The sequence below is a fragment of the Streptomyces sp. NPDC093225 genome, from assembly GCF_044753805.1.
Classification (GTDB): domain Bacteria; phylum Actinomycetota; class Actinomycetes; order Streptomycetales; family Streptomycetaceae; genus Streptomyces.
In genome coordinates this window covers 1-56,465 of record NZ_JBIVNX010000029.1, presented here as the reverse complement: position 1 = coordinate 56,465, position 56,465 = coordinate 1, and the positions used below count along the sequence as shown (strand labels likewise).

The following is a 56,465-nucleotide window of genomic DNA, read 5'->3' as shown; positions in this document are numbered from 1 at the left end:
CGGATCCTCGGACTCGAGGTCGGCGCGGAGTGGGGCCCCTTCGTCCCGGTCACCACCGCCAACGGCGTCACGCTGGACTTCGCCTCCGTCCCCGACGGCGTCGAGGTCACGCCGCAGCACTACGCCTTCCTGATCTCGGAGACGGAGTTCGAGGCCGCCTTCGCCCGCATCCGCGAGCTCGGCCTCACGTACTGGGCCGACCCGCACGGCCGGCACCCCGGCGAGATCAACCGCAACGACGGCGGTCGCGGGCTGTACTTCCGGGACCCCTCCGGACACGGCATGGAGATCATCACCGTGCCGTACGGCGGCTTCCCGGCCCAGGACGACCGGCCCGAGAAGGCCTGACGCACCCGGACCCGGCGCCCCGACCTCCCGCACCGCGGAGGGCGGGGCGCTGCGTCTTCGCGGCGTCGCGTCTTCGCAGGTCACCGACGGGGGGATGGAGAGCCCGGCCGTCCGTCGACGCCGATGGGCAGGCGGCGGGACCCGGGGCGGTGGATCCTGGCCGTGGACGGCGGGGGCGGCCGCCGGACCGCCGCCTCACCACCGGGAGCCACAGATGAGCAGGATTCTCGCCGTCGTCACCAACCAGGCGACCTACGGAGCGGACCCCCACCGGACCGGGCTGTGGATCGCGGAGCTCGTCCACTTCCACGCCGGGGCCCGCCGGGCCGGCTTCGAGGTCGACGTCGTCAGCCCGGCAGGGGGGCGGGTGCCGCTGGATCCGCGCAGCACCAGGTTCGCCGACAGGCAGGTGCGCGGCTACCTGGCCGATCGCGCGTTCATGTCCGCCCTGGACCGCACCGACAGCGCGGCCGACGTCGACCCGGACCGGTACGCCGCGGTCTTCTACACCGGCGGGCACGGCGTCATGTGGGACTTCCCCTCCAGCGCCCCGCTCCAGGGCGCCGCGCGCCGCATCTACGAGAACGGCGGCGTGGTCTCCTCGGTCTGCCACGGCGCCAGCGCGCTGCTGAACATCACGCTCTCCGACGGCTCCCTGCTCGTCGACGGCCGCACGGTCACCGGGTTCTCCACCGCGGAGGAACGGGTCGCCATGGTGAAGAAGCGGGTGCCGTTCCTGCTGGAGGACGAACTCCGCAAGCGCGGCGCGCACTACGTCCGCGCCGCCGTCCCGATGACCCCCTTCGCCACCGCCGACGGCAGGCTCGTGACCGGACAGAACCCTTACTCCACCAAGGTCGTCACGGCGAGGATCATCGAAACGCTGCACCGTCCCTGAACCGGACCCGACCGGTCGCGCCCGGGCCGGCACGCCCTGCCCGAGCCCCGGCCTCGCGACCGTGACGCAGGTCACGCGCGCCCCGATGTCACGTCCCGCGCCGCCCGGCTGTCCCCTCTACGGCACCGACGAAGCCGACGGAAACGCACCCGCCGGCACCGACGGAGGACCACGAAGCGACGACGGAGAGGAACCGGGGCCATGAGGATTCTGTTTGCGGGAGCCAGCGGCGTACTGGGGCAGCGGGCGGTGCGGGAGCTGACCGCCGCCGGCCACGAGGTCATCGGTCTCGGCCGGGGCCCGGCCAACACCCTCCGCGCCGACCTCCTGGACCGCGACGCCGTCCTGCGCGCGGTCGACGGCCGGGCGTTCGACGCCGTGGTCCACGCGGCCACCGCCCTGAACGGCAAGGCGATGCTGCGCCACCGGGACATGGCCGGCACCAACGTGCTGCGCACCAGAGGCACCGAGAACCTCGTCGCCGCCGCCCTCGAGACCGGCGCCCGCCGCTTCGTCGCAGAGTCGATGATGTTCGGCTACGGGTACGGCGACCACGGAGACCGGACCGTCGAGGAGGACCGCGACCCCTTCGGCCCGCCCGGGGCCGACCGCCACCTGGAAGAGCACGTCGGCGCGATGCGCCGCAAGGAGGAGCTGACCTTCACCACCGAGGGCCTGGACGGCGTCAGCCTGCGCTTCGGCCTCTTCTACGGCGCCGGTGTCACCGACACCACCCTCCTGCCCATGCTGCGCAAGCGCGCCCTGCCCGTGGTCCCCGACCGCGGCCGGGCCCTGTCGTGGGTGGAGGTGGGCGACGCCGCCCGCGCGGTGGTCGCCGCCGTCGAACTCGGCCGTCCCGGCCGGGCGTACAACGTCTGCGACGACCGCCCGCTGGCCTGGGGCGAGCACGTCCGGACCGCCGCGGAGGCCTTCGGGACCCCCGCGCCGCGGACCGTACCGCAGTGGCTGCTCCGCGCCGCGCCGCTGGCCCGCGCCCTGATGACCACCAACCTGCGCATGTCGAACGCCCGGGCCCGCCACGAGCTCGACTGGGCCCCCACCCACCGCAGCACCGCCGACGGCCTGAAGGCCCTTGCGGCGGGCGCGGCCCCGCTGCCACGCTGACCAGAATGATCAACAAGTCATCCGCCGGGCCGGACGTCCTGGCCCCCTTCACCGAGCACCGCCGCCTGCTGTTCGCCACGGCGTACCGCATGCTCGGCAGCGTCGCCGACGCCGAGGACGTCCTCCAGGACGCCTGGCTCAAATGGGCCCAGGCGGACCGCGGTTCGGTCCGGAACCCACGCGCCTACCTCGTCCGCACGGTCACCAACCTCGCCCTGAACCGGCTCACGTCGGCCCGGGCCACCCGTGAGGCGTACGTCGGGCCCTGGCTCCCCGAACCCCTGCTCACCGAGCCGGACGTCGCCGAGGAGGCGGAGTTGGCCGACACCGTCTCCACCGCGATGCTCGTGGTACTGGAGAGCCTGAGCCCGCTGGAGCGCGCCGTGTTCGTGCTGCGCGAGGTCTTCGGCTACTCGTACGCCGAGATCGCGGACGTCCTCGACCGCGGCGAGGCGAGCGTACGCCAGACCGCGCACCGGGCCCGCGGCCACGTCCAGGCCCGCCGCCCCCGCTTCGACACCGACGCCGAGGAACGGCGCGAGATCACCGACCGCTTCCTGGCCGCCTGCGGCGGCGGCGACCTGAACGCCGTCATGGAGATGCTCGCCCCCGACGTGACGGCCTGGTCCGACGGCGGCGGCAAGGTCTCCGCCGCCCGCCGCCCGCTGCACGGCCCCGACCACGTGGCCCGCTGGCTGCTCGGTGTGCTGGCCAAGCCCGCGTCCGCGGACGCCTACGCCCGGCCCGTTCAGATCAACGGCGAACTCGGCCTGCTCTGGTACATCGGCGACGCGGTCCTCGGCGCGGTCACCTTCGACCTCGCCGACGGCCGGATCCAGAACCTCCGCCTCCAGATCAATCCCGACAAGCTCGCCGGGGTCCAGGAGGGGCACACTGGAGGGACGGAGGCCCCCGCGGCGCCCTGACGGGACCGCCGGCCGGGCCGGCCCCGGCGCCGGCCCGGAGCGGCCGGTCGGCCCGCGGTGGCCACGGGTGCCCGCGGGGCGCCCCCGCCGGACGCCGGACGGCACCGGCGCACCCGGCTCCCGAGACCCGCGGGGAGGCCCGGTCGTGGCCACGGAACGAACGGAACAGCAGGTCGGCATCCCCGTCGGCGGCGGCTTCGCCGTCGACGGGGACCTGGCCCTGCCTCCCGGCGCCCGCCTCGTGGTCGTCTTCGCACACGGCAGCGGCAGCTCGCGGCACAGCCCGCGCAACCGCGCCGTGGCGGCCGCCCTGCGCACCGCCCCGCTGGGGACGCTGCTCCTCGACCTGCTCACCCCGGGCGAGGAGGCCGTGGACGACCTGACCGCCGAGCACCGCTTCGACATCCCGCTGCTGGCCGGCCGGCTGGTGGCCGCGGTCGACTGGCTGGCGGCCCGACCGGACACCGCCGACCTGCCCGTCGGGCTGTTCGGAGCCAGTACCGGAGCGGCCGCGGCCCTCCGGGCGGCGGCCGACCGGCCCGACCGGGTCCGGGCCGTCGTCTCCCGCGGCGGCCGACCCGACCTGACCGGCGACGAGGCACTGGAGCGGGTCCGGGCACCCGTCCTGCTGCTCGTCGGCGGCCTCGACACCGAGGTGCTGCGGCTCAACCGGGCCGCGGCCGGCCACCTCACCGCCCCGCACACCGTGACCGTGGTGCCGGGAGCCAGCCACCTCTTCCCGGAGCCGGGAGCCCTGCAGCGGGTGGCCGACGCGGCCCGCGCGTGGTTCCTGCGACCGGGCGGCGCGGCGGCGGAGGAGCGGCCCGGGAGGACACCATGACCACACGGTTCACGAACCGGCACGAGGCCGGCCGCCTGCTCGGCGACCGGGTGGCCGAGCTGGCCGCCGCACAGCGCTGGAAGCACCCCCTCGTCCTCGGCCTGCCGCGCGGCGGGGTCCCCGTCGCCGAGCCCGTCGCGGAGGCCCTGGGCGCCCCCCTCGACGTACTCGTCGTCCGCAAGATCGGCATGCCGGGCCGCCCCGAGGTCGGCATCGGCGCCCTGGTCGGCGACGGCCCGCCGCTCTTCGACCGGCACGCCCTGGAGTACCTCGGCCTCACCGAGGACGAACTCGCCGAGGACGTGGCGCGCGAGCGCGCGGAACTGCACCGCCGCGAAACCCTCTACCGCGAGGGCCGCGACGCGCCCGACCCGCACGGCCGCACCGTCGTCCTCGTCGACGACGGCCTGGCCACCGGGGTCACCGCCCGCGCCGCCCTGCGCCACCTGCGCGGCCGCCACGCCGACCGGCTCGTGCTCGCCGTGCCCGTCGGCGCCCCCGAGTCGGTCGCCGGACTGCGCTCCGAGTGCGACGAACTGATCTGCCTGCGCAGCCCGGCCGGCTTCACCGCGGTCGGCCTCTGGTACGGCGACTTCGAGCAGACCACCGACCGCGAGGTCATCGACACCCTGCACCGGCAGGCCGTGCCCCACTGACCGGGCGCGCCCGCCGCGACCGTGCCCCACTGACCGGGCGCGCCCGCCCGCCGCGACCGCGTCCCGCTCACCCGGCGTCGCCGTCCCGCGGCGACTCCAGCGGCGGCACCGCCACCGAGCCGTGCACCCGGCACTCCGGGTGGCAGCGGTGTTCCGGCGCGGTCCGTACGGTCGTCCAGGCCGTCACCGCGCCCACCACCAGCAGCCCCGCGCACCACGCCATCGCCCGCCCGAAGGCCGCGTCGAACGCGGTCGCCGACCGGTAGGCCTCCGGCCCCATCCCGGCCAGCAGCGGCAGCGCCGCCACCGCGATCAGCCCCGCGGCGCGGGCGGCCGCGTTGTTGATCCCGCTCGCCAGCCCCGCCCGCCCCGGATCGACGGACGCCAGCACCGTCGCCGTCAGCGGCGCCACCAGCGTCACCATGCCGAGCCCGAGGGTCAGCATCGCGGGCAGCACGTCCTGCACGTACGAGGCGCCCGGCCCGGTCCGCACCATCAGCAGCATCCCCGCGGCGCACAGCAGCGGCCCCACGGTGAGCGGCAGCCGCGGGCCGATCCGCTCGCCCAGCGCACCCGCACGGGACGAGAACAGCAGCATCAGCACCGTCGTGGGCAACAGGGCCGCTCCCGCCCCCAGCGCCGAGTAGCCCACGACCACCTGGAGCTGGAGCACGGACAGGAAGAAGAACCCGCCGAACGCCGCGTACACGCACAGCGTCACCAGGTTCACGGCGGTGAACTGCCGGGACGCGAAGATGTCCGGCGGCAGCATCGCGTTCGGCCGGCGCCGCTCCACCCACCAGAAGGCCACCGCCGAGGCCAGCCCCGCCGCGCCCGCCACCACCACGGCCGCGGTCGCCTGCGCCGCCTCGATGAGCGCGTACGTCAACAGCGCCAGCGAGACCGCCCCGAGGGCCGCGCCGAGCACGTCGAACCGGCCGTGCGCCGCAGGGTCCCGCGACTCGGGAACGTGCCGCACCGACACGGCCGCGCACAGCGCGGCCACCGGCACGTTGATCAGGAACACCCAGCGCCAGCCCGGTCCGTCCACCAGCCAGCCGCCGAGGAACGGCCCCACCGCGGCGCCGACCCCGCCGAAGCCCGACCACAGCCCGACGGCCCGCGCCCGGTCGTCGCGGTGCAGCGAGGCCTGGATCAGGGCCAGCGACCCCGGGGTCAGCAGCGCGCCCCCGATGCCCTGCAGGGCCCGGGCCGCGACGAGGACGCCGATCGAGGGCGCCAGACCGCACAGCAGCGAGCCCGCCGCGAACCACACCACGCCCAGCACGAACACCCGGCGCCTGCCGTACCGGTCGCCGAGCGCGCCGCCGACCAGGATGAGGCCGGCGAGGGTCACCAGATAGGCGTTGACGGTCCACTGCAGACCGGCGAGTTCGGCGTCGAGGTCGCGGCCGATGGTGGGCAGGGCGACGTTGACGACCGTCGAGTCGAGCAGGGCCATCGACGAGCCCAGCACGGTGGCCAGCAACACCCACCGGCCCCGGGCCGTGCCCAGCCGAACGTCCTCCGCCATGGGACCAGGGTGGCCGTCGGGGGCTCGCGTGGCCAGTGGGCATCGCGGTGGGTAACGGATCGATCACGTCATGTGACGCATCGGCATATGCCGCACGGATACCGGGCACGGACCGTTCGGTTCCGGTCCCGTCGACACACGAGGAGTGGGAATGCCCAAGACCCCCATGGACCCGCCCGCGGACCTGATCGAGCGGCTGCGGCGGCTGCTGCGCGTGCCGGGCCCGCGTCGCCGCCCGCGCCCCGACCCCGACCGACCGGGCGGCGGCCCCCAGCCACCGGGCGACGGCCCCGCACGCCCCGGCGCCGCCGTCCCCCGCTTCACCGCCGACTTCGCGTCCACGACGCAGTGGGTGGCCGGCCGCTCCTGGGCCTATCCCAACGGCGGACCCACCAACCACGGCGACAACAAGCTCGACCACCTCGTCGCCGACCCCGCCTACAGCCGCTCCGGCACCTTCCTCGCCACCCGCCGCACCGACGGGGACTGGAGCGCGGGCCTGCTGACGACCGAGGGCAGCGCGGAGGGCTTCATGGTCCGCACCGGGGACGTCCTGGAGGCGCAGGTGAGGCTGCCGTCCGAGCTGGGCGCCTGGCCGGCGATCTGGACCTGGTACGAGGGCGGCTCCGAGGTCGACGTGTTCGAGTACCACCCGGACAACCCCGACCTGCTCGAGCTCACCAACCACGTGCGCGGCGGCCAGGCCTACCACCGCGATCCGGCCATCGGCCCGGGCCAGTGGGTGGACCTGCGCGTCGAGTTCGGGTCCCGCTCGGTCACCTGGTGGGTCAACGGCCGACGGGTCTTCTCCGACGGCCGCGGGGTGGGCCGCCGCTGGCGCGCGTACCTGATCGTCAACCTGTCCGTGTGCGCGGGCCGCTACCACCCTGCCCCCGAACCCGGGGTCACCGAGATGTCCTACGAGGTGGCCCACCTCCAGGTGTTCGGACCCGCGCGCTGAGCCCCGCGGGGAGGGCGCCGACCGCGCGGTCAGCGCCCCGTCCGCCGTGCGCCCGCTACGGCCGAAACACCCACCCCGCCGAGGGCCTGCCGGACCCTAGGATCACCGAGGCGGTCCGCTAGCGAACGGAGTCCACGGCACATGCGCTACCTCCCCCTCGGCACGTCCGGCCTGCTCGTCTCGGCGGTGGGCCTCGGCTGCAACAACTTCGGCGGGCGCCTCGACGCCCGCCGTACCCGCGACGTCGTCGACGCGGCCCTCGACGCCGGCGTCACCCTCCTCGACACCGCCGACATCTACGGCAACCGCGGCGGATCCGAGGAACACCTCGGCCAGGCCCTCAAGGGACGCCGCGACCAGGTCGTCCTCGCCACCAAGTTCGGCGCGACCGCCGACATGGGGTACGGGCCGGCCGCCGGCGCCCGCGGCGGCCGGGCCTACGTCCGGCGCGCCGTGGAAGCCTCGCTGAGCCGGCTCGGCACCGACCACATCGACCTCTACCAGCTGCACAGCCCCGACCCGGCGACCCCGGTCGCCGAGACCCTGGCCGCCCTCTCCGAGCTCGTCGCCGAGGGCAAGGTCCGCTACATCGGCCACTCCAACTTCACCGGCTGGCAGCTCGCCGAGGCCGCCCACGTGGCCCGCGAGCTGGGTGCGCAGCCGTTCGTCTCCGCCCAGAACCACTGGTCGCTGCTGGACCGGGGCGCCGAGGACGAGCTGGTGCCGGCCGCGCGCCACTACGGCGTCGGCGTCCTGCCGTACTTCCCCCTCGCCAACGGCCTGCTGACGGGCAAGGTCCGGCGCGGCGCCCCGGTACCCGCGGGCGCCCGGCTGGCCGGCCGCACCGAGTACGTCGAGCGGCGCATCGACCGCGTCGAGGCACTGGCCGCCCTGGCCGAGAAGCACGGTCGCACGCTGCTGGAGGTGGCCGTCGGCTGGCTGTCCGCGCAGCCCGGCTGCGCCTCCGTCATCGCCGGGGCGACCTCGCCCGAGCAGGTCCGGGCCAATGCGGCCGCCGCCGACCGGATCCCGGACGCCGAGCTGCTGGCCGAGATCGACGCCGCCGCGCCGCGCTGACGCCCGGCGTACGAAGAGGCGGGGGGGGGGGCCCCCCGGCCCCCCCCCCCCCCCGGGGGCCCGGGCCCCCCCCCCGCCCCCCGGGGGCCCCCCCCGGGGGGGGGCCCCCGGGGGCCCCCCCCCCCCCGGCCCCCCCCCCCCCCCCCCCGGGGGGGGGGGCCCTCGCGGCGGCCCCCGCCCCGGCCCCCCCCCGGCCAGCATACCGGGGGGGGGGCGCCCCCCGGGCCCGCCCCCCGCCCCTGGTGTCCCGGGCCCCGCTACGGCCCGAAGGTCAGCACGAGCTGTGGCGTGCCCTCGTTGGCCCCCGCCTCCCGGGCCCACAGCCACAGCGCGTCACTGCCCGAACCGGTCAGTGCCACGGCGTAGCTGCTGCCGAGCACACCCGCCACGGCAGCGGTGTCGAGCGGGATCGAGGCCACCGCCGAGCCGTCCGGGACGCCGGAGACCGAGCCGAGGGCCGGACCGCCCGGCGCCGGCCGGTTGGTGTACGTCGTCCCCGCCTCGGTCCACGGGCCGGTGACCGGCACCACCGAGACGGTGTCCGCCGTGCCGGCGCCGCCCAGCGTGTTCGTCTTGACCCTCAGGACGGCGGACTTGAGGACCGTGCCCGCCGGGGCGGCCGGCAGACCGAAGCGCAGGTACGCCTCGTAGAGCCCGCCGCCGACGGCCAGCGAGCCGGAGTTCCCGAAGGCGGTCCCGGCCGCCGCCGAGTTGACGTACGTGTCCTCGCTCGCCTGCACCGTCGCCACCGAGTCCGAGGGCGCCTTGGCGAGGGTGAAGTGGTTCTGCACCTGCGCCGCGGTGAGCACCGACGGGTACACCGCGGTCTCGTCGATCTGACCCGCGAAGTAGTTGCTGGTGGGCCGGTTGGGCCAGTTGTTGAGGTTGTCGCCGCCCACGTGCCAGTAGCCGGCGATGTTCTGGTTGGTGGTGTGCGGCAGGGTGCCCTTGCTCTGGCCGTCGACGTACAGGACCATGCCGCCCGGTCCCTGGGTGGCCACGACGTGGTGCCACTTGTCGTCGTTGAACGCGTCCGGTGTGGTGATGGTCCGGGTGGCGCCGTTGTAGATGCCGAAGACGATCCGGCCGTCGTTCGTCATGTAGACGTGCTTGTCGTAGGAGCCGCTGTTGCGGGCCTGGTTGTTCCCGAAGCCGAGCAGCTTTCCGCCGCGGGTGGTGTTCGTGCGGAACCACGTCTCCAGGCTGTAGGGCCCGGTGACGGTCTCCCGCCGGTCGCTGTAGACCTGCTGGATCGCCCCGTCGAAGCCGACCGCGGTGCTCGCCCCGGTGATCGCGCCGGGTCCCTGCCGCAGCGCCGGGTTGTTGAGGAGGACGCCGCTGGTGTCGCCCGAGACCGAGGAGTCGGCGGCGTACGGCTGCACCGTGTCGTCGTAGCGCCAGTACAGGCGGGCTCCGTCGGACCGGACCCGGTCGGGGTAGGCCTGCACGCCGGTGGGGACCGTCACGCTCGCGGTGGCCGACAGGGCGCTGGTGTTGCCGGCCGCGTCCGTGGCGGTCACCCGGTAGGTGTACGTCTGGCCGGCGGTGACCGCGGTGTCGGTCCAGGAGGCCTGCGGGCGGAGGAAGAACAGCGAGTCCGCGGTCATCGTGCGGACCGGGCTCGCCCCGCCGTTGCGGTAGATCCGGTAGGTCAGCCGGCTGTCGTCCAGGTCGAGGCTGGTGCGCCAGCGCACCTGCACCGCGTCGGGCCGTACGGCGGACGCGCTGGCCACCGGGGTGGTGGGCGCGCCGGTGTCGTTGGTGGAGGCGAACCGGGTCAGGCCCTGCTGCGCCTTTCCGTTGACGGTGGTGTACTCGCCGCCCACCCACAGGTACTGCACGCCCCCCTTGGGGGCCACGGTCATCACGCGCGGGCCGATGCCCTCGCCGATGCCGTCGTTGGTGTCCGGGGCCCAGCCCAGCTTGCCGGTGCCGGTGACGGGCTGGGCGAGCAGGTGGTGGCGCTGGCCGTCGGGGTACTCCCCGACGGAGGAGCAGTCGTGCGCGTGGGAGGCGCTGTAGAGCACGCCCTGGTAGTCCAGCACGGCCTGGGTGGCGCCCAGGCAGGTGTCGCGCCAGCGCTGGTTGAAGTCGCTGAGGTTGAGCGCGATCCGGCCGTCGAAGCCGCCGGTGCCCTCGTTGGCCGTGAAGAAGCCGGTCGCGTCGGAGGTGAGGTCCTTGACCACCGACTGCGACTGGATGAAGCCCAGCGGGTAGTTCTTGACCACGGCTCCGGTGACCGCGTCGACCACGGCGAGGGCATGGCTGTCGGCGCCGTTGACGTGGAAGAAGTCGCCGCCCAGGATCGCGTTCTTGCCGTCCGGGGTCAGCTCGATCGCCCGGCCGGGCTCGTCGGCGTTGGCGGTGAAGGGCTTGAGGGCCCCGGTGGCCGCGTCGATCGAGGCGAAGCGCTGCCGGGGCTGGCCGGCCACGGTCGGGAAGTCCCCGCCCACCCACAGCGTGTCGGCGGTCGCCGCGACGGCCCGTACGGTGGCGGGGAAGCTGGGCCGGAAGCCCGGCTTCGGGGTGCAGGTGGCGACGTCGATCGCCGTCATGCTGCTGACCGGCAGGCCGTTGACCGCGCCGAAGTAGCCGCCGACGTACAGGGTCGACTTGTCGGGGGAGAGGGTCAGGGCCCGGACCGTGGCGGTGCCCGAGGGCACCGTGAAGGACAGCTTGCAGGACGTGGGCGCCCCGGTCGCGGCGTCGAGGGCCACGAAGTTCACGGCGGACTGCTCGGAGCCGGCCGCGCCGGCCGGCGGCCGCACGGTGGAGAAGGTGCCGCCGGCGAACACCGTCCCGCCGGCCTCGGCCAGCGCCCACACCACGCCGTTCGTCTGCCAGGTGGGCAGGTCGTCGGCGGTGAAGGCGACGGGCGGGGTGATGGCGGCGGCCTGCGGTACGAGGCCCGCGCCGAGCCCGGCGGCGGCCAGGGCGACGGCCAGACCGGCCGCGGCCAGACCCTTGGCCCCTCGACCGCCCGGCAATCCGGGCAATCTCCGTGTTCTGTGCCATCCGTGCACGTTCTGCATGAACCCCCCAGTGGTAGGCGCTGCCCGACGGGCCCCGGCCGCGCGGTCGGGGTCCGGGCTCGGGTTACGGGCGCACCCTAGGGGCAAATCACGCCGGAGGCACCCTGTTTCACACATTCGGTGCACGGCGGCTGTGGATCTTCGGTGAAGATCGTGAAGCGCTGAAGATCTTTCGGCGCGGCCGGATCGTTATCCTCAAATTTTCCTCAGATCTAGTGACCGCATGCCGAGATGCTCTTAGCTTCCTGCGGGGCGCCCTCATCGCGTCCTGCGCAGCGAACCGTGAACCGTGCCAAGGACCTCCTTCGTAGCTCCACGCACCACCGACGCCCGCGTCAAGATCGTTTCCTCGGAGGATGTTGAGCATGAAGGTTTCCAAGGCCGGAGCCGTCGTCGCAGTGGTCACCCTGGCCCTGTCCGCCAGCGGGTGCAGCGTGATCGGCGGGGGTGGCGAGAAGGAGACCATCTCGATCGGCGTCAAGTTCGACCAGCCCGGTCTGGGTCTGCGGGCGGAGGGCGGCAAGTACTCCGGCTTCGACGTGGACGTCGCGACGTACATCGCCAAGCAGCTCGGCTACGGACCGGACCAGATCGAGTTCAAGCAGGTCTACAGCTCTGACCGCGAGCTCATGCTCCAGTACAGGGAGGTCGACTTCGTCGCCGCCAGCTACTCGATCAACGACAAGCGCAAGGCCAAGGTCGACTTCGCGGGCCCGTACTTCAAGGCGCACCAGGACCTGCTGATCCGCGCCGACGAGAAGGACATCGCCAAGGCCGCCGACCTCAACCGCAAGCGGCTCTGCTCGGTGACCGGCTCGACCTCCGCCCAGAACGTCAAGGACAAGCTGGCCCCCAAGGCGAGCCTGCTGGTGCTCGACGGCTACTCGGAGTGCGTGGTCGCCCTCCAGGACGACGTCCTCGACGCCATGACCACGGACAACTCCATCCTCGCCGGCTACGCCGCCCAGGAGCAGAACCAGGGCAAGTTCAAGCTCGCGGGCCTGAAGCTGAGCGACGAGTACTACGGGATCGGCATCCGCAAGGGCAACACGGAGCTCCAGACCAAGATCAACGCGGCACTGCGCAAGATGGTCGAGGACGGTTCCTGGGCCCGCTTCGTGCAGAGCAACTTCGGCGCCGCCCACTACAAGAGCGAGCCCGCCCCGGAGATCACCGAGGGCAAGTGAGCCACGGCCGCCGGTAGCCGGCGGTCCCGCCTTCGGAGCGACGGGGGCGCACGGCCGTGCGGGCCGCGCGCCCCCGTCGTCGCGCCTGCGGGCGGAGCGCGCCGTCGCCGTACGCGCCGGCCGCCCCCCGTCCTCGTACGTGCCGGCCGCGCGGCCCGCGGTACCTGCGCACCCCGCCGACGCGGCAGGGCCTACAGCGGTACGGCCACGATCGTCGACGTCGTCGCCGGGTCGCTCCAGTCGGCGTCGAAGGCGGCGTTGACCACGTACAGCCGGCCCCCGTGCACCGCGGCCGTGGTCGGCTCGTCGAACCGCGGGTCGGTGATCCGCTTCAGGAACACCGCACGCCGACCGTCACCGCTGAGGGCGAACACGTCCACGGCGTAGGACCAGTTCCGCACGACGTACAGCGTGCGGCCCCGGACCACGAGCCCGTCACCGTTGGAGACCGACCCGGCGCCCTCCAGCACCGTGCGCGTCGCGCGCCCCGTCCGGGGATCGACCCGGTAGAGCGCCTCGGCGGTGTCGTGGACCACGAGCAGGGCCTCGCCGTCGGGGGTCCGCTCGATGCCGTTCGAGCCCCAGTACTCGCCACCGGGCGGGACGGGCGCCCACTCGCCCCCGAGGGCGAGCCGGGTCGGCCGGGCCCCCGGGGTGAGCGGCAGGTGGTACAGGGCGTCGTTGAACGAGTCCGTGAACCAGGCTCCGCCGCAGGCCACGACGACGTCGTTGACGAACGTGCTGCCCGTCGCCGCCCGGTGCACGGCCAGCACCTTCCCGGTGCCGGCGTGCACGACCCGGATCTCCCCGCTGTCGCCGCCGGCCACCAGCAGCCGCCCGAACGGGTCCAGCTTCAGGCCCACCGACCTCGCCCCGGTGCCCGCCGTGATGATCCGGCCGGTGCCCGTGGCCAGGTCGGCACGGTAGATCGAGCCCTCGATGATCGAGCCGGTGTACACGGCCCCGGACGGCGACACGGCGATCCCCTCCGGCTGGAAGCCGGCCGGGGTGGTGAGGGAGAGCGGCGCCGCGGTCGGGCCGGGCCCGGCCGGCGGCGGCCCGGCCGCGGCCGCGCCCGGGGCGAGCGGGCCGCCGAGGGCGGCGGAGCCTGCGAGGGCGGCGGCGGCCCCCAGGAGGCCGCGTCGTGCGAAGGAGGCGGTCACGGTGCGTTCCTTCCGAAAAGCGGGCATGACAAGTCGGGTACCGCACCCACCCCACCACACGACTCCCGTTCCGTTCGATCCGTATTCGACCCCTTCACAAGGGAATGGGGAGCCTCCCCTTCGACGGCGCCCGTCCCCGGCCGTCTCCGCAGGCCGCCGAGCCCCCCGGAGCACTCCGGCACCGCGCTCACTGTCCCTCGTCGCCCCGTACAACAGGGCGGTGCCACAACTGTGTTGATGTTCTGTCACCGACCGGCCGCAGCGTCGGCGGCCGGTGCCATCATCGGGGCATGACGCAGGAAACCGAGTCGTACCGTCCCGGTCCCCGCTCCATCGACACCGTCACCCGGCTCTTCGAGCGCTGGGCCCGGGACACTCCCGACGCCCCGGCCCTCATCACCCCCGGCGCCCGGCTGAGTTACGGGGAACTCGCCCGGCGGGCCAACCGGCTGGCCCACCACCTGCGCGCCGGTGGCCTGCCCTCCGGCGGCACCGTCGCCGTGGGGCTCACCCGCCCGGCCGACCTGCTCACGGCACTGCTCGGCGCCCTCGAGGCGGGCGCCGCCTACACGGTGCTCGACCCCGACTCCCCGCGCACCGCGACGGGCCGTCTGGCGGCCGCCCGTCCCCACGCCCTGGTGACGACCGGCCGGCACCGCATCCGCCTCGACGACGGGGCCGCGACCGGCGGCGACCTCCGCGTCGTGGCCCTCGACACGGAGGTCGGGGCGATCGCCGCCCACCCGGCGCACGCGCCGGAGGTGCCGGCCGCCGGTGCGTCCGACCCCGCCGCGGTGCTGTTCCCGGCGGACGGGGGCGCCCGTGCCGTCACGGTCACCCACGCCCGTCTGCTGGCCGCCCACGAGGGCTGGGCCGAGGTCTGCCGGCTCACCCCCGAGGACCGCCACCTCATCACCGCCCCGGCCGACGGCGTCCCCTTCGCCGCCGGCTGGACGCGCGCCCTGTGTACCGGCGGCGCCCTCGTCGTGCCGTCGGACGACCACGCCTTCGGCGACCGGGGCGGTCGGGTGGGCAGGGGCGCCGATTCCGTGCGCCGACTGATCGCGGACGTGGAGGTCACCCTCCTGCACACCGACCCGGAGGCCGCCCGTAGGCTGCTGGCCCCGCGGCCCGGTGCCGGCCCGGATCCCGATCTGTGGCCGCTGCGCGTGGTCACCGTCACCGGCGACCGGCTCTTCCTCGACCAGCAGGCCGCCCTGCAGCGCGGCCTCCACCCCGGCGTACGGCTGCTGAACGTGTACGGAACCGCAGAGACGGCGGGCGTGGGCACCCGGTTCGAACTCGGCCAGCTGGCCGGCCCGGTCGCCGACCCGGAACGCCTCAGCCTGCTCGGCACGCCCTTCCCCGGCTGGACGGCCGACACCGCCGACGGCCTGCTCCGCCTCGCCCCGCCCGACGGCGGCGACGCGATCCCCACCGGCGACCACGCCACGCTCCGCGGCGACGGCCTGCTGGAGTACCGCGGCCGCGACCGCGACCGGATCCGCGCGGGCCGCCGCACGGTGGACACGTACCGGGTCGAGTCCGCGATCCGCGGCCACCACGCCGTCGGCGACGTGGTCGTCACGACCATGGACGAAGGGGTCCTCGCCAAGAGGCTGACCGCGTACGTCGCCCCGGCCGGTCCCCCCGGCATCCACTGGATCGGCCCGCCCGACCTCAAGCGGCTCCGCGCCCACCTCGACGGCCAGGTGCCCGAGGAGGACGTTCCGAAGGCGGTCGTGCACGTGCGAGAACTGCCCCGCACCCGGGCGGGACGGCTGGACCGGAACGCGCTGCCGCAGCCGCCCGCGAGTCAAGTGGGCTCTACCGGTGGCAAGTACGGGAGCGTGGACACCGGCACGTACACGGCCCGGACCGGCGGCCCCACCTCCCGTGGCTGCCTGGTGGGCTGCGCCTTCGTCCCGATGGCCGTCCTGTTCGGCCTCCTGACCGACGTGTTCTGGCCCGGCTCCACCGACCTGACCTACGTGCCCTGGCAGTACGCCGTCCTGTTCCGCGGCCTGTACGCCTTCGAGTGCCTCGCCTTCACCGCGGGTCTGCTCTTCCTCTTCACCGGCCGGTCGCGGATGCAGCGCACCGGGCGCTCCCCGCGGCTCACCACGGCCGCGCACCTCGCGCTCGTGTGGCTGCTGGCCTCGTGGTGGCCGCAGGACAACCTCTACCGGCTGGCGGCCAAGAACGACTGGCCCCTGCAGGCCGCACTCGTCTACACGTTCAACGTCCCGCTGATGATCGCGGCCGCGGTGGTCGCGGTCTGGGCCACCAGCCCGCCCGTGGGCGGGTACGAGGACCGGTTCGACGCCTGACGACGGGGCCCGGGGGTGCGCGCCCCCGGGCCCTCAGCGCAGCTCGGGCTCGCCGAACATGCCGCGCAGCGCCGCCGACTCCTCCCGGACCAGGTCGTCGGCCGCCTCCAGGTCCCGCCACGTACGGGCGGCCAGCAGCATCCCCAGGAAGGGCGCCGGCTCGAAGGCGGCCGTCGCGATCGCGGGGACGGCGACCGCCCCCAGGCGCTCGCAGCCCTCGGCCAGCGCGTCGAGGTGGGCCATCAGGTCGGCCTCGGGCAGCCGTGCCCCCAGGGGCACCTGGTCCATGATCCGTACCAGGTGTTCCCCGCCCCGCAGCGCGTCGAGCCGGGCCTTGACCATGAACGCCACCGACGGGCCGGTGAGCCGCAGGTTCGTCTCCGTCGGCGCCAGCAGCCCGTCCGCCCCGGCGACGAAGTCCACGTCGAACCAGCCCCGGTAGCCGTCCGAGGCCAGTTCCCGCCCGACTGCCATGCCGAAACCGGCCGCCACTTCCGCCTGGGCCCGGGGAACCGCCCCCGGCCCCACCGTCGCCCCCCGGTACGCCGTGCCCGCCACGTCCATGACGGCCGTCCCCACCGCGTGCACCCGGCCGTCCTCGGCCACGAACCCGTCCCAGGTCAGGTCCGCCCCCTCGCCCCACCCGGGCACGTACTCCTCGACGAGCAGCGGACCCCGCGGCAGCACGCCCACCGCCCGGCGGGCCCCGCCGGGCGCGCGCACCAGCTCCGCCGGCACCACCGCCGTGCCCGAACCCCCCACCCCGTGGTCGGACTTGAGGACGCTGTCGGCCCCCGACCGGGCCCGGGCCCGCAGCAACAGGGCCGCGGCGCGGCGGGTCGGGGCGTACCACTGGCGCGGCACCCGGACGCCGGGGTGGGAGCCGTCCGCCGCGAGCCGGTGGAACAGGGCACTGGAGGCCGACTTCGACTCGTACCGCAGGGCCGCGCCGGGCCCGGTGCGCCCCCACGGGAGCAGCGGCAGGCCCGCCTCCCGCAGGTGCGCGGCCAGGCGCGGGTGGCCGGTGAGCGCGGCGGACGGGCCGCGGCCGTCCTCGGCTAGGCCGTCGTACAGCTCCACCCCCTCCCACTCGAGCGCCTCGGACACCCTCCGCAGCCAGTCCCGCGGCACCGTCAGCGGCAGCAACAGGGCGGCCGGGTGCGGGGAGTGGAAGGCGGCGAGACCGGAATAGTGGTGGGCGGCCCGCTGCCGGTGGTCGGGGGTGCGGCCGCCGCGGCGCGGCCACGGCGTCGCGAACTGGGCGTTGTACTCCGCCACGTTGCCGATGTGGGCGCCGCGCCGGCCGCCCGTCCAGGCGCCCACCCAGGCGGGCTCCGGCCGCAGCTCCACCTCGAAGCGGGGCAGCGCGCCGTCGCGTCCGGCCGGGCGGGCGCCCATCGCCGCGTAGAAGGGGGCCGCGTGCGGGTCGGAGGCGATCCGCAGGCGCCCGAACCCGAGCTCCCGGGCCCGGGCCAGGGCGTCCCGGTACAGGGCCCGCCCCACCCCGCGCCGGACCGCCTCCGGGGCGACGAACAGCAGCCCGAGGCGGGCGGCCCGGGGGGCTCGGCCGTCCGGGGCCGGTCCCACGGGGGGTCCGGAGGCATCCGGCGTTCCCTCCGTCAGCCCCTTCGGTTCCTCGGGCGTTCCCTCCGTCGGCTCGTCCTCCAGCGAGGCCAGCCCGAGCACGCCGTGCCCGTCCTCCGCCACCCGCACCCGTCGGGCCGCCACCTCGCCCGGCCGGATCCGCAGCTCCTCCGCGCAGGCGGCCAGGAAGGCGGGGTCGTAGCCCCAGTACCCCTTGGAGCGCAGGGCCAGGGCACTCAGCTCCGCCGCCTCGGCCTCCCGGGCCGCCCGGATCCGCACCGTGGGCTCGATCACCCCCACAGGGTACGGGAGTTGATGCCGACCGGCCGGGCGCGACCGGCCGGCAGGCAGACGCCCGGCCCCCTCGCGCCCCCGTCGAGGGACACGACTAGGCTCGTGATCAACGCCAGCCGACCGCCCGGAGCGCCACCCGCACGCCGCCGGGCGCCCGTCCACGGGAGCCGCATGTCCGCCACCGCACCGCTGACCGTCGCCCTCGTCCAAGCCGCCTGCCCCGGACCGGACATCACCGCCAACGTCCGCCGGCACGCGGAGCTGCTGCGCGCCGCCGGCGCCCGGCTCACGGTGTTCCCGGAGTGCTCCCTGACCGGCTACGACCCGGCCGCCGAGGCGGTCACCGCCGACGACCCGAGGCTGGACCCGCTGGCCGACGCCTGCCGTGAGACGGGTTCGACGGCGCTGGTGTGCGCGGCGCTGGCCGAGCCCGGGGGCGTCGAGTCGCTGGCCCTGCTGGCCCTGGACGGTACGGACGTCCGGGTCGTCCACCGCAAGACGCACCTGCACGGGGCCGAGGTCGACCGCTTCACCCCGGGCGCCCGTCCGAGCGTGCTGGAGGTCGGAGGCCGCCGCATCGGGCTGGCGATCTGTGCGGACGCCTCCGTCCCCGGGCACGCGGCGGCCACCGCGGAGCTCGGCATCGACGCCTACCTCGCCAGCGCGCTCTACGGCGCCGACCCCGTGGCCCTGGCCCGGCGCGACAGCCAGGTGCGGGACGCGGCCGCCGCCCACGGGGTGTGGGGCCTGCTGGCCACCAGCGCCGGGCCGAGCGGCACCTACCCGGCGACCTCGGGCGGGTCGGGCGCCTGGGCGCCGGGCGGCGCTCTGGTCGCGCAGGCCGGCCCCGACCCGGACGGGATCGTGACGGTCACCCTCTGAAACGGGCACCCGGCGCCCGGCGCCGCCGGGCGGCCTCCCTCACTCGTACGAGCCGAAGGCCGCGGGGCCGGTCGGGCGGTAGGTGTGGAGCACCACGCCCCGGGCCGTGACCCGGCTGTCGACCAGGGCGAAGGCGGTGGGCGCCGCCCCCGAACTCGTCGTCGCCGAAGACGAAGCTCCAGCCGCCGTGCCGGAAGTCGTCACCGGGGTCCTCGGACGGCCCGCCCGGGGCCGGGACGACGCCGTCGAGGGTGGTGAACGCGGTGAGGTTGAGCTCGGCCATGGCGTGCTCCTTCGGGTGCGGCGGATCGCCGGCGGCCCCGGGGCGGGCCCCGCCGGACCGGACGCGGTGATGACCGTCCGGCGGCCCGGAACTCATCGGTCGGTGGTGTCCGAAGGGCTACGCTGCCCTGTATGACCGAGAAGTCCACTGCCACCCCGTTCGTCCGTACCTGGGAGATCCTGCCCAGCCGTGGCTACGAGACGGCGTGGATCGACCTCGGGGAGGCGAACCTGAGCGCCCGGGGCAGGGCCGTCGGGCTCGCGCCCGAGCCGTACTGGGTCGCGTACGAGCTCGAGACCGGCCCCGGGTTCGTCACCCGGCGGATGGCGGTGACGATCGAGACGGCGACGGCGGTGCGCACCCTGGACCTGAGGCGGGACGCGGACGGCCGGTGGACGGCGGACGGACGGCCGCGCCCCGAGCTCGCCGGCGCGCTCGACTGCGACCTCGGGCTGAGCCCGCTGACCAACACCATGCCGGTGCTCCGGCACGGCCTGCACCGGGGACCGGGGGAGGGGCCCCGGCGGTTCACGATGGCCTGGGTGTCGGTGCCGGAGCTCACGGTGCGGTCGCCCGTCCAGACGTACACGCACCTGGCGCGCGCCGAGCACGGGGCGCGGATCCGGGTCGAGTCCGGCACCTTCCGCAGTGATCTGGAGGTCGACGGGCACGGCCTGGTGCTCGACTACCCGCAGCTGGCGACCGCCCTGACCCGCTGAGCGCCCGGCGGGGCCCGGCGGGCGGCGCCGGGGTCAGACGGTCGGCAGCCGCGGCCCCGCGGGCGCGGGGCCGAGCGTGGTGGTGCCGGGGGCCGCCCGGTGGCCGAGGCCGGTGCGGTACGCGTCCAGGGCCGCCTCGATCCGGCCCGTGCGCCGCAGCAGGTCGCCCAGCAGCCGGCAGAGGTCCGCGAGGTCCCCGGACGCCCCGCTGCGCTCCAGCAGCGCCAGCGCCTGTACGTAGTGCTCCTCGGCGCCCTCGGTGTCCCCCCGCTCCTCGCGGATCAGGCCCAGCAGGCGGTGGGCGCCCCCGGCGTGCACCGCGCCGTGACCTGCGTCCAGGTCCAGCAGCACCGACAGGAGGCCGGACGCCTCCTCGTGGCGGCCCAGCCGCCTCAGCACGTCGGCCAGTTCCACCTCCACCTGGGCGGCGAACAGCACCGCCCGCTTGGCGGCCAGCATCTCCCGGGCGGTGCGCAGCTCCCGTTCGGCGGACTCGAGTTCGCCGTGCTGGGCGTGGACGTAGCCGCGCATCCAGTGGCAGTGCGCCAGATCGGTGCGCAGCCGCAGCTGCCCGTAGATCTCCTGGGCCTTGGCCAGTGAGGCGTCCGCCTCAGCGACCCGGCCCTCGGCCAGGAACGTACGGGCCACCTGCCGGTGCATCCCGGCCACCAGCGCCGGGTCGGCCACCTGGGGGGCGAGTGCGAGGGCCAGTTCGGCCGCGTGAGCGGCGCGGGCGTGCGCGCCCATGTCCATGTACGGACCGATGACGGCCGCGTACAGCAGGACCAGCGCTTCGGGGTCGGCCAGCCCGCTCTCCGTCAGCTCGTCGATGGCGGACTCGAGCAGGTAGCAGGCGTACCGCAGTTCGCCGGCCAGCAGGTGGGCGACGGCCCGGCCGCGGACGGCCCGGGCCCGCCGGGGCAGCGGCTGGCCGGCCGTCCCCAGCAGGTGCTCGGCGGCCTCGAAGTGGCGCCGGGCGTCGGAGAGTTCGCCGGTCTCCAGGGCGCAGTCGCCGAGGCCGAGGAGCGCCTCGGCCTGTTCGGCCGCCAGGCCCAGGTGCTCGGCGTCGGTCAGGGCGCGCCGGTAGCGCACCGCGGCGTCGTCGGCGGCCCCGGTGGCGAGCTCCCGTTGCGCGTCGGTGAGGGCGAGGCGCAGTTCGGTGCCGAGCCGGTCGGGGCGGCCGGTGGCCAGCTCTTCGTAGGAGACGCCCAGCCGCCGGGCGAGGAAGCGCACTGCCGCCTCGGAGGGGCGGACCCGGCCGGATTCCAGGGTGGAGATGTACGCCGGGGTGTACTCGGGGTGCGCCAACTGGCGTTGTGTCAAGCCACGTTCGGCCCGCAGTCGCTGCACGCGACGTCCGATTTCGGCGGTTTCGTCCACGGCGCTTGCCCCCTTCGCTCCCCAACTCCCCGTCCGCGTCCGGTTGGTGACGGAAAGTAGACCATTGCGCAGGGCTTCTGCGCCCCCTAGGTTAAGCCACCGGTTCATTGAACTTATCAAATGACTTAACTGCAGTACGGGGAAAGGAACACATGCGCGCAAACCTGCGCAGAGCCATAGCCGCCGCCGGTGTGGCCGCCACCACGGCCGCCCTGCTGGCCGCCACTCCGGGCGCCGCCAGCGCCCGCCCGGAGGAGTCCGGCGCCAAGGCCTCCGGCACGCCGACCGTCGAGGTCGAGATCCCGGGCCCGGAGTTCGGCAAGACCGCCGGCTCCGGCCACACCGAGGTTCCGGCCGGCTCGACCGACACCAAGCCCGCCGCACCCCTCTCGCCGGCCGCGGCGGCCCTGGACGGCACGGTCACCAAGCTGATCAACCACGGCCGCACCTCCGACCGCCTGGACGTCGTCATCATCGGCGACGGCTACACGGCCTCCCAGCTCGGCACGTTCCACACGCAGGCCAAGGCCAAGTGGGCGAACATCACCGCCGTCGAGCCGTACAAGACGTACAAGAACCTCTTCAACGTCTGGACCGTCGACGCCGTCTCGCACGACTCGGGCGTCAGCGGCGACCCGAGCAAGGGCGTCCACCGCAACACCGCCCTCGGCTCGTACTTCTGGTGCGAGGACATCGAGCGGCTGCTGTGCGTCGACCAGACCAAGGTCGACAAGTACGTCGCCAAGGCCCCCGACGCCGACCTGGTGATCGTCCTCTCCAACAGCAAGAAGTACGGCGGCGCCGGCTACAACCAGCGCAGCGCCCGCTACGGCTACGAGGGCATCTCCACCGCCTCCGCGGGCAACGAGCAGTCCGGCCAGGTCGCCATCCACGAGACCGGCCACTCCCTCGGCAAGCTCGCCGACGAGTACGACTACCCGTACGACCGCTACACCGGCCCCGAGCCCGGCGACAGCAACATCTCCAAGCTGACCGCCGCCCAGCTGAAGGCCAGCCGCGCCAAGTGGTACCGCTGGATCGGCGAGAAGTCGCCCGACGGCGGCAAGGTCGGCGCCTTCGAGGGCGCGGGCTACTACGTCCACGGCCTGTACCGGCCCACGGACAACTCGCTGATGCGCATCCTCGGCGTGCCCTTCAACCTGCCGGGCGTCGAGTCGATGATCGGCGGCTTCTACCGCCACGCCCGCATCGCGACCCCGGCGACCCGCACCGACCGCACGCTGCGCACCGGCGCCACCGCCAAGGTCACCGTGCCGACGATCTACACCGCCAACGGCCGCAAGCTGAAGGTCCGCTGGTTCGTCGACGGCAAGGAGATCACCCGCCTCGCCGGCCGCACCTCGGTCAAGGTCACGGACGTCAAGGCCGAGCTCGCCGACCGCGCCACGCACAAGCTGACCGTGCGCGTCGAGGACCGCTCCCCGTCGGTGCGCGACCCGCAGGTCGCCAAGACCCTGCGCACCTCGGTGAACTGGAAGGTCCGCCTCTGATCCGGTCCCCCGGACCGAGGTGACGAAAGCGCGGAGCCGGTACCCCCGTCGTGGGAGTACCGGCTCCGCCGCGTTCCGGCCGGACGGTCCGGGCCGCCGAGCCCCGCGCGGGCCCTCGGGGACCGGACCGCCGTCAGGGGGCTCAGACCGGGCCCGGGCCCCCGTCCTCGACGGGGATCGGGGTACGGGCGGTGGCCTCCGCGGCGGCCGGGCGGGTCCCGTTCGCCCGCCGCGCCTCGGGAACCTGGTCGGCACCGCCCTGGTTCATCGTGGCCAGCAGCTGGCGCGCCAGCCCCAGCCCCGTGCCACCCATCGTCAGCGCCTTGGCGAACAGCTCCGACATGCCCTCGGCGCCGTTGAGCAGCACCATGTGCTCCACGTTGCCGAAGGCCGACGCCCCGGCCTCCACGATCTTGGGCCAGTTCTCGGCCAGCTGCTGCGCGACCACGGCCTCCTGGTTCTCCGCCAGCGCCGCCGCCCGCGCCTTGATCGCCTCGGCCTCGGCGAGGCCCTTCGCCCGCGCCGACTCCGCCACCGCCAGACCCCTGGCCTGCGTGGCCGCGGCCTCCGCCTCACCGGTGGCCCGGGTCGCCGTCGCGGCGGCCAGTCCGCGCGCCTCCGTGGCCTGGGCCTCGGCGGCCGCGGCCGCCTTCACCCGGGTCGCCTCGGCCGCCGCCGCCAGCTCGGTCTCGCGGGCCTTGGCCTGCGCTCCGGAGATGCGTGCGTCGCGCTCCGCCTCGGCCAGGGTCCGCTTCTCGTACGCCTTGGCGTCGGCGGGCTTGCGCACGTCGGCCTGGAGCTGCTGCTCGCGCCGGTGCGCCTCCAGTTCGGCCACCCGCGTCTCCTGGACCACGACCTCCTGGCGGGCCGCCGCCTCGGCCAGCGGGCCGGCCTGCCGGGCGGCCGCGGCGGCCTTGTCCCGCTCCGCCTGGTAGCCGGCCTGCAGGATCTCGCTGTCCCGGGTGGCCTCGGCCATCCGCGCCTGCGCGGTCTGCTCCGCCTCCGTCGCCAGCCGGTTCGCCTCGGCCTGCGCGATCCGCGCGTCCCGCTGGACGGCCGCGGCGTGCGGCATCGCGAGGTTCTTGATGTAGCCGGTCGGGTCCTCGATCTCGTGGATCTGCAGCGAGTCGACGATCAGTCCGAGCTTCTCCATCTCCGTGCCGCAGGCCGCCCGGGTCTGACCGGTCAGCTTCTCGCGGTCACGGATCATGTCCTCGACCGTCAACCCGCCCACGATGGAGCGGAGGTGGCCGGCGAAGACGATGTGCACCCGCTCCGGCATCATCTTCTGCTGGTCGAGGAACCGGCGCGCGGCGTTCGCGATCGACACGTAGTCGTCGCCGACCTTGAAGATGACCACGCCCTTGACCCGCAGCGGAATGCCCTGCTGGGTCACGCAGTCCACCGACAGCTGGGTCTCGTTGAGGTCCAGCGACAGCTTGCGGACCGCCTGCACGCCCGGGATGACCAGGGTTCCGCGCCCGGTGACGATCCGGAACCCCATGCCCTCGCCCACTCCTTCGGTCTTGTGGGCCGAACCGGAGATGACGAGTGCCTCGTTCGGCTCGGCCACCCGCCACATGAGCTTGAACAGGCCGACCAGAACCAGTAGTGCGGCGAGCGCCAAGCCCGCCACGACGCCGATGACCATCGGCAACGCCCCCTTAGTGCGGTGCCCGTTCGGCACCGGTGAGACGGGAGTGTGCTCCTCGGCGCGGGCGGGGTGAAGACACCGCGCGATCTTTAGCGCAATCTTGATACATACAGGTCGGCGCGGGCGCCGGCGCCGCACGGGCGCCCGCTCACACCCCGTACGCGGCGCTCACGTACACCGTCCGCGGCGGCAGGTACTCCACGATCGTCACCACCGTGCCCACCTCGATCCGCTCGCTCCCCAGCGCCGGGTAGGCGAGGAAGTGCTCCGCCCCGCCCCGGATCCGTACGATCACCTCGCCCACCAGGCCCGGCCCGACGGTCCCGGTCACCCGTCCGGTCAGGCCCACCATGCTCATCTCCGCGTCCATGAACGGAGCGTACCCACGGCGGACCCCGGTCCGACCGGCCGGGAAAAGCGTTTGACCGCCGCCCGCGCCCGGGATCGGATGGGCACCCGTGAGCACAGGACAGATGCACCCCGGTCAGCAGCCCGTCGACGAGGACCTGGTACGACGCCTGGTGGCCGGGCAGTTCCCCCGCTGGGCGGCGCTGCCGGTGACCCGGATCGTCTCCGGCGGCACGGTCAACGCGATGTTCCGGCTGGGCGACGACATGGTCGTACGCCTGCCGCTGCTCGAAGGCGGCGCGGGAGACGTGGTGTCGGAACGGAAGTGGCTGCCCCGCCTCGCCCCGCTGCTCCCCACGGCCGTCCCCGAGGTGCTGGGGGAGGGCCGGCCGGCCGCGGACTACCCCTGGCCGTGGTCGGTCTACCGGTGGCGGACCGGGGAGAACCCCGTCGCGGGCGCGCTGAGCAGGCCCGAGGCGCTGGCCGCCGACCTGGCCGCCTTCGTGGTGGCGATGCGCGGGCTGACCCTCCCGGGCGCTCCAGGGGCCCACCGCGGCGGGCCCCTGGCCCTTCAGGACGTGGCGACGCGGGCCGCGATCGAGGAGTTGCGCCGGATCCCCGAGGAGGGCGTGGACGGTGCCGCCGTCACCGCTGTCTGGGAGGACGCCCTGCGGGCACCGGGCGGGGACGGGCCGCCGGTGTGGGTGCACGCCGACCTCATGCCGGGCAACCTGCTGGTGGCGGACGGCCGGCTCCGCGCCGTCATCGACTTCGGGTGCGTCGGCGCCGGGGACCCCGCCTGCGACCTGTTCCCGGCGTGGAACCTCCTGCCGCCCGGCGCCCGGCGGGTGTTCCGCGAGGCGGTGGGCGCGGACGACGCCACCTGGCGCCGGGGCCGGGGGCGCACCCTGTCGCAGGCGCTGATCGCCCTGCCGTACTACCGCACGACGAACCCGGCCATGGCGGCCAACGCCCGGCACGTCGTCCGGGCGGTGCTGGACGAGGTCTGACCCGACGAACCGGTCCGCCCCGAGGGCGAGGTCCGACCCGAGTGAGCCGTCAGCCGGTGCGGGTCAGCTTCGTGCCGAAGGACGGTGCGACCAGGTCGCTCCGCACGGCCACCGGTACGACGGTCGCGTCGCCGGCCGGGCCGACCGTGAGGCTGCCGACGACCGTGCCGGCCTTCGCCTCGTGCGGGAGCCCCTTGCCGCCGGTGCCGAGGGTGAGGGCCAGCTTCTGCCCCGGGACGCCGATCACGGTGGCGTCCCGGGTCGCCACCAGCGGCGTCCGGCCCCCGAGCCGGTCGTCCAGGTAGCCGACGACCTGACCCTTCTTGACGACCACGGCCGAGGCCAGAGCCTCGCGCACCGCCTCGATGATCTTCTTGCTGTTGTCCTTGACCAGGACGAGGCTGTTGCCGCCGTTCGGGTCCGGGCCCGAGACGTGCTGCTCCATCAAGGTGCCCAGGATCAGCGGGGTCCTGTCGCCCACCGACTTGTACGCCGCCCACATCAGGGCGCCGCCGGCGGCCGAGCTCGACCCCGTCTTGATGCCCTTGATGCTGAGGCCGGCCAGCAGCAGGTCGTCGTTGTTGTTGTTGATCGGTTCCGACAGGCCCTTGATCCTGGTGTTCGGCATCGCCACGATCTGCCGGAACACGTCGAACTCCATCACAGCCCGGGCCAACTTGAGCTGGTCGGTCGCCGTGCTCACGGTGCCGGCGTCGAGGCCACTGGGGTCGGTGTACGTGGTGCTGGCCATCCCCAGCTCCTCGGCGGCCGCGTTCATCTTGGCCACGAACGCCGTCACGCCGTCACTGCCGGTGTCCCAACGGGCCAACAGGCGCGCGACGTTGTTGGCCGAGGGGATCATCATCATCTTGAGCATGTCCTGCTGGCTGAACTTCGAGCCGGCCTCGAGGCGCATGATCCGGGACTCGTTCTCCGACTTCCCGTCCTGGACGGCCTTGGCGTCGACCTCGATCTGCGGCCCCTCTTCGCTCCTCTTCAGCGGATGGCCCTTGAGGATGACGTAGGCCGTCATCACCTTGGCCACGCTGGCGGTGGGAACCGGCTTCTGCGTGCCGAAGGTGCCGATCGTGCCGGAGCCCTGGACGCGCACGGCGCCCTGGCCGGCCTTCGGCCAGGGCAGCTCGAAGGCGCCGTCGAGGGTGACGGAGGAGGCGGCCCCGTCCGTCGTCAGGCGGGGGTCGGGCAGCGGGCGCACCGCCTGTACGACCGCGAGGACGCCGACGAGGAGGGCGAGGAGCGGGGTCCAGACCTTGACGCGCCGGACGAGGGTGCGGGTGGTGGTCTCGGCGGGCGGCGGGGTGTTCGTCAGCTGCGCCAGCAGGTCCAGCGGCGGCAACGGCTGCTCCGTCGTGGCCTCCGGCACGGCGGCGGCGACGGGCTCCCGCGACGCTGGCGCGCTCCCGGCGGCCGGACGACCCGTGTCCTCCAGCCGCCGGAGCGGGACGAGGGTGCTGGTCCGCTCGACGTCCGACTCGACGCCGCCGGCACCGGCCTCCCCGGTGACGGCGGCGTCGGCATCGGTACCCGCATCGGCATCGGTACCGGCATCGGCGTCGGGAACGGCTTCGGCGTCGGCGCCCACGCCGGCCCGTGCCGTGTCCGCGGCGGCGCCGGTCGTGGCGTCCGCAGCCGCCCCGCCCTCGGCCCTCCGGGCCCAGGAGGGGGTCGGGGGCGCGTCGTCCCGGGGCTCGTCGTCGGCTTCCGGCGCGGTGTCGGCCGGCGTGACCTCCACCGCCACGGCCGGCTCGGCCTCGGCGGTCGCGCCGGGCTCGATCCCGTCGGCCCGGTCGGACGCGGCCTCGGTGACGGGCTCCGCCTCGTGCTCGGTGTCCGGGTCCGTCCCCTCCGCGGGCTCGGGCTCGGCCTCACGTTCGGCCCCGGGCGAGGCGTCCGAGGGCGCCTCGTCGGCGGCCTCGGGATCGGTGCCGGTCCCGTCGGCGGCCTCCGTGTCGGCGCCGCCAGTCGGCTCGGCGGCGGCGGAATCGGCCGTGGTCCCGTCGCCGTGCCCGGGCGTCGCGTCCGCGTCCGCGTCGGCCGGGTCCCCGTCCTCGGCGTCCGGCTCCGGGGAGGACTCCGGCTCGGACTCGGGCTGTACGGCGGCGGTGGACCCGGTCGACGGCTCGGTCGGCAGGTCGGACCCGGTCGGCGGTTCGGCGGGGGAGTCCGGCGAGGTGGCCTCACGGTCCCCCGCGCCACCGCGGTCGGCGGGCTCCGGCCCGGTGGTCGTGTCGTTCTCGTCCTCCGGGGTGTCGGGCCTGTCGCCCTTGACCGGTACCGCCGTCATTCCTCGCGCCGCCTCGTTCGCCGTCCCACACTCGTGCGACGTGCTAGACGTCCGCGACGGCCCCCGGGTTCCGCGCCGCATGATCTTGTGCTGCGCGTCACCGGCCGGGCCGATCGCGGCAACCGCGCGACGTGCTGCGACCGGACACGGGCCCCCACCCCCGAGCCGTGCGCCTCGGCGCCGCCCGGCGGCGGGTGAGGGGTCGTCAGCCCCGGGCGCCCGAGGTCTCCAGGGGGCGGGCCGCCGGCGGGGAAGCGGGTGCGCAGGCGAGGACCGCCTCGAGGTCGTCGAGGGTGCGGCGGGCCGCCGCGATGCGGGCGTGCAGTTCGTCGGGGTCCGCCGCGGCCGCCGCGCCCCGCCGCCGCACCTCCTCGGCCCGGTTCGCCTCTGCCTCCAACTCCCGTGCCTCGTCCAGGGAGTTGAGTACGACGCCGATGAGCACGTTCACCAGCACGAAGGACGCCAGCAGCACGAAGGACGCGTAGTAGAAGAGGGACAGCCGCGAGATCTCCAGCCCCGCGTGCACCGCTTCGCCCAACCCGTCGAGCGTGGTGAGCAGAAACAGCGTCAGGGCGGCCCGCCCGATGGACCCGTAGTGCGCCGGGTCGGGTCCGGCGAAGCAGACCCAGCCGACCATCGCGTACACGTACAGCACCAGCGCGCCCACGAACAGGAAGCTCAGCGTGCCCGGCAGGCTGCGCCCCACCGCGATCAGCAGCACCCGCAGCTGCGGCAGGAACCGCGCCGTGCGCAGCACGCGGGCGAGCCGCAGCAGCCTCAGCACGGTGGTGTTCTCGCGGATCAGCGGCACGAACGCCGACAGGACCACCGCCAGGTCGAACAGGTTCCACGGGTCCCGGAAGAAAGCTTTTGGCCGGTCGGCGTGGGCACCCATGCGCACCAGCATCTCCAGCGCGAACACCGCGAGGCAGCACCGTTCGGCAGCCCGCAGCGCCGGCTCGTACGCCGTGACGAGGCCGCTGTACGTCTCCGCCCCCAGCAGGGCGGCGTTGAAGAGGATCACGGCGAAGACGACGGCGCCGAAGGCCGGGTCCTCGGTGATCGTGCGGCAGCGGGCGGCCAGTCGCGTGCGGCCGAGGCCGGCCGGCTTCGGGACCGTCATGGTGCTCCTTGGTGCGGGGGGATCCCCGGGCGGCGGGCAGCACGGAGTGCCCGCTCGGGGTGAGGGGGGGGCGCGCCGGGGGCGCGTCACAGCCGGTCGATCATGGCAGGGCGGAATGTCCTTCCCCGTTTACCGGGCCCGATAACAACCCAATTGAGTGATCTTCATCCGCGACCCGTACCCCTGGCCGCTACCGCCTCTGAAGGCACTCGCGCCCCACCCCTCAGCTGCGCGCGAACCAGGCCGTCGGGCCGCGTTCTTCCGCAGGTCGTGAGCTATGTTTGAACGCGAGCGCGCGGGGATGAGAAGGAGGCCCACCGGTGCCAACCGATCAGCAGGCACGCGCACAGGCGGCCGCGATCACGCCCGGCGGGGAGTCGCCGGAACACGAGCGCGCCCCTGCCGACCGCGTGCGTGCGTTGTTCGACGGGCACAGCCTTTCGCCGGGTCAGCGGCGGATCGCGCAGTACCTCATCGACCACCTCACCGAGGCCGCGTTCCTCTCCATCACCGAGCTCGCCGAGCGCGTCGGGGTCAGCCAGCCGTCCGTGACCCGGTTCGCCACCGCCCTCGGTTTCAGCGGGTACCCCGCCCTGCGCGAGGTGCTCCAGCCGATGGCCCTCAGTGCCGTGGCCGGCACGCCCGAGACCCGCGAGGAGCTCCGCCGCAACGAGCTCCAGGCGGCCGTCGACGCCGAGATCGACAACCTGGAGAACCTGCGCCGGGTGCTGGCCGACACCGACCAGGTGCTGGACATCGGCCGCGAGCTGGCCCGCTCGAAGCCCCTGACCGTGCTGGGCCTGCGCATCTCGGTCTCGCTGGCCGAGTACTTCGCGTACGCCGCCCGCCGCATCCACCCGGACGTCCGCGTCGTCACCCGCGGCGGCAGCGTCGCCTACGACGCCCTGCTGCAGTCCCGCTCCGCCGGCGGAACCTGGGTGCTGGCGTTCGCCATGCCCCGGCACGCGCACGAGACGCTGGCCGCCCTGCGCGCGGCCCGTCGCACCGGGCTCAAGGTCGCGCTGATCACGGACCTCACCCTCGGGCCGCTGGTCGACGAGGCGGACGCGGTGCTCACCGCCGGCACCGGTTCCCGGCTGGTCTTCGACTCGTACGCGGCCCCCGGCATGCTCGCCGCGGCCCTGCTGCAGGCGATGGTGGACGCCGACCCCGAGCGGACGCAGGCTCGGCTGGAAAGCTACGAGCAGGTCGCCGACCAGCACAACTTCTTCCTCTAGGCCCCGAAAGGCCGGATTCGCCCCGCCGGACCCTGCCCGCGCGGGCGTATTTTCATGTCCGAGATGTGCATGAAATTTTTCATACTCTTGCGTACTCGACGGTATATATATTTACTGCTCATCGGCGCTCGGATCATCCGATGCCAGGGAGGCCGCCCCCTATCGGCCTCCGGAACGCCCCACGGCGACGCTCCCTCCTCGCGCCGTCCGCGCGGCGTTCCATCCGGCTCTCGCATCCGGCAGAGCGCTCATCGGTGGCCCCGGCCGACCCCTGGGTCGGGGCCGCCGCCCCCTCTCGATCAGAGTTCGGCACCCCTCTTGGAAGCTACGCGAATGCCTCAGATGGTCCTCACCTCGCTCAGCCCGGACTGGCCGTGTCAGGTCAAGGCCCCGGGCACCCACGACTGGGAGCGCACGGCGACCCGCTGGCTGCGGGACCTGCTGCCCGCCCGGTACGCCGGCTACTCGACCCTCACCCGCCACCACGTGCTCCTCGCCCGCCACGCCCAGCTCCAGCTCCAGCACGAGATGCGGGCGATCCGGGTGGCGCTGGAGACCAGCCGCGTGGAGCTGCCCGCCCTCGGCGTCGTGGACGCCGTCATCGAGAACACCATCCGCATGTACGCCGTCGAGCTGGAGCAGCTGGGACGGCTCGCCCGCGGCGTCCGCCTGGTCGGTGACGCCCTCCTCGTGAGCTCCGGCGTCCCGGCCCGCCGCCGCTGAGACCGCCGACCCGACCGACTCGACCCGGCCCTCCCCCGGAACCCGCGGTCGCCGCGACCGACCCCGCAGCACCGCGCCCCGCCCGGCGGGAGGCCGGGCGGGGCGTCGGAGGCGGGAGGGGCGCGACGGTCGCCGTACGACCGGACCCGCCTCAGGCCCGGTGGTGGCGCATCGGCGTCAGCTGCTCGATGTCGTACCGCCGCCGCAGGGACTCGATCGCCTCGTGGTCGATCTGCCCCGGCGCCTCGAGGATCTCGAACAGCTCCTCGAAGTAGCGCTCGTGGTCCGGCGGCGGCGAGGCCTGGAAGAACATCCGCGCCGGTGTGTCCGAGCGGTTGGCGAAGGCGTGCGGACAGCCCGGCGGTACCACGATCACCGTGCCCGGCTCCGCCCGCACCGGCCGCCGGCCGTCTCGCGAGTCCCACAGCCGCCAGTCGCCGCCGTCGCGCACCCGCGGCTCGAACGCCATCACCTCCAGCTCGCCCTCCAGGACGTAGAACAACTCCTCGCTGCGCGTGTGGACGTGGGCGCCCACGTCGAACCCGGGCGGCACCACCACCTCGAAGCTCGACGACACCCGTGAGTGCTCGCCGGTCACCTTGAAGGTGACGTCGTGCGCCGTCGAGCGCAGGTTGCGGCCGTGCCCCGGCGGCACGAGCAGGCCGCTCACCAGACCACCGGAAGCGCCTCGGGGCCGCGGATCAGCGCCCCCGGCCGCCAACTCAGCTCGTCCTCCTCGACCGCCAACCGCAGACCGGGCAGCCGCTCCAGCAACGCCCCGACCATCAGTTCCTGTTCGAGCCGGGCCAGCAGGTTGCCGGGGCAGAAGTGCGGCCCGTACCCGAACGCGACGTGCGGGTTCGGGCTGCGGTCCAGGTGCAGCTCGTCCGGGTCGGGGAACACCTCGGGGTCCCGGTTGGCCGCGAGGTAGGAGACGTACACCGCCTCACCCGCGCGGATGTGCTGGCCGGCGATGGTCATGTCCTCCGTCGCGATGCGCGACAGCCCCACCGAGTTGCGGTGCGGGATGTAGCGCAGCAGCTCGTCGATGGCGGTCGGGCGCAGTGCGGGCTCGGCGCGCAGCCGCTCCCACAGACCCGGCCGGCTCAGCAGCAGGTACAGCATGTTGCCGGTGTTGTTGGTGACGGCCTCTCCGCCGATCTGGAGCAGGAGGGCCACGCCCACCGCCTCCGCCTCGGCGACCTCGCCGGCGGCCACCGCCTGGCTCAGCAGCCCGATGACGCCCTCGCCGCCCGCGCTGCCGCGCTCCCGCAGCGCGGCCTCGAAGTAGCCGCACATCCGCTGCTTGGCCTCCTCGCTGCGCTCGACGCCGGCGGTGGAGGAGAGGATCAGGGCCGTCCACTCGTGGACCCTGCCGCGGTCCTCGGCCGGTACGCCCATCAGCTCGCACACGACCGCGAGCGGGAAGGGCGCGAGCAGCCGTTCCGTCAGGTCCGCCGGTGGGCCGTCCGCGAGCAGCCCGTCCACCAGCTCGTCGAGCATGCCCCGCGCCTTCTCCCGCAGGGCGTCCACCCCGCGGGTGGTGAAGGCGGGGGCGACCGCCCTGCGCAGCCGGGTGTGGTCGGGCGGGTCCTCGAACCCGACGGCCCCGGGCACCGGGATGAAGTGCGGCGCCAGCCGGGTGACATCGGCCGCGACGACGGCCTTGCGGCTGAAGCGCGGGTCGTTGGTGATCAGCCGGACGTCCTCGTAGCGGGTGAACAGCCAGGCCCAGCCGCTGCCGTTGTCCAGTTTGATCCTGGTCACCGGGCCTTCGCGCATCAGGTCCGCCAGCACCGGGTCGAAGTCGGTCCCCGACAGGTGCTGGGCGGGCCATTCGCGGATCGGCCGCAGTTCGTCCGAGGGGGCGGTCGCCTCCAACATGGTCACTTCCTCCTGGACACGAAAGCCGGGTGGGTCGCTCCGACGCCACGGGTGGTCACCGACACCGCGGAGCCGGCGGGCGAGCCGGGGGAATGGGAGGTGGTCCAGCGGCCCAGCACCATCTCTGCGGTGATGCCCGGACCGAAGCCCGCCATCAGGCCGCGGGCCGCGGGCGCGGTGCCGCCCTCGTCGAACATCCGCCGCAGGGCGTCGAGCACGACGGCACTGGCGATGTTGCCGTACTCGGTCAGCGTCGCCCGGCTGAACCGGAAGGCCTCCGGGGGGACGCCGAGGTACTTGCTGAGGTCGTCCAGGATCCGGGGGCCGCCCGCGTGGATGATGTAGAAGTCCAGCGCGTCGGCGCTCCAGCCGTGCTGTCCGGCCAGTTCCTTCAGCGCGGGCGCGAGCGGCTCCATGGTGCCGGGTACGCGCTTGTCGAGCTTGAAGTGGAAGCCGGTCGAGCGGACGTCGTACGCGATCCAGTCCTCCGTGTTCGGGACCAGGTACGAGCCGTTGCGCTCCAGCTGGACGCCCGTACCGCCCTCGCCGCGGACCACGGCGGCCGCGACGCCGTCGCCGAACAGGCCGTTGGAGAGCAGGTTGCCGACGCTGAGGTCGGTGGGCTGGTAGCACAGCGAGCAGAACTCGCAGGCCACGATCAGCGCGTTCGTCCCCGGGTAGGCGGTGCAGAAGTCGTGCGCCCGGTTGATGGCGGCACCGCCGGCCGCGCAGCCGAGCTGGGCTATCGGGACCTGGCGGGCGTCCGTGCGGAACCCCATGGTGTTGATCAGCCAGGCGGTCAGCGACGGCATCATGAAGCCCGTGCAGGACACGTAGATGATCACGTCGATGTCTTCCGCACCGAGCTCGGCCGAGGCCAGTGCCTCCCGGATCACCGCGGGCACGCGCTCCTTGGCCGCCGCCTCGTAGGTCGCGTTGCGGGCGTCGAGCCCGGGATGGCGCAGGGTCTCCTCGATGGGCTGGAGGATGTGCCGTTTCTGTACGCCCGTGTTCCGGATGAGGCGCAGGGCCAGCTGGAGCTGGGGGTGGTCCTTGTGGACGGACCGGGCCAGTTCGAGAGTCTGCTCCATCGTGATCACGTGCTCGGGTACGGATACCGCAGGTCTACACAGAGTGGCCATGAGGGTGCGCCTTTCTCTCGCTCCTTCGCACAGGCTCACCGACGCCTCCCGGGTCCGCTCGTCGACCGGACGGCCACGCTCGGCGGGCGTGATCGGGGCCGTCACCCGCCCGGCGGAGCCGGCGAGCCGCCCGGCAGGCCCGGTGACATGCTCAAAGGCGCTCGGTCCGGGTGATCCGGACGGCACGAGGAGGACCTGATGACGCTGACAGCGACCCAGGGGCGGGACCCGGCGCCCGAACCCCGTGCGGACACCGTGCGTGAAGGCTTCCCCAGGGGATCGGACCGGTGGTCCGCCCTCCGGCCGGGGGCCCCGGGGGCCGGTGGCGCGGATCGACGACCCGCAGTCCGCCGTACGGGTGACGCGCGCGGCGCAGAAGGGGAAACATGGCGCGCCACGGTTTCGCCGAGGGGGGCGCGGTGACAGGCCACCACCGGCTCCCGCATCCCCACCTGCGCGTGCTGCGCGGCATGCCCGACGAGGTGGAACTGGCCGCGTTGCTGCTGGCCGTGACGCTGCTCGCGCAGAGCGGCGACGCCGCCCACCCGGCCCGCCACCGGCGGCCCGGCCGGGCCCACTGGGACCGCCCCCGGATCGGCGGCTTCCACCCCTGCCACTCCTGGCGCGCCGGGCACCCCCACTAGCGGTGCCTTCCGTTCCGGCACCGGCCCGCCTCGGGGCGGGCCGCGCCGGGAGCGTGTATCCAGGAGGGATGGAGCTCCGGTCACCGGCGGCGAGCCGGCACCCGTCCCCCCGGGGACGGAACGCGCTGCTGGCGGTACCGATCGCGCTCATCGTGGTCGTGACCGTGGTGGACGTGCTGGCCCCGCCGGACGTGCACCTGGGGCCGTTGCTGGCCGCCGCCCCGGCACTGACCGCCTCCTTCCGCGGCCCCCGCGCCACCGCCCTGGTCGGCCTGATCGCCGTGCTGGCCCAGGCCACCGTCGCGGCCTCCCGCACCACGGTCAGCGACCTCAACCACACCCTGCAGCTCGTCGCGCTGGTCCTGATCTCGGCCTTCGTGACCGGCTTCGCCCACCTCCGCGAGGTCCGCGAGCGCGAACTCACCCAGCTGCGCACGGTGGCGGAGGCGGCCCAGCGGGTGGTGCTGCGGCCGTTGCGCGACCAGGTCGGCCCGCTGCGGCTGGCCTCCGTCTACCTCGCCGCCGAGGCCGAGGCGGAGATCGGCGGCGACCTGTACGCCTGCGCCCGGACCGCGCACGGCACCCGCCTGATCATCGGCGACGTACGGGGAAAGGGGCTGGAAGCGGTCGGGGACGCCGCGTTGGTGCTCGGTGCCTTCCGGGCCGCGGCCCACCAGGAGACCGATCTGCCCGGCCTGGTCGCGTACGTCGAGGGCACGGTCTCCGCGGATCGCGAGGACGCGATCACGGCCGACCGGGACGCCGGCCCGGACCGGGGCGACGACCCCGGCGAGCGCGTCGAGGCGTTCACCACGGCCGCCGTCATCGACGTACCCGACGAGGAAAAGGTGCTGCGGATCCTCAACTGCGGCCACCCGCCGCCCCTGTTGCTGCGGGCGGGCCGGGTGCACCAGCTTGACGTGGCGGAACCGGCCCCGCCGCTCGGGCTCACCGAGTTCGTCCCCGCCACCCTCGACCCGCAGACCTTCGCCTTCGAGCCGGGCGACCTGCTGCTGCTCTACACCGACGGCGTGGTCGAGGCCCGCGACGCGCACGGCCGCTTCTACCCGCTCGCCGAGCGGGTGGCGGCGGCTCCCGGCCACGCGCCCCGGGCCCTGCTCGACCACCTCTGCGCCGACCTGCTGGCCCACGCCGGCGGCCGCCTGGGCGACGACGCGGCCCTGGTCGCCGTCGAACGCGTGGCCGAGGAGCCGTCCGGGGGCGTCGAGGGCCGTCCGGGGCCGGCCGTGACCGGCCCCGGACCCGTGCGTCCCTAGAAGAGGAGGCCGTACACGTTCCAGCCGGAGGCGATCTTCACGCGCGGCCTGAGCGTGGCGGTACCCGAGTGGCCAGTGGAGCTGTAACGCCAGACGTTGCCGGCCGAGTCGCGGGCGACCAGGTCGCTGCGGCCGTCGCCGTCGAGGTCGCCGGGTGTCACGACCGCGTCGTAGCCGCTCCAGTCGCGAGGGCCGGCGACCTTCACCGGGCGCTCGAAGGGACGGGTCGCGGAGCCCGTCCCCTTGTAGAGGAAGAGCCCGTCGGCTCCGCGGGCGAACAGGTCGGCCCGGCCGTCCCCGCTGTAGTCGCCCGCGCCGAACAGGGCGTGCCGGTACGGGCCCCAGCCGCCGCCGACCCTGATCCGGGCGCCGAGGCGGGTCCGGTACGCCCCGTCGCCCGGGTAGAGCCACAGGACCCCGTCGGTGCCGAGGGCGAGCAGGTCGCCCCTGCCGTCGCCGGTCAGGTCGCCGGGGCCGACCGTGGTGTCGTACGTCCACGACGTGCTGGCGACCCGGCCGGCGATGGTCAGCTTGCTGCCGTACTGGGTGACGAAGCTGGCGTGGTTGCGGTCGTGCAGCGCGGTGGCGTACGTGAAGCGGCCGCCGGCCGCGGGCTTCGTGCCCGGGCCCCAGTCGATCTCGTCCGGGTCGTCGAACCGGCCGTTCGCCGTGTTCTCCAGCTTCCACCAGCTCCGGTCCGCCGCACGGACGGCGAGGGCCTGGCTGCGACCGTACACCTGCGTGGTGCCGGCCCCGATGAGGAAGCAGGTGCCGTCCCAGCCGCTGCCGCCGCGCCGCGGAGCGGCGAACGCGCCGCCGCCCTTGGCGTCGTACGTGTAGACGTAGCCGTTGCGCTTGCGCGCGTACAGGTCGGCGAGGCCGTCGCCGTTCTGGTCGTCGGCCGCGACGATCTGGTTGTAGGTGTTCCAGCCCGTGCCGACCTTCGTCCGGATGCGCAGCGGTGCGGTGGCGGAGCCGGTGCCCTTGAAGAACCAGAGCGTGCCGTCCAGCGACCGGGCCAGCACGTCGCCGATGGCGTCGCCGTCGACGTCGTTGGCACCGACGAGCTGGTCGTACGCTCCCCAACCGGTGCCGATCCTGACGCGCGGGGCGAACGGGGTGCCGGTCAGCTTGCCCGTGCCCTTGTAGAGGTAGAGGTCGCCCGAGAAGGTTCGGGCCAGCAGGTCGGGCCTGCCGTCCTTGGTGAGGTCGCCCGGCGCGATGACCTTGTTGTAGGCCTGCCAGCCGCGACCGACCCAGTACGGCGTCGTCGTGCGGTCGGGGATGGCCGAGTACAGCGAGAGCCGGCCGTCGGCCGACAGGGTGAGGAACTCGGGGAACAGCTCGGCGCCCAGGTTGCCGACCGGGATGAAGTCGACGAACTGCTCGTCCGGATCGGTGGACTTGACGGTGAACGACTTGGGCTCGCTGCCCGTGCGGGTCGGCCACGCCCAGGTCGAGCCGTCGTTCTCCTGGGATATGAGGTCGCTGACCCCGTCCAGGTCGATGTCGTGCAGCGGCTTGGCCTTCGCCCTGGCGGCGGCGTGGGAGTCCTGGGGCCGCACGGCCGGCCCGAAGGCGTCCTCGAAGAGGGTGCCGCCGGGGCCGTGCGACCGCGCGGCGCTCGCCGCGGTCCCGGTCGGCGCGGCCACTGCGGTCGCGTCCGGCGCGGTGTCGGCGGCCGCGCCGGGGCCCGCGAGGAGCAGGCCGGCGGAGAGTGCGAGGGCCGTGCCGGTCGCGAGCAGGCCGGTGCGCGGGATGGTTCTGGTGACGCGTCTGTGGAACAAAGGTCTCCCCCTGCGAGTGCTTCGCGGGAGCCCGGACGGCAGGTGCGTCGCGCCCCCGCACGTCCCGTGCACCCTACCGTCACCCCGCCTTCGCACCGCGGCAGTTGGGGCGCGGGTCGCGCTTCGGGCCCGTCCCGTCCCCGAACCGACGGGTAGCCGAAAATCATCGTTCACGGCACTGGGTTCCTGCAGGGGCGGTGGCTACCCTCCGCGCATGATTCCCACGGTTGTCTGGGGCACCGGCAACGTCGGCCGCGCGGCCATCCGTGCCGTCGAGGCCCATCCGGCCCTGCAGCTCACCGCAGTCCTCGTCCACGATCCCGCGAAGGTCGGCCGGGACGCCGGTGCCCTCGCCGGCCTCGACCGCGCGCTGGGCGTGGCCGCCACCGACGACGTCGGCGCCGTGCTCGGCGCCCGGCCCCGGGCCGTGGTGTACGCGGCCTCGGGCGACATCCGCCCCGACGAGGCCCTGGCCGACGTGGTCCGGGCCGTCGCCGCCGGGGCGGTCGTCGTCACCCCCGCCCTCTACCCGCTCTACGACCACCGGGCCGCGCCGCCGGAGTTCCGCGACCCGGTGGTGGCCGCGGTGGCCGAGGGCGGCGGCTCGCTGTTCTCCTCCGGCGTCGACCCCGGCTGGGGCAACGACGTCCTGCCGCTCCTGGTCAGCGGACTCGGCTCCACCGTCGAGGCCGTCCGCTGCCAGGAGGTCTTCGACTACTCCACGTACGACCAGCCCGACTCCGTCCGCCACCTCGTCGGCATGGGCCACCCCATGGACTACGAGCCGCCCATGCTCTTCCCCTCCGTCCCCACGATGGTGTGGGGCGGCCAGATCCGCATGATGGCCCGCGCCCTGGGCGTCGAACTCGACGACATACGCGAGACGCTGGAGCGACGCCCGCTGGAGCGCACCGTCACCACCCGCACCATGGGCGAGTTCGAGGCCGGCACCCAGGGGGCCATCCGCTTCGAGGTCCAGGGCATCGTCGCGGGGGAGCCCCGCATCGTCATCGAGCACGTCACCCGCATCCACCCCTCCTGCGCCCCCGACTGGCCGCAGCCCCCGGACGGCTCCGGCGCCCACCGCGTGGTCATCGAGGGCCGCCCGCGCATCGAGGTCACCGTCGAGGCGTCCGACGAGGGCGAGAACCGCTCGGCGGGCGGCAACGCCACCGCCGTGGGCCGCCTGGTCAACGCCATCGACTGGCTCGTCGACGCCAAGCCGGGCCTGTACGACGCCCTCGACGTCCCGCTGCGCCCCGCCGTCGGCAAACTCGGAAGGACCGAACGGACATGATCATCGACATCCCCGAGGGGCAGGAGCCCATCGGCTACGTCTGGGGCGACATGGTCCCCGGCATCGGCATGGCCGCCGCCAACTTCTCCCTGTCCGTGTACGCCCACACCACCCTGGGGCTGCGCGAGTTCGAGGCGGCCCGGCTGCGCATCGCGCAGATCAACGGCTGCCACTTCTGCCTCGACTGGCGTACCGAGCGCGACGGGGAGAAGGTCGAGGAGGAGTTCGCCGACGCCGTCACCGAGTGGCGCACGACCGACCGCTTCGACGAGCGGACCCGGCTGGCCGCCGAGTACGCCGAGCGGTACGCGCTGGACCACCACAACCTCGACGGGGGGTTCTGGGAGCGGATGACCGCCCACTACAGCCAGGTCGAGATCGTCGAGCTGAGCATGAGCATCGGCTCGTGGCTGGCGTTCGGGCGGCTCAACCACGTGCTGGGGCTCGACTCCGTGTGCGTCCTGCCCACGCACTGACGCGGAACGGGGCCGACCGGTCGCACCGGTCGGCCCCGTCCGGGCCGTCATGCGCGGCGGCGGTGGTGCGCGCGCCTCACAGGTCCGTGGCGATGATCTTCTCGATGTTGCGCTCGGCCAGGGCCGTGATGGTCACGAACGGGTTCACGCTGGTGTTGCCGGGGATCAGCGCGCCGTCGATGACGTACAGGCCCGAGTAGCCCTGCAGGCGGCCGTAGTTGTCGGTGGCCTTGCCCAGCACCGCGCCGCCGAGCGGGTGGTAGGTCAGATGGTCGCCCCAGATCTTGTAGGCACCGAACAGGTCGGTCCGGTAGATCGTCCCCTCCTTGGAGTTGATCCTGTCGAAGATGGACTTCGCCATGTCGATGGCGGGCTGTTTCCAGGCGGTCTGCCAGTTCAGCTCGGCGGCGCCGGTCGTCGGGTTGTAGGTGAACTCGGCCCGGTGGGGGTTCTTGGTGATCGAGAGGTAGAACGAGGCGTACGTCTCGATGCCGGTCGGCAGCGGGGCCACCTCGGCGAAGGCGCCGCCCGCGTCCCAGTTGTCGATGCCCGAGCAGGGGATGGTCGACTGCAGCTTGCCGGTCGGGTCCCACAGGTGGTTGGCCCGGCCGCACATGACGTTGCCGTTGTCGCCCCAGCCCTTGCCCACCTCGCCGTTGAGCTGCGGCAGCGCGCCGGTGGCCCTGAGCTTCACCAGCAGCTTGCTCGTCCCGACGCTGCCCGCGGCGAAGAAGACCCGGCCGGCCGTGACGCTCTTGGTCGCGACGGTGTCGCCGCCGGTGTCGAGCTGGTCCATGACGACCGTGTAGCCGCCGCCCGCGGCCGGGCGGACCGAGGTGACCTTGTGCAGGGCGGAGACCGTCACGCGGCCGGTGGCCCGGGCGGCCGCGATGTAGGTCTGCTGGAGGGACTTCTTGCCGTGGTTGTTGCCGTAGAGGATCTCGCCGTCGAGGGCGGACCTGGTGGCGGTGCCGGAGGCCTCCCGCTTCATGTAGTCCCAGTCGTACACGTCCGGCACGAAGGTCCAGGGGAAGCCGGAGCGCTGGGCGTGCTTGCGGCCCACGCGCGAGAACTGGTAGCAGTCGGCGGTCTCGAACCAGTTCGGGTCGACCAGGCCCACGCCGAGCCCCGCGTTGGCGCGGGGGTAGTAGACGCCGTACATCTCGTCGGGGTCGACGGTCGGCAGGACGGTCGGGAAGTTCTGCCGCCTGGGCGTGACGGCCATGCCGCCGTTGACGAGCGATCCGCCGCCGACGCCGCGGCCCTGGTAGACGGTGATGCCGCCCAGCTCCTCGGCGTCCAGGATGCCGGTGTAGCGGGAGATGTCCTTGTCGATGGGGTAGCCGAGGAAGTAGTTGAGCGGTGCCTTGGTCCGGGTGCGCAGCCAGTACGAGCGCTGGTCCGGGTCGAGGGTGTTGCAGAAGATCTTGCCGTCGGACCCCGGCGTGTCCCAGGCCATGCCCATCTCGACCATCTGGACGTCGACCCCGGCCTGGGCGAGCCGGAGGGCGGCCACCGAGCCGCCGTACCCGGTTCCGATGACGAGCGCGGGGACCTGCGCCCCGTCGGCGACCGGTGCGTCGGCGGCGGTGGGGATCGCCGCGGCGCGGGCCGACGGGGCGGTGAGGGCCGCACTGCCAAGAATGGAACCTGTTCCAACGATGAAGCCGCGGCGCGAAACACCTCTGGAACCCGTGCTGTGGGGGGGATTTACGGTCATGGAGGTTCCTCACTCTCTGGCGGAGTGGGAACAGGTTCTACGCGTCAGGGCATGCGAAGTCACTACATACTGATAAGTAACTTATGTCCGGACCTGGCGCGAAACCGCCCCGCCTCGGAGGCGGGGCAGCCGACTCCGGCGCGATAGCGCCCCCCGCCTACTCCTCGATCGCGCCGCCGATCCGGCGCAGGTGCGCGCGGAAGGTGTAGGACGGGTCCGCCGCCCGCCGCTCCAGGTAGCCCGTGAAGTCCGTCTGGTCGCGCAGGGTGCGACCGGCGCGGATCAGTCGCGCCTGCTCGCGCTCGGTGTCGTGGATGCCCCGCGCGGTCTCCAGGACCGCCGCGACCCGGTCCGCGGCGACGAACAGCACCCCGTCCGCGTCCGCGAACACGGCGTCCGCCGCGCTCACCGCGTGCCCGCCGAAGCGGGCCGTGGTCAGGGCCTCGGGCTCGCGCGGGTCCACCCGTACCGGACCGGCCGGGCAGGCGCCGTAGCTGAATACCGGCAGCCCGATCTCCACCAGCTCCGGGGTGTCCCGGTGCAGCCCCCACACGACCAGTCCCGCCACGTCCGCCGCCCCGGCCTCCAGGACGGTCAGGTCGCCGATGCAGGCCTCGTCCGTGCGGCCGCCGTTGTCGATCACGAGGACGTCACCCGGACGGGCGGCGGCGTACGCCTCCAGGAACACGTCCACGCTGCCGTAGTGGCGCGCGGGCAGCGCGCGGCCGGCGAGCCGGGCGCCCTCGACCACGGCCCCGATCCCGGCCGGCGCGGCCCGCAGCGGGACGCCCAGCCGCACGCACGCGTCGGCCACCAGTGGCGTGGACAGCTCCTCGAAGGCCTCGTACATCGCTTCCCCTCCCGGGTGTCGGGCGCCGGTCGCCGCCTGCGCGGCGCCGGCCGGTACCGCGGCGCCGGCCCGGCGGGCGTACGCCGTACGGGGGCACCGGACGGCTGTGTAGAGTGCGCGCGCGTACAGTGCCCGTTCCCGAGCGTGTCATGAGATGGAACCCATGAGTGCAATCAGCGTCGGTCAGGCCGTGATCCTCGGCGTCGTGGAGGGCGTGACCGAGTTCCTGCCGGTCTCGTCCACCGGCCACCTCAAGATCACCGAGGGACTGATGGGCATCCCCGTCACCGACGATTCGGTCGTCGGCTTCACCGCGGTCATCCAGGTCGGGGCGATCGCGGCGGTGCTGGTGTACTTCTTCAAGGACATCGTGCGGATCGTCAGGGCCTGGGGGCGCGGGCTGGCCGACAAGGAGGAGCGCTACCACCACGACTACCAGTTCGCGTGGTGGGTCATCTTCGCCACGATCCCGATCGTGGTGGTGGGGCTGGCGGCCAAGCCGCTGATCGAGGGGCCGCTGGCCTCGCTGTGGGTGGTGGCCGGCTCGCTGATCGTCGGCTCCGGCGTGATGTGGGCGGCCGATCAGATGGGCCGGCACAAGCGCGGTGAGGACGACACCGGTTTCAAGGACGCCATGCTGGTCGGCTGCTCGCAGATCCTGGCCCTGCTCTTCCCCGGCTTCTCGCGGTCGGGCGCGACGATGTCCACCGCGCTGATGCTGGACCTGGACCGGGTCGCCGCCACCCGGCTGTCCTTCTTCCTCGGCATCCCCGCGCTGACGGGTGCCGGCCTGTACGAGCTCAAGGACGCGGTGGGCGCGGGGGTCGACCCCGTTCCGCTCCTGGTCGGCACGGCCGTCTCGTTCGTGGTCGCGTACGCCTCCATCGCCTGGCTGCTGAAGTTCGTCGCGCGGCACTCCTTCAACGCCTTCGTGATCTACCGCATCGTCATCGGCCTGCTGCTGTTCGGGCTGCTCGGCACGGGCGTCCTGTCCGCCTGACGCACGGATCGAAGGGCCCGGGAGCCACGGCTTCCGGGCCCTTCGGCGTACCGGGGGTGCGCGGCTCTCGGGCTCCGTGCGTTCGCGTGGCCGGGGGCCGCCGTTCGGGGCAGTCCGGCGCGTCGGTCCCTTGGGGTGCGGGGGAGCGGTGCCCACAGTGTCGTCGGGTGCGGCCCCGTGGTCGACGGGTCGGCTGATGGTCCGTCATCCGGATGCGGGGGGTTACCGCAGGTCAAAGGGGGTGTGGGTGGATGTGAACGGCAGGTGACGGGTTTCGGACAGATGTGGGATCGGGGTTCTGGAGAGGTATAGACCAATGCTAGGTTTGGTCGCGTATCCCGCACATCCCGTCACCGTTGGTGAGCTTGGAGGTCCTGCCGTGTCCCGCTCACTGCCGTCCACCGCCCGTGTGCCCGCCGCCCATGGTTCAGCCGCCCGTGCGTCCGCCGTCCATGGTTCCGGCCCTGCTTCCGGGACCGGCGCCGGTCCCGATACCGGTCCCGGTCCCGGAGGTCCCGGTGTCGGTGGTGCCGGTGTCGGTGGTGCCGGCGTCGGCCCGGACGCCGGTCCTCGACCGCAGGTTCCGGCGTACCTGCGCATCGCCGAGGAGATCCGCCGGGACATGGGCGCCGGCCTGCTCCCGCCCGGAGCGAGACTCCCCGCCGAGCGGATGCTGGCCGCCCGCTTCGACGTCAACCGCCAGACGCTGCGCAGCGCGCTCCAGCAGCTGCGCGAGGAGGGCCTGGTGGTGACGGACAAGCGGGGATCGTTCGTGGCGGACGCGGAGCACCCGCCGCCGGCCGGCCGACGCCCCGTACACCTGCCGGTCTTCCCCGGCGGCGCGGGCACCGGCGGCGTACGCACGGACGCCCGGCTGTACCTGGCGGGCGCCCCCGCGGCGCTGGCGGACCTGCTCGCGGTCGACCCCGCAGAGCCCGTACTCGCCCACCGGCACCGGACGTTCGGGGCGATGGGGGAGGTGCTCCAGGAGGCGCTCACCCACTTCTCGCCCGTCGCCGTGGACGAGATCCCCGAACTGCGGCGCTACCGCGCCCGGCTCCGCGGCCACCAGCCGGACCTGCGGCTGCTCTACCACTGGATGGACCGGGCCGGGCTGCGGCCCGCCATGCGCGAGTCGATCACCCTCTCGCGCAGGTCCGCCCGGCCGGCCGTACGGCGGCTGGTGCGCGACGGCCGGGGCCGGGTCCTGGAGGTGACGGACCTCTCCTTCACCCCGGTCTGGGACGAGCTGGTGTTTGAATACCAGGGTCCCGGCGTGACCGCGGCCCGCACCGCGGGCCGCGGGCCGGGCAGTTGACCCACTGAACCACCGTCAGGAGAACCCGCCCGTGCGCCGTGCCCCCACCCCGTCCCCGCGTCCGCTGCGTACCGCCGCCCTCGGCGGTGCCCTCGCCCTCGTCCTGCTGACGGGCGGTGCGGGCACCGCCGGCGCCGAGGTCCCCGCGCCGGCGCCGGGGCAGGGCGCGAAGGTGCCGGCCTGGTCCGCCGCGGCGGCGGAGGCGGCGGAGTTCTGGACCCCCGCGCGCATGGCGTCGGCGATTCCGGTCGACGGCGCGGCGGCGTCCGGTGCGGCGTCCGGTGCGGCGTCCGGTGCGGCGTCCGAGTCCGCGGCCATCCCGGACCCGACGCCGACACCGGCCGCCACGCCCACGCCGGCGCCCGGCCTCCTCGGCGTCGGCCGCGACTTCGGCGGGCTGCCGCAGGTGGGCCGGATGTACCTGACGCGGGGCACCCGGGCCTACTTCTGCACCGCCAGCGTCATCGCCTCGCCCCGCCGCAGCCTCGTCCTCACCGCCGCGCACTGCCTCGGGGGCACCACGCGCGACGCCCGGATGGCCTTCGTGCCCCGCTACACCAAGGCGAACCCGCAGCCGTACGGGCTCTTCCCCGTGGCCCGCACCGCCGGCGACGCCGCCAACCGCATCTGGATCGACCCGCGCTACCGCACCCAGGGGGCCGACCGGGCCGCCTTCCTCGACGTCGCGTTCGTCGAGGTCGGTCCGCGGACGGACGGCCGCCGCGTCCAGGACGTCGTCGGCGCCGACCGGCTCCTGACGCACGCCGGGTACGCCCACCGCTCGGTCCGGCTCGTCGGTCACCCCGGCAGCGCCGCGCGCCCGCGCTACTGCGTCAACCACACCGCGAAGTTCACCAGCACCGACCGGGCCATCCCGGGTTCGTTCCTGCGCATCGACTGCACCGGATACCCGGGCGGCACCAGCGGGAGCCCGTTCATCGCGCACTACGACACCGCCACCCGCACCGGCGACGTGGTGGGCATCATCGGCGGCTACAAGACGGGCGGCGAGACCCCCGACACGTCCTACAGCCCGTACTTCGGTACCTCCGTGCAGCGGCTGTACGACCAGGCGGTCGCGGCGCGCTGAGGGGCGGGTCGCCCGGATCGCTTGTCGGGCCGGCCCCGCCGGGTCCTCGGCTGGCCCGGTGGGGCCCGTTGAGGCCCGTTGGGCCCGGTGGGGCCCGTTGGGTGGGTGGCCCTTCGCTGCCGTTGGGGGTGCTATGTGCGTGGCCCGGCGCCGTGGGGTCCGCTTCGGCCGAGCGGCGGCTGCGTTCGGTGCGGGTGCCGTGGTGTGTGGGTCCCCTCGGCGCTTGACGGGGGCGGCCTGCAGGCCCTGCGGCAGGCCCACCCCGGAGGCTTCGGGGCTTCGCCCTGGCCTTCGGCCCCCCTCGGCCCGGGCCTGCCTCCGGTCCAGCCTGCCACCCCCGTCAAGCACCTCCCCCACACACCACGGCACCCGCGGGAGTCGGCGGGGCGGCCTTCGGCGAGCCGGTCGTTCCAGTGGGCCCGGGGCCGCCGGGGCGGTGCTGCGCGCTGTGCGGGCGCACAGCCGGGGACCGACGGCCGTGTTCGTCACCCGAAGCGGGCCCGGGTCGTTAGGGTGCAGGCAGCCGTACGCCCGCGGCGTGCCGGCGGACGTCCGGCGGGCCGGGTGCGCCCGGGCCGCGTCCGCCCGCCCGCGAGGAAAGGGCCTCCGAAGATGTCCGTACCCCTGTTCGCCGCCGTCCCGCAGCCGCTCGCGGTCAACCTGCTCGATGCGCACGATCTGCTGGCCGCCTTCGGCGTGATCGGCGTCGGGCTGGTGATGTTCGCCGAGACCGGGTTGCTCATCGGGTTCTTCCTGCCCGGCGACTCCCTCCTCTTCACCGCCGGCCTGCTGTGCACCGGCCGCACCGACGGCCCGCTCCGGCTGTCCCTGCCGGCGTTGCTCGTCGCCGCCGTCGTCGGTGCGCTGGCCGGGTCCGAGTGCGGCTACCTGATCGGGCGCAAGGCCGGCGGGGCCCTGTTGGAGCGGAGCCGTTCGGCCAAGCTGCGGGAGGGGGCCGCACGGGCCCAGGAGTTGCTGGAGCGGTACGGACACGCCAAGGCGATCGTGCTCGCCCGGTTCGTGCCCGTGGTGCGCACCGTGCTGAACCCCATGGCGGGCGCCCTCGGCGTGCCCGCGCGCACGTTCACGCTCTGGCAGGTGGCGGGCGGACTGCTGTGGACGGTCGGTCTCATCCTGGGCGGCTACGCCCTGGGCTCCTCGGTCCCCAACGTCGACCGCTACCTGCTGCCCGTGATCGCCCTGGTCGTGGCGGTGTCCCTGACGCCCGTGCTGTTCGAGGTCCTGCGCGCCCGGCGCAGCGCCGCCGCGCGGGCCACCAGCGTCCGGCGGTGAGGCCGGCGGCCCCCGGCACGGCTCCGGAGCGCGGGCGCGGCGAGGGCGGGCGGACGGGTGTGGCCGGGCCCCTGGGGCTCGTCGCGCTCGGAGCCTTCGCCGTGCTGACGGCGGCGGTGGCGGGTCGACGGGGTGCCCTCCTGCCGGGCGACGCCCGGTTGCACGCATGGTCATTGGCACACCGACCGGAGACCGCCGTGGCGGTGGCGCGGGGGATCACGTACACCGGGGTGGGCGTGGTCCCGTACGTGCTGGCCGTCCTGGGCGGGCTGCTGGCAGGGCGCACCGGGCGGCAACGGGTTCTCGTGGCCGGGCTGTTCGTGGTGTGCCTGGCCACCGGCCAGGCCCTGCGCTACACGGCGATGCGGCTGATCGCCCGGCCGCGCCCGCCGCTGGCGGGCTGGGAGACCCTCGCCACCGGCTGGTCCTTCCCCTCCGGCCACGCCACGACCTCCGCGCTCGCCGCCGGGCTGTTGGCGCTGGGCGTGCTCGTCGGGCTCCGGCGCGGCCGCCTCCCGCTTGCGCTCCTCGCGCTGTGCTGGGGCGCCGCGGTCGGGCTCACCCGGGTCTACCTGGGCGTCCACTGGTTCAGCGACGTCGTCGGAGGATGGCTGTTCGCCCTGGCGTGGCTGTCACTGTGGCTCTGGGCGGTCCGCCACTGGCTACGCGGCCGCCCTCCGCCCGACGCCGTTCCCCCTTAGATGTCGTTTCTTTTGGGATGCTCGTTCGTTGAACCGTGCATGACGGAGCTGGTTGACCGGCTGGTGCCGGACGAGTTGTGGGTACTGTTCCGGCGGGTGGTGCCGCCGACGGAGGTCATACGCCCGCAGGGTGGCGGCCGACGTCGAGCGGGTGACCGTGAAGCCTTGGCCGCGATCATCTTCGTGGCGACCTCGGGCTGCACCTGGCGGCAGCTCCCGACGGTGTTCGGCCCGAGCTGGCAGACGGTGTACCGACGCTTCGCCCAGTGGAGCCGAGCCCGGGTCTGGGCCCGGCTCCACCGCGTCATCCTCGACGAACTCGGCGCCCGCGGGGAACTGGACTGGTCGCGCTGCGCGATCGACTCCGTCAGCATGCGGGCTGCGACTACGACCACCTGCGCTGCTGGCTCCGCAAACGCGGCCTCCGCCACACAGCCGCAGCCATCATCTGCTCCTGCCGCCTCACCAAATGAAACGACGTCTTAGACATCGTTTGGCTGGTCGCGCTGCGCGATCGACTCCGTCAGCGTGCGGGCTCGTGCGGGAATGGGCGGACTGCGTCTATTTCGGCGTCGTTCCCGTGGTGCGCGGGCGAGGCGGCCGCCCGGACCCGGTCTGGGCGGGGCGGTGGTGAGCTGCGGGACGGGTGTGCAGTGCCCCGCGCCCAGCGAACTGGAGCATGGGCGTCAACTTCCCCATCTGCTGGGCAGGGACGAAGAAAACTAATATGATCTCGGTCACATCGCGAGGGAGGCGTAGTGGCTGGACTGGTCATACGGGTCTGGTTGGACGGGAAGACCGACGAAAACGAACTCAGTGCTCTGAAGGCCTGGCTGGAGCGCGAGAAACCGCTGGAAGAACTTGTGCACAGCGGCAAAGTGCGCATCGAGGAGAGGATCCGGACGGACGCTTCCTCGGGCCGGATGGGGGGCGACTGGGAAATCGTCCTCCGTGTTATGGAGACTTTCGCCGGCATGGCAGTGCTGGCAGAGCAGACGAAGCGCGCGGTCGACGCCTGGCGTACCAACCGCGACAGGGTGGGGCGGGGAGAGTCTCCGAATCCCCGGGTCGAATCACAAGACTCCGACGAGGAATAGCCGGTGCCTCTCTACGATCCGCGCGGGCATGCGAACAGAGCACTGATCGTCGGCGTGTCCGAGTACGACCACACCGGCCCTCCTGACGGTGTGCCAGGGAATCTACCGACGGTGCAGGAAAACCGCACCATGCTCGATGACGCGCTGCACCGCAGTGCGCTTTTCGCCGAGGGGCAGATCGCCGTTTGCCCCTCGCCTACGCTTGACGGCTTCCATGACGCTTTGCGCCGGGCCGCCCACGATGCCGAGGGGTTGCTGCTGTTCTACTTCGCCGGGCACGGAATCCTGCCCGTCGACGGAAACGAGCTGTCCCTGCAGATGCGCACCGCTCGCATGGTGCCCGGAGGGGCGTTCCCGGGTGCCGTCGCCATCACCACTGTGCTCAACGAACTCGCCGGCAGCCCAGCTGCGCGGATCGTGGTGATACTCGACTGCTGCTACGCGGGCAACGCGGCCAGGGCATGGCAGGAGATGGAATCGCACAAGCGGAGCAAGATCCTCCTGCTGATGAGCGTTCAATCCAACCGCCTCATCAGGCCCTCGGACGGCGGCAGAGGCACACCCTTCACTCGTGAACTCGTACGACTGCTGCAACAGCAGCGGGAGTTGACACTCCTCGCCTTGTACAGAGAACTGCGGGAGCACCTGCAGATCCTGACCGTCGCGAGGGACTGGCAGGAGCCTCAGGGGGCGATGGAGCCGGGCGAGGACGTCCTGCTGAGGTCCGGAGCGTTGCGTGTCGATCCGCCCTGGATTCCGCTCGACGATGGAGCCAAGCAGGGCAAAACCACGTTGCGTTCCGTTCTCACCCGTCGCCGCGTCGCGGTCGCGAGCATCACCTGTCTTGCCCTCGCCGCCGCTGCCACTGTGGGCGTCCGGCTCATCGGGGATGACGGAGATGGCGGGGATCCCCCTCCACCCAATCCAAGCGCTTCCCCCAGGCCCAGTACTTCCTCCCGCCCCACCGCCTCGTCTAGCCCCAGCGTTCCCTTTAGCCCTGCGGCCCCCTCTCCCGTTGACGCCGAAAAGAACAAGAGAAGCCTTGCGCGACTCAAGGCCGCACAAGAAGGCACAGGCGAGTGGGTAGTCGGCGTGAAGAGAGGCCAGCCAGGTTTGAGTGAACAGAAGGGAGGGGGATGGGTCGGAAAGGAAATCGACTACGCGAAGGTCATCCTCGATGAATTGGGCGTCAAAAAATTCCGCTTCCAAGGCGTAGGGACGGCTTCGAGAGCGCAGGCGCTAAATGACGACGAAGTCGATATGTTTGTCGGAACCTACGGAATATCACCCGATCGGAAGGAGGGTACCTCCGAGTATCCCGCCGTGATCTTTGCCGGGCCGTACTTCAGGACAGCCCAAAAGATTATGCTGGAGCATTACCCGGGATCCGGAGATCCGATCGAGGCGAGAATCCGGGGCCTGCGCAGAAGAGTAACTTCGATCTTCGATATTCCCAATAATGCTCGGTTGTGCGTGGTCAAGGGGTCCAGCGCGGAGGAGTACCTGCAGCAGGACAAGGCGAGGCAACGTTACGTCGAGCACCGAACGGACTACAATCTGTGCATCGACGGGCTCGACGATACCTTCGATGCGGTATTGACGGACGAAGTGATTCTACAAAACTTCAAAGAGGGGGGTAAGTACTTCATCGCCGCCGACCCCTTCACCTATCCCGAAGAATACGGAATCGGGCTGAATGTCAACAGTGTCGGCGCTAGGGATAAGATCTGCGATGCAATGAGTGCCACGGCGGCCAAAAGGGACTCCATTTACAAGAGTCTAGGGGGCGAACACTACTCGCCTCCCGCCCCGGACGAATGCCCGCCAAAACCCTGAGGCGAACCTCGACCCTTCGTGACGGTCCGTCGGTTCTTTCGGCGGGCCGTTTCGGCTGTTCGGGCTGGGGATCGGCCAGGTTGACGGCCCGACTGTCGCGTCGAGTGGTCGGTGACGGCGGAGTTCAAGCAGCAAGTGCCGGCGTCGCGAGCGTCGCTGCCGGTTCCGGGTATCGAGGAGTCCCCGCTCGGTGCGGTGGCTCCTCTGCGCGAGGATCGGTGTCGGTGATGACCCGAACCCCGTCAGATGGTGTAGTGCCAGGCGGTCAGCATGTAGGCGCCGTACCAGCAGCCGAAGAGGGCGGCGGTCACGAGGGCGAGGACCGTGGTGCGGGGGCGGCAGCGGGCGAGGGCGCGGGCCGCGGGGACGAGGAAGAGCAGTGCGGGGGCCACGAGGCGCAGCTTGCAGTGGAAGTAGTTGCTCTGCCCGAGCGTCAGGACCAGGATGCCGGTGCCGTAGACCAGCAGGGGCGGCCAGGTGGTCCGCTGCCAGGCCGCGGCGGTGGCGGCGAGCAGGAGCAGCAGCAGGACCGCGGTGCTGACGGGTACCCAGTCCCCGCTGCGGTGCAGGGTGTCGCGGAGGAAGGCGACGAAGGAACGGCCGTTGTCCCAGTGCGTGCCCCAGCCTGCCTCCTGCACGGTGGACCAGGCGTCGGGGCGGCCCAGCCGGTGGCCGACCCACCACAGGTACGCGGGGGTGCCGGAGGCGGCCAGGACGAGTGCCGCCAGTGGGCGTCGGCCGATCCGGCGTGCGCGGACCGCGTGCAGGACGACCGCGACCGCGAGGGCCGCGGCGACCGCGGCGGCGGCCGGCCGGGTGAGGCCGGCCAGCATCGCCAGGACTCCGGAGGTGAGCCAGGCCTTCCGGTGCGCGGCCAGCAGGGTGGCGGCGGCGAAGGCGAGGAAGAGGGACTCGCTGTACCCCATGAAGAAGACCAGGGACATGGGCTGGGCGCAGGCCAGCAGGACCGCCGCGACGGTGGCGGTGCACCGGTCGTACAGCCGGGTGAGGAGCCGGTGGACGGCGGTGAGCGCGGCCAGCAGCGACAGGTGGGCGGCGAGGACGGCCGTGGTGGTGTGGTCGAGGCCGGTGACGGTGTGGAGGGCGGCGACCAGCGCCGGGTAGGCGGGGAAGAAGGCCAGGTTGTTGCCGGTGAGTTCGCCCTCGGAGGTGTACGTGAAGGAGTCGGGGTAGCCGTCGCGGGCTATCTCGACGTACAGCCCGGCGTCCCAGGACAGCAGCCGGGCGTGGAGTCCGGGTCCGTCACCCGGGTCCATCAGGGCGAGCAGCAGCAGGTGGAGTCCGGCGGCCACGGCGTAGACGGCCAGCGGTGGGGCCAGTACTGCGCGGATCCGGCCGCCGGGCGTGCGCGGCGTGGGCTCCGGGAGCGGTGGTGGGGGTGCTCCCGGGGCCCGGTCGCGGTCGCGGACTCGGACTCGGCTGGGGGTGCGCGGGCGGGTGGGGGACACGGCCGTGCTCATGGTGGGTCGTGGCTCCGGGGGTTCGGGCGGGGGCGGAGGTCAGCGGGAGGGCGGGGCGAAGCCCGGGGAGGAGGTCGGCAGGCTGGGGAAGGAGGTGGCCTCGCCGGTGGGCGGCGGGCCGCTGGGGGACGACGGCGGGACGGGTGTGGTGCCGCCGCCCGGCACGGATGTGGTGCGGGCCACGGGCGCGCTGGCGGTCGCGCTGGGCGGTGGTGAGGTCTGGGCGGTGGCGGTGGGCGGCGCCGGGCTGCTCGCGGGTGACGGGCCGGGGGAGACGGCGGGTCGGTCGGCGGGCGGCGCCGGCAGGGGCGCCGGCCCCCGGCCCGGCGAGAGCAGGCCGGTCGCCAGGGCCGCGGCGCCCGCGCACACGGCGACCAGGCCCGCCCCCGCGACGACCGCGCGGCGCCGCCGCCGGCGCTCTCCACGTGCGGCGACGGACTCCGCCCCCGGCGGGGCGGTCCGGTCGGAGGCGTCCCGCGCGGCCCGCCGCAGGGCCGCCGCGAGGGGGTCGTTGCTGTCAGGCATCGCGGTTCTCCCCTGTGGATCGGTCGGTGAGGTCAGTGGGGTCAGCGGGGTTGATGTGGCGGGAGAGCGCGGCGCGTGCCCGCGAGAGGTGGGTCTTGACGGTGCCGGTCGCCATCCCCGTCTCCGCCGCGATCTCCTCGACGGGCAGGTCGCCGACGTAGTACAGGGCGGCGCACAGCCGCTGGCGCGCCGGCAGCCGGCGCAGCGCGGCCGTCAGGTCCACCGTGGTCGGGTCCGGGCCGGGCACCGAGTCGGCGTCGAGCCGGCCGGCCCAGGCCTGTTGGCCCCGGCGCAGCCGCCGCCACCGGCTGATCGCGAGCCGGCAGGCGACGGTGCGCACCCATGCCTCGGGGGCGTGGCCGCGGTCGAGGTGGCGGCGCTTGTTCCAGGCGCGGACGAACGCGTCGTGGACGGCGTCCTCGGCTTCGTGGAGGTCTCCCGTGATCACGTACAGCTGGCCGGTGAGCCGGCGGACCGAGTGGGTGTAGAACTCGGCGAACTCCTCCTCGGTCAACATCGGCTCCTTGCGTGGTCGGTCTTCTGCCCGTCATACGCACGGCGCCCCGGGGCCGGTTGACACGCGTGACGCACGCCACACGGGCCGCCTGCGTACCACCCCTCGGACGGTTCCACCAGCAACGGACGGGTGCCCGGCGGGAGTCCGCCGTCCGCCGACCCGCCCCGGCGCGGAGGGACCGGCTCCGCGTGCCGGGGCGAACAGCTACCGCTGAGTACGCATTTGCCAGGAAGAACTCACTGCAAAGCTCTGAATTGCCAGGGAGTCTGGCTGCTACAGTCCGCAGGCGCTGCCCCCCACAGCACATCCCTCCGAACCCGAACGGGAGCATGATGAGGAAGACCCTGCGTCGTCCTGCACTGGGGAAGGCACTGGTCGTGGCGGCCATGCTGGCCCTCGCCACGCCCGGCACCGCGTACGCGAACAGCGTCGGCGTCACGGTGAAGACGCCCGGCGCCACCTCCGGTCCCGGCTCCACCTTCTCCGAGATCAGCACCAACGCCCACTGCGCGAGCGGCCTGGTCTCCGGCGGGGGCGTCAACCAGGCCATCGGCACCGGGACGTCGTCCAACGGCAACAAGATCAACGGCACCTCGCCGAGCCCCGACGGCAGCACCGAGTACACCGGCTCCACCGGCGTCGTGGGCACCGACGTCGCGTACTGGCTCGGCATCGGCGGCAGCGGGGGAGCGGTCAACGGCGACTTCTCCAGCACCCCGTACGCCATGTGCTTCACCAGCAGCCTCATCAACCACACCCAAGTGGTGATGAACAAGCTCGCCGGCCCCACCAGCAGCGGCACGGTCGGCCTGGTCACGGCCACCTGCCCGGCGAACACCCGCCTGCTCGGCGGCGGCGCCCGCATCACCCCCGCGAGCGTCGGCAGCCTCAAGCCGATCGCGAGCTTCCCCACCTTCAACAACTCGGCCCACGACTACGGCCAGAAGGCCGCGGCCGACGGCGAGACCAACCCCGACTCCTGGACCGCCGTCGGCTGGAACGGCGGTGGCGGCAACAGCGGCAACACCACCTACGCCTACGCCATCTGCAGCGGTAACAACATCGACATCAGCGGCTCGACCGTCAAGGTCCGCTTCACCGAGGTGAGCGGCCCCACCTCCGCCACCTCCGGATCCACCGTGACCGTCGGCTGCGGCCAGAACGACGGCAAGCTCGTCAGCGGCGGCGCCGCCATCAGCGGGGGCAGCGTCACCACCACCGACTTCACCGGCCCCGGCTCGGTCGGCGACCACCTCAACGGCAGCTACCCCAGCGACTCCGGGGGCACCCCGGTCTCGGACGGCACCACCACGGCCGCGTACTGGAGCTCCTTCACGCACACCGGCGGCGGCAGCTCGCCGAGCACCTACTCCGACGTCTGGGCCCTGTGCGCCAACGACGGCGTCTGACGCGCACCCCGCGTCCTGCCCCCCGGTAGGCCGCACCGCTCCACGAGCGGCGGCGCCGCACCCACCGCGGCGCCGCCGCCCCACCAACTCTGCACCCAGGGACACCCCTTGAGCCTCCTGCGTACCAAGCTCCTGCCCGCCGCCGGCGCGGCCGGCCTGCTCGCCGCGGTCCTGCTGCCGCCGTCGGCCAGCGCCGCCGACCCCGGCGCGGGCCCCGCCGCACCCCCGTGCGGCACCGGCGGCGTGTTCACCACCGCCCCGCCCACCTGCACGTACGACACCGCCGGCACGGACACCTTCACCGTGCCCGCCGGGGTCGACGCGGTCACCGTCGACCTGTACGGCGCCGAGGGCGGTGGCGCCGCCGGCTTCGTCGCCCCGAACCCGCCCAACACCGGCGCGCCCGGCGGCCTCGGCGGCCGCGCGCGAGCCACCCTCGCCGTCACTCCCGGCGCGGTCCTCCAGGTCACCGTCGGCGCCGCGGGCGTCCCCGGCAGCTCCCGGCACGGCGAGTTCGCCCGACCCGGCGGCTTCGGCCACGGCGCCGGCGGCGGCGGCGCCCACGGCGGCGGCGGTTCCGGCGGCGGCGCCTCCGACCTGCGCACCGGGGCCTTCAGCCCGGCCGACCGGGCCGTGGTCGCGGGCGGCGGCGGCGGGGCGGGCAACGGCGGACCGCTGCTGGGCGGTGGCGCGGGCGGCGGCCTCGAGGGAGCCCCCGGCGGCCAGGGCGGCGGCCCGGCCGGCTCCGGCGTCGCGGGCGGCGGCGGCACCCAGGCCGCCCACGGCGCCGGCAGCCCCAACGCCGGCGGCGGCCCCGGCATCCCCGGCTCCGACATCGACTACAACACCGGCCTGCCCAACCCCGGCAGCGGGGGCCCGGGCGGCAACGGCTCCCGCGGCGGCAACGGCGGCGGCGGTGGGGGCGGCGGCTGGTTCGGCGGAGGGGGCGGCTCCGGCGGCGCCAACCCCGGCAACCTGTACGGCGCCGGCGGGGGCGGCGGCAGCGGCCACGCCGCCCCGCAGGCCACCGACGTCACCCTCACCCCCGGCGTGCGGCACGGCTCCGGCCGGGCCGTCATCACCTTCCGGTACGGCTCCGCCGTGACGGTCGAAGCGGACACCGCGACCCCTCTGTTCGGGCACGCCGTCACCCTCACCGCCGCCGTGGCCCCGTCCCACCCCGCCGGCGGCACGCCGACCGGCACCGTCACCTTCCGCGACGGCACCGCCGAGCTTGCGACCGTACCGCTGGAGGACGGCACGGCCCGCCTGACCACCTCCCGGCTGCGCCCCGGCGCACACCGGATCACCGCGTCGTACGGCGGCGACCCGTCCTTCACCCCCGCCGCCGCGGACCGGGCCGCCGACGTCACCGTGGGCTTCAGCCGGCCCTGCCTCACCGACGCGCACGAGGGGGCCCTCACCGTCGAGTCCGGCGAGGCGCTCTGCCTCGGCCCCGGCGGCAGCCAGCACGGTCCGCTCACCGTCCGGCCCGGCGGCTCGTTGGCCCTCGCCGGCGCGGAGTTGACCGGACCGCTGAACAGTGACGGCGCGCGGGCCGTCGAGATCTGCGGCTCGGACCTCACCGGCCCGGTCCGGATCGCCGACGGCACGGGTCCGCTCCTCCTCGGCTCCGCCACCGGCGCCGCGGACTGCACCGGCAACACCCTCACCGGCCCCGTCACCCTCACGGGCAACGCCGCCGGCTCCGAACTCGGAGCCGCCCGCGTCACCGGCCCCCTGCGCTGCACGGCCAACGCGGACCCCTTCCACCAGGCCGCCAACACCGTCCGCGGCCCCCGCACCGGCCAGTGCGCCTGACCAGGCCAGTGCGCCTGACCTGACCCCCACCGTTCCCCTCCGCCCGCCCCAAGCACCCAACCCGGGCGGCCGGATCCTTGGCAGTGCCTGGTGGGTCCCGTGGTGTGTGGGGGAGGTGCTTGAGGCGGTAGGGCAGGCTGGTCCGGAGGCAGGCCCGGGCCTGGGGTG

At 73.9% G+C, this 56,465-nt stretch carries 48 protein-coding genes and 1 pseudogene (1 of these 49 running past the window's edge); 30 read left to right on the top strand and 19 right to left on the bottom strand.

All coding sequences use genetic code 11. The features are described 5' to 3' along the window. The 6 genes from ACIQCH_RS24560 to ACIQCH_RS24535 form a co-directional block, all read left to right on the top strand. Window positions 1-348 carry the 3' portion of a VOC family protein gene (locus ACIQCH_RS24560; protein ID WP_402584175.1) on the top strand. It extends 69 nt beyond the left edge of the window, so the window shows 348 of its 417 coding nt (coding positions 70-417); the start codon falls outside the window, past its left edge; it ends in the stop codon at window positions 346-348. A gap of 214 nt (window positions 349-562) precedes the next feature. Further along, complete coding sequence (locus ACIQCH_RS24555) at window positions 563-1,246, top strand: type 1 glutamine amidotransferase domain-containing protein (RefSeq protein ID WP_402584173.1); 684 nt, start codon at window positions 563-565, stop codon at window positions 1,244-1,246. Window positions 1,247-1,447: 201 nt separating this feature from the next. Continuing rightward, window positions 1,448-2,371, top strand: coding sequence for an NAD-dependent epimerase/dehydratase family protein (locus tag ACIQCH_RS24550; protein WP_402584171.1), 924 nt, complete (start codon window positions 1,448-1,450; stop codon window positions 2,369-2,371). Between the two features lie 5 nt (window positions 2,372-2,376). Beyond that, on the top strand, window positions 2,377-3,297 hold the full coding sequence (locus tag ACIQCH_RS24545; RefSeq protein ID WP_402584169.1) for an RNA polymerase sigma-70 factor: 921 nt from the start codon (window positions 2,377-2,379) through the stop codon (window positions 3,295-3,297). 145 nt (window positions 3,298-3,442) lie between these two features. Beyond that, window positions 3,443-4,138: a dienelactone hydrolase family protein gene (locus tag ACIQCH_RS24540; RefSeq protein WP_402584167.1), complete on the top strand. Its 696-nt coding sequence runs from the start codon at window positions 3,443-3,445 to the stop codon at window positions 4,136-4,138. Further along, on the top strand, window positions 4,135-4,794 hold the full coding sequence (locus tag ACIQCH_RS24535; RefSeq protein ID WP_402584165.1) for a phosphoribosyltransferase: 660 nt from the start codon (window positions 4,135-4,137) through the stop codon (window positions 4,792-4,794). The genes ACIQCH_RS24540 and ACIQCH_RS24535 overlap by 4 nt, the downstream gene beginning before the upstream one ends. 67 nt (window positions 4,795-4,861) lie before the next feature. On the opposite strand, the gene ACIQCH_RS24530 is transcribed toward ACIQCH_RS24535, so the two are convergent. Continuing rightward, window positions 4,862-6,328: an MFS transporter gene (locus tag ACIQCH_RS24530; protein WP_402584163.1), complete on the bottom strand. Its 1,467-nt coding sequence runs from the start codon at window positions 6,326-6,328 to the stop codon at window positions 4,862-4,864. Between the two features lie 151 nt (window positions 6,329-6,479). On the opposite strand from ACIQCH_RS24530, the gene ACIQCH_RS24525 reads away from it, so the two are divergent. Next, window positions 6,480-7,289 carry a beta-glucanase gene (locus tag ACIQCH_RS24525; protein WP_402584161.1) on the top strand — a complete coding sequence of 270 codons (810 nt, stop codon included), beginning with the start codon at window positions 6,480-6,482 and terminating at the stop codon, window positions 7,287-7,289. Window positions 7,290-7,430: 141 nt separating this feature from the next. Further along, the gene (locus ACIQCH_RS24520; protein ID WP_402584159.1) at window positions 7,431-8,366 is read left to right on the top strand and encodes an aldo/keto reductase; all 936 of its coding nucleotides are present in this window, start codon (window positions 7,431-7,433) and stop codon (window positions 8,364-8,366) included. Window positions 8,367-8,623: 257 nt separating this feature from the next. Here the strand turns inward: ACIQCH_RS24520 and ACIQCH_RS24515 are convergent, their stop codons facing one another. Next, complete coding sequence (locus ACIQCH_RS24515; protein ID WP_402584157.1) at window positions 8,624-11,398, bottom strand: DNRLRE domain-containing protein; 2,775 nt, start codon at window positions 11,396-11,398, stop codon at window positions 8,624-8,626. Between the two features lie 365 nt (window positions 11,399-11,763). Between ACIQCH_RS24515 and ACIQCH_RS24510 the strand changes: the two genes are divergently transcribed. Further along, window positions 11,764-12,585: a glutamate ABC transporter substrate-binding protein gene (locus tag ACIQCH_RS24510; protein WP_402584155.1), complete on the top strand. Its 822-nt coding sequence runs from the start codon at window positions 11,764-11,766 to the stop codon at window positions 12,583-12,585. Between the two features lie 191 nt (window positions 12,586-12,776). On the opposite strand, the gene ACIQCH_RS24505 is transcribed toward ACIQCH_RS24510, so the two are convergent. Beyond that, entirely contained in the window at window positions 12,777-13,748 is a 972-nt protein-coding gene (locus ACIQCH_RS24505) for an SMP-30/gluconolactonase/LRE family protein (protein ID WP_402584153.1), read from the bottom strand. A 290-nt stretch (window positions 13,749-14,038) separates the two neighbouring features. On the opposite strand from ACIQCH_RS24505, the gene ACIQCH_RS24500 reads away from it, so the two are divergent. Continuing rightward, window positions 14,039-16,078 carry an AMP-binding protein gene (locus ACIQCH_RS24500; protein WP_402584151.1) on the top strand — a complete coding sequence of 680 codons (2,040 nt, stop codon included), beginning with the start codon at window positions 14,039-14,041 and terminating at the stop codon, window positions 16,076-16,078. Between the two features lie 33 nt (window positions 16,079-16,111). Here the strand turns inward: ACIQCH_RS24500 and ACIQCH_RS24495 are convergent, their stop codons facing one another. Then, entirely contained in the window at window positions 16,112-17,956 is a 1,845-nt protein-coding gene (locus ACIQCH_RS24495) for a GNAT family N-acetyltransferase (protein WP_402584149.1), read from the bottom strand. 171 nt (window positions 17,957-18,127) lie between these two features. On the opposite strand from ACIQCH_RS24495, the gene ACIQCH_RS24490 reads away from it, so the two are divergent. Further along, the gene (locus tag ACIQCH_RS24490; RefSeq protein ID WP_402584148.1) at window positions 18,128-18,838 is read left to right on the top strand and encodes a carbon-nitrogen hydrolase family protein; all 711 of its coding nucleotides are present in this window, start codon (window positions 18,128-18,130) and stop codon (window positions 18,836-18,838) included. Window positions 18,839-18,877: 39 nt separating this feature from the next. Here ACIQCH_RS24490 and ACIQCH_RS24485 read toward each other — a convergent pair whose 3' ends face one another. Next, a complete protein-coding gene (locus ACIQCH_RS24485; protein WP_402584146.1) occupies window positions 18,878-19,042 on the bottom strand; it encodes a hypothetical protein in 165 nt (54 codons plus the stop codon). Window positions 19,043-19,252: 210 nt separating this feature from the next. On the opposite strand from ACIQCH_RS24485, the gene ACIQCH_RS24480 reads away from it, so the two are divergent. Next, on the top strand, window positions 19,253-19,840 hold the full coding sequence (locus ACIQCH_RS24480) for a putative glycolipid-binding domain-containing protein (RefSeq protein ID WP_402584144.1): 588 nt from the start codon (window positions 19,253-19,255) through the stop codon (window positions 19,838-19,840). A 33-nt stretch (window positions 19,841-19,873) separates the two neighbouring features. Here the strand turns inward: ACIQCH_RS24480 and ACIQCH_RS24475 are convergent, their stop codons facing one another. Next, window positions 19,874-21,220 carry a tetratricopeptide repeat protein gene (locus ACIQCH_RS24475; RefSeq protein WP_402584142.1) on the bottom strand — a complete coding sequence of 449 codons (1,347 nt, stop codon included), beginning with the start codon at window positions 21,218-21,220 and terminating at the stop codon, window positions 19,874-19,876. Window positions 21,221-21,372: 152 nt separating this feature from the next. Between ACIQCH_RS24475 and ACIQCH_RS24470 the strand changes: the two genes are divergently transcribed. Further along, window positions 21,373-22,731: a M64 family metallopeptidase gene (locus ACIQCH_RS24470; protein WP_402584140.1), complete on the top strand. Its 1,359-nt coding sequence runs from the start codon at window positions 21,373-21,375 to the stop codon at window positions 22,729-22,731. Between the two features lie 142 nt (window positions 22,732-22,873). Here ACIQCH_RS24470 and ACIQCH_RS24465 read toward each other — a convergent pair whose 3' ends face one another. Together ACIQCH_RS24465 and ACIQCH_RS24460 are read right to left on the bottom strand one after the other, a co-directional pair. Then, entirely contained in the window at window positions 22,874-24,382 is a 1,509-nt protein-coding gene (locus ACIQCH_RS24465; RefSeq protein ID WP_402584138.1) for an SPFH domain-containing protein, read from the bottom strand. A gap of 151 nt (window positions 24,383-24,533) precedes the next feature. Then, entirely contained in the window at window positions 24,534-24,755 is a 222-nt protein-coding gene (locus ACIQCH_RS24460; RefSeq protein ID WP_402584136.1) for a hypothetical protein, read from the bottom strand. Window positions 24,756-24,858: 103 nt separating this feature from the next. Between ACIQCH_RS24460 and ACIQCH_RS24455 the strand changes: the two genes are divergently transcribed. Continuing rightward, window positions 24,859-25,743: an aminoglycoside phosphotransferase family protein gene (locus ACIQCH_RS24455; RefSeq protein WP_402584247.1), complete on the top strand. Its 885-nt coding sequence runs from the start codon at window positions 24,859-24,861 to the stop codon at window positions 25,741-25,743. A 49-nt stretch (window positions 25,744-25,792) separates the two neighbouring features. Here the strand turns inward: ACIQCH_RS24455 and ACIQCH_RS24450 are convergent, their stop codons facing one another. Beyond that, window positions 25,793-28,048, bottom strand: coding sequence for a serine hydrolase (locus tag ACIQCH_RS24450; RefSeq protein WP_402584135.1), 2,256 nt, complete (start codon window positions 28,046-28,048; stop codon window positions 25,793-25,795). Window positions 28,049-28,253: 205 nt separating this feature from the next. Beyond that, window positions 28,254-29,171 (bottom strand): ion transporter, encoded by a 918-nt coding sequence (locus tag ACIQCH_RS24445; protein WP_402584133.1) that lies wholly within the window; start codon window positions 29,169-29,171, stop codon window positions 28,254-28,256. 320 nt (window positions 29,172-29,491) lie between these two features. Here ACIQCH_RS24445 and ACIQCH_RS24440 point away from each other — a divergent pair, with 320 nt between their 5' ends. Both ACIQCH_RS24440 and ACIQCH_RS24435 read left to right on the top strand, forming a co-directional pair. Next, the gene (locus ACIQCH_RS24440) at window positions 29,492-30,409 is read left to right on the top strand and encodes a MurR/RpiR family transcriptional regulator (protein WP_402584131.1); all 918 of its coding nucleotides are present in this window, start codon (window positions 29,492-29,494) and stop codon (window positions 30,407-30,409) included. A gap of 333 nt (window positions 30,410-30,742) precedes the next feature. After that, window positions 30,743-31,132 carry a hypothetical protein gene (locus tag ACIQCH_RS24435; protein WP_402584129.1) on the top strand — a complete coding sequence of 130 codons (390 nt, stop codon included), beginning with the start codon at window positions 30,743-30,745 and terminating at the stop codon, window positions 31,130-31,132. Window positions 31,133-31,283: 151 nt separating this feature from the next. Here ACIQCH_RS24435 and ACIQCH_RS24430 read toward each other — a convergent pair whose 3' ends face one another. From ACIQCH_RS24430 to ACIQCH_RS24420, 3 genes are read right to left on the bottom strand one after another with little or no spacing between them, the layout of a single operon-like run. Continuing rightward, window positions 31,284-31,802, bottom strand: coding sequence for a cupin domain-containing protein (locus ACIQCH_RS24430; protein ID WP_402584127.1), 519 nt, complete (start codon window positions 31,800-31,802; stop codon window positions 31,284-31,286). Next, window positions 31,799-33,016, bottom strand: coding sequence for a cytochrome P450 (locus ACIQCH_RS24425; protein ID WP_402584125.1), 1,218 nt, complete (start codon window positions 33,014-33,016; stop codon window positions 31,799-31,801). The genes ACIQCH_RS24430 and ACIQCH_RS24425 overlap by 4 nt, the downstream gene beginning before the upstream one ends. A 2-nt stretch (window positions 33,017-33,018) precedes the next feature. Further along, window positions 33,019-34,158 carry a type III polyketide synthase gene (locus ACIQCH_RS24420; RefSeq protein WP_402584123.1) on the bottom strand — a complete coding sequence of 380 codons (1,140 nt, stop codon included), beginning with the start codon at window positions 34,156-34,158 and terminating at the stop codon, window positions 33,019-33,021. Window positions 34,159-34,544: 386 nt separating this feature from the next. Here ACIQCH_RS24420 and ACIQCH_RS24415 point away from each other — a divergent pair, with 386 nt between their 5' ends. Both ACIQCH_RS24415 and ACIQCH_RS24410 read left to right on the top strand, forming a co-directional pair. Next, entirely contained in the window at window positions 34,545-34,802 is a 258-nt protein-coding gene (locus ACIQCH_RS24415; protein WP_402584121.1) for an acyl-CoA carboxylase epsilon subunit, read from the top strand. A gap of 68 nt (window positions 34,803-34,870) precedes the next feature. Continuing rightward, the gene (locus ACIQCH_RS24410) at window positions 34,871-36,079 is read left to right on the top strand and encodes a PP2C family protein-serine/threonine phosphatase (RefSeq protein ID WP_402584120.1); all 1,209 of its coding nucleotides are present in this window, start codon (window positions 34,871-34,873) and stop codon (window positions 36,077-36,079) included. On the opposite strand, the gene ACIQCH_RS24405 is transcribed toward ACIQCH_RS24410, so the two are convergent. Next, complete coding sequence (locus tag ACIQCH_RS24405) at window positions 36,076-37,866, bottom strand: FG-GAP repeat domain-containing protein (RefSeq protein WP_402584118.1); 1,791 nt, start codon at window positions 37,864-37,866, stop codon at window positions 36,076-36,078. The two genes, ACIQCH_RS24410 and ACIQCH_RS24405, sit on opposite strands and share 4 nt — an antisense overlap. A 214-nt stretch (window positions 37,867-38,080) precedes the next feature. On the opposite strand from ACIQCH_RS24405, the gene ACIQCH_RS24400 reads away from it, so the two are divergent. Together ACIQCH_RS24400 and ACIQCH_RS24395 are read left to right on the top strand one after the other, a co-directional pair. Continuing rightward, entirely contained in the window at window positions 38,081-39,163 is a 1,083-nt protein-coding gene (locus ACIQCH_RS24400; RefSeq protein ID WP_402584117.1) for a dihydrodipicolinate reductase, read from the top strand. Beyond that, on the top strand, window positions 39,160-39,639 hold the full coding sequence (locus ACIQCH_RS24395) for a carboxymuconolactone decarboxylase family protein (RefSeq protein ID WP_402584115.1): 480 nt from the start codon (window positions 39,160-39,162) through the stop codon (window positions 39,637-39,639). Before ACIQCH_RS24400 ends, ACIQCH_RS24395 begins: the two co-directional genes overlap by 4 nt. Window positions 39,640-39,715: 76 nt before the next feature. Here ACIQCH_RS24395 and ACIQCH_RS24390 read toward each other — a convergent pair whose 3' ends face one another. Together ACIQCH_RS24390 and ACIQCH_RS24385 are read right to left on the bottom strand one after the other, a co-directional pair. Beyond that, window positions 39,716-41,359, bottom strand: coding sequence for a GMC oxidoreductase (locus ACIQCH_RS24390; protein WP_402584113.1), 1,644 nt, complete (start codon window positions 41,357-41,359; stop codon window positions 39,716-39,718). Between the two features lie 157 nt (window positions 41,360-41,516). Beyond that, complete coding sequence (locus ACIQCH_RS24385) at window positions 41,517-42,209, bottom strand: RraA family protein (protein WP_402584111.1); 693 nt, start codon at window positions 42,207-42,209, stop codon at window positions 41,517-41,519. Window positions 42,210-42,372: 163 nt separating this feature from the next. On the opposite strand from ACIQCH_RS24385, the gene ACIQCH_RS24380 reads away from it, so the two are divergent. The 8 genes and pseudogenes from ACIQCH_RS24380 to ACIQCH_RS24345 all read left to right on the top strand — a co-directional run bounded on the left by ACIQCH_RS24380 (window position 42,373) and on the right by ACIQCH_RS24345 (window position 50,544). Continuing rightward, the gene (locus ACIQCH_RS24380) at window positions 42,373-43,209 is read left to right on the top strand and encodes an undecaprenyl-diphosphate phosphatase (RefSeq protein ID WP_402584109.1); all 837 of its coding nucleotides are present in this window, start codon (window positions 42,373-42,375) and stop codon (window positions 43,207-43,209) included. Between the two features lie 316 nt (window positions 43,210-43,525). Beyond that, entirely contained in the window at window positions 43,526-44,527 is a 1,002-nt protein-coding gene (locus ACIQCH_RS24375) for a GntR family transcriptional regulator (RefSeq protein WP_402584107.1), read from the top strand. A 31-nt stretch (window positions 44,528-44,558) separates the two neighbouring features. Further along, on the top strand, window positions 44,559-45,617 hold the full coding sequence (locus ACIQCH_RS24370) for a trypsin-like serine peptidase (RefSeq protein WP_402584105.1): 1,059 nt from the start codon (window positions 44,559-44,561) through the stop codon (window positions 45,615-45,617). Window positions 45,618-46,229: 612 nt separating this feature from the next. Continuing rightward, window positions 46,230-46,910, top strand: coding sequence for a DedA family protein (locus tag ACIQCH_RS24365; RefSeq protein WP_402584103.1), 681 nt, complete (start codon window positions 46,230-46,232; stop codon window positions 46,908-46,910). Between the two features lie 173 nt (window positions 46,911-47,083). Then, entirely contained in the window at window positions 47,084-47,611 is a 528-nt protein-coding gene (locus ACIQCH_RS24360; protein WP_402584101.1) for a phosphatase PAP2 family protein, read from the top strand. 39 nt (window positions 47,612-47,650) lie between these two features. Then, window positions 47,651-47,992 (top strand): annotated as a pseudogene (locus ACIQCH_RS24355) (transposase); the annotation flags it as partial. A 377-nt stretch (window positions 47,993-48,369) separates the two neighbouring features. Further along, window positions 48,370-48,708 carry a hypothetical protein gene (locus ACIQCH_RS24350; RefSeq protein WP_402584099.1) on the top strand — a complete coding sequence of 113 codons (339 nt, stop codon included), beginning with the start codon at window positions 48,370-48,372 and terminating at the stop codon, window positions 48,706-48,708. A gap of 3 nt (window positions 48,709-48,711) precedes the next feature. Beyond that, window positions 48,712-50,544, top strand: coding sequence for a caspase family protein (locus tag ACIQCH_RS24345; protein ID WP_402584098.1), 1,833 nt, complete (start codon window positions 48,712-48,714; stop codon window positions 50,542-50,544). 242 nt (window positions 50,545-50,786) lie between these two features. Here ACIQCH_RS24345 and ACIQCH_RS24340 read toward each other — a convergent pair whose 3' ends face one another. Genes ACIQCH_RS24340 through ACIQCH_RS24330 form a run of 3 tightly spaced genes read right to left on the bottom strand, consistent with a single transcriptional unit; the run spans window position 50,787 to window position 53,067 of the window. After that, the gene (locus ACIQCH_RS24340; RefSeq protein WP_402584096.1) at window positions 50,787-52,025 is read right to left on the bottom strand and encodes a hypothetical protein; all 1,239 of its coding nucleotides are present in this window, start codon (window positions 52,023-52,025) and stop codon (window positions 50,787-50,789) included. A gap of 39 nt (window positions 52,026-52,064) precedes the next feature. Then, complete coding sequence (locus tag ACIQCH_RS24335) at window positions 52,065-52,550, bottom strand: hypothetical protein (RefSeq protein WP_402584094.1); 486 nt, start codon at window positions 52,548-52,550, stop codon at window positions 52,065-52,067. Continuing rightward, window positions 52,543-53,067: a SigE family RNA polymerase sigma factor gene (locus ACIQCH_RS24330; protein ID WP_402584092.1), complete on the bottom strand. Its 525-nt coding sequence runs from the start codon at window positions 53,065-53,067 to the stop codon at window positions 52,543-52,545. Before ACIQCH_RS24330 ends, ACIQCH_RS24335 begins: the two co-directional genes overlap by 8 nt. Before the next feature lie 329 nt (window positions 53,068-53,396). Between ACIQCH_RS24330 and ACIQCH_RS24325 the strand changes: the two genes are divergently transcribed. Both ACIQCH_RS24325 and ACIQCH_RS24320 read left to right on the top strand, forming a co-directional pair. Further along, complete coding sequence (locus ACIQCH_RS24325) at window positions 53,397-54,476, top strand: hypothetical protein (RefSeq protein ID WP_402584090.1); 1,080 nt, start codon at window positions 53,397-53,399, stop codon at window positions 54,474-54,476. Between the two features lie 108 nt (window positions 54,477-54,584). Then, window positions 54,585-56,297: an Ig-like domain-containing protein gene (locus tag ACIQCH_RS24320; protein WP_402584088.1), complete on the top strand. Its 1,713-nt coding sequence runs from the start codon at window positions 54,585-54,587 to the stop codon at window positions 56,295-56,297. Window positions 56,298-56,465 lie beyond the last annotated feature (168 nt).

Coding starts and splice junctions, on each gene's coding strand:
- ACIQCH_RS24530 (WP_402584163.1), bottom strand. CDS start 6,328: ATGGCGGAGGACGTTCGGCTGGGCACGGCCCGGGGCCGGTGGGTGTTG.
- ACIQCH_RS24555 (WP_402584173.1), top strand. CDS start 563: ATGAGCAGGATTCTCGCCGTCGTCACCAACCAGGCGACCTACGGAGCG.
- ACIQCH_RS24375 (WP_402584107.1), top strand. CDS start 43,526: ATGCTAGGTTTGGTCGCGTATCCCGCACATCCCGTCACCGTTGGTGAG.
- ACIQCH_RS24415 (WP_402584121.1), top strand. CDS start 34,545: ATGGCGCGCCACGGTTTCGCCGAGGGGGGCGCGGTGACAGGCCACCAC.
- ACIQCH_RS24535 (WP_402584165.1), top strand. CDS start 4,135: ATGACCACACGGTTCACGAACCGGCACGAGGCCGGCCGCCTGCTCGGC.
- ACIQCH_RS24465 (WP_402584138.1), bottom strand. CDS start 24,382: ATGGTCATCGGCGTCGTGGCGGGCTTGGCGCTCGCCGCACTACTGGTT.
- ACIQCH_RS24425 (WP_402584125.1), bottom strand. CDS start 33,016: ATGTTGGAGGCGACCGCCCCCTCGGACGAACTGCGGCCGATCCGCGAA.
- ACIQCH_RS24455 (WP_402584247.1), top strand. CDS start 24,859: ATGCACCCCGGTCAGCAGCCCGTCGACGAGGACCTGGTACGACGCCTG.
- ACIQCH_RS24545 (WP_402584169.1), top strand. CDS start 2,377: ATGATCAACAAGTCATCCGCCGGGCCGGACGTCCTGGCCCCCTTCACC.
- ACIQCH_RS24500 (WP_402584151.1), top strand. CDS start 14,039: ATGACGCAGGAAACCGAGTCGTACCGTCCCGGTCCCCGCTCCATCGAC.
- ACIQCH_RS24400 (WP_402584117.1), top strand. CDS start 38,081: ATGATTCCCACGGTTGTCTGGGGCACCGGCAACGTCGGCCGCGCGGCC.
- ACIQCH_RS24340 (WP_402584096.1), bottom strand. CDS start 52,025: ATGAGCACGGCCGTGTCCCCCACCCGCCCGCGCACCCCCAGCCGAGTC.
- ACIQCH_RS24550 (WP_402584171.1), top strand. CDS start 1,448: ATGAGGATTCTGTTTGCGGGAGCCAGCGGCGTACTGGGGCAGCGGGCG.
- ACIQCH_RS24365 (WP_402584103.1), top strand. CDS start 46,230: ATGTCCGTACCCCTGTTCGCCGCCGTCCCGCAGCCGCTCGCGGTCAAC.
- ACIQCH_RS24480 (WP_402584144.1), top strand. CDS start 19,253: ATGACCGAGAAGTCCACTGCCACCCCGTTCGTCCGTACCTGGGAGATC.
- ACIQCH_RS24420 (WP_402584123.1), bottom strand. CDS start 34,158: ATGGCCACTCTGTGTAGACCTGCGGTATCCGTACCCGAGCACGTGATC.
- ACIQCH_RS24490 (WP_402584148.1), top strand. CDS start 18,128: ATGTCCGCCACCGCACCGCTGACCGTCGCCCTCGTCCAAGCCGCCTGC.
- ACIQCH_RS24470 (WP_402584140.1), top strand. CDS start 21,373: ATGCGCGCAAACCTGCGCAGAGCCATAGCCGCCGCCGGTGTGGCCGCC.
- ACIQCH_RS24385 (WP_402584111.1), bottom strand. CDS start 42,209: ATGTACGAGGCCTTCGAGGAGCTGTCCACGCCACTGGTGGCCGACGCG.
- ACIQCH_RS24520 (WP_402584159.1), top strand. CDS start 7,431: ATGCGCTACCTCCCCCTCGGCACGTCCGGCCTGCTCGTCTCGGCGGTG.
- ACIQCH_RS24450 (WP_402584135.1), bottom strand. CDS start 28,048: ATGACGGCGGTACCGGTCAAGGGCGACAGGCCCGACACCCCGGAGGAC.
- ACIQCH_RS24325 (WP_402584090.1), top strand. CDS start 53,397: ATGATGAGGAAGACCCTGCGTCGTCCTGCACTGGGGAAGGCACTGGTC.
- ACIQCH_RS24515 (WP_402584157.1), bottom strand. CDS start 11,398: ATGCAGAACGTGCACGGATGGCACAGAACACGGAGATTGCCCGGATTG.
- ACIQCH_RS24395 (WP_402584115.1), top strand. CDS start 39,160: ATGATCATCGACATCCCCGAGGGGCAGGAGCCCATCGGCTACGTCTGG.
- ACIQCH_RS24380 (WP_402584109.1), top strand. CDS start 42,373: ATGAGTGCAATCAGCGTCGGTCAGGCCGTGATCCTCGGCGTCGTGGAG.
- ACIQCH_RS24510 (WP_402584155.1), top strand. CDS start 11,764: ATGAAGGTTTCCAAGGCCGGAGCCGTCGTCGCAGTGGTCACCCTGGCC.
- ACIQCH_RS24410 (WP_402584120.1), top strand. CDS start 34,871: ATGGAGCTCCGGTCACCGGCGGCGAGCCGGCACCCGTCCCCCCGGGGA.
- ACIQCH_RS24335 (WP_402584094.1), bottom strand. CDS start 52,550: ATGCCTGACAGCAACGACCCCCTCGCGGCGGCCCTGCGGCGGGCCGCG.
- ACIQCH_RS24435 (WP_402584129.1), top strand. CDS start 30,743: ATGCCTCAGATGGTCCTCACCTCGCTCAGCCCGGACTGGCCGTGTCAG.
- ACIQCH_RS24330 (WP_402584092.1), bottom strand. CDS start 53,067: ATGTTGACCGAGGAGGAGTTCGCCGAGTTCTACACCCACTCGGTCCGC.
- ACIQCH_RS24390 (WP_402584113.1), bottom strand. CDS start 41,359: ATGACCGTAAATCCCCCCCACAGCACGGGTTCCAGAGGTGTTTCGCGC.
- ACIQCH_RS24525 (WP_402584161.1), top strand. CDS start 6,480: ATGCCCAAGACCCCCATGGACCCGCCCGCGGACCTGATCGAGCGGCTG.
- ACIQCH_RS24460 (WP_402584136.1), bottom strand. CDS start 24,755: ATGGACGCGGAGATGAGCATGGTGGGCCTGACCGGACGGGTGACCGGG.
- ACIQCH_RS24445 (WP_402584133.1), bottom strand. CDS start 29,171: ATGACGGTCCCGAAGCCGGCCGGCCTCGGCCGCACGCGACTGGCCGCC.